A 47,343-nucleotide genomic window follows, 5' to 3' on the forward strand; every position below is an offset into this window, starting at 1 on the left:
TCCCCCCCTTCACCGGCGCCACCACCGACGAGGACGAGGAAACCCCCGGCCGCGAGACCGTCGTCGTCGAGGTCGGCGGCAAACGACTCGAGGTCTCCCTGCCCTCGTCCCTGGGCATGACGATCGCCCGTACGGCGGCGGCCGGCGGAGCCCGGCCCAAGCGCCGCGCGGCGAAGAAGTCCGGCTCGGCCGCCTCGGGCGACGCCCTCGCGTCCCCGATGCAGGGCACCATCGTGAAGGTCGCGGTCGAGGAGGGCCAGCAGGTCAACGAGGGCGACCTGGTCGTCGTCCTGGAGGCCATGAAGATGGAGCAGCCGCTCAACGCCCACCGCAGCGGCACCATCAAGGGCATCACGGCCGAGGTCGGCGCCTCCCTCTCCTCCGGCGCCGTCATCTGCGAGATCAAGGACTGATCCGGGGTATGCCCCGGGGGACCGTACGCGGTCCCCAGCCGCCCCACGGGCCCCGGCCGCACCGGCCGGGGCCCGTGGGCGTTCGCGGTCCGGCCGCCGTGGCGGCCTGGCATCCTTGACTGGCGGGGACCGTGGGCCCAGAGCCACCCCCGAAGCCACCGACCGGGAGGACGGACGCAATGGCGACCGACACGGCGCAGACGTCACCACGACCCATGCGCGCGGACGCACGGCGCAACTACGAGCGGCTGCTCACGGAGGCCCGTACGGCGTTCACCGAGCACGGCACGGACGCCTCGCTGGAGGACATCGCCAAGCGGGCCGGCGTCGGCATCGGGACGCTCTACCGGCACTTCCCCAATCGCACGGCCCTGATGAGCGCGGTCTTCCAGGGCGAGGTCGACGGGCTGCTGGCCCGCTCGCGCGAGCTCCTGGCGTCCCCCGAGCCGTGCCGGGCCCTGGTGGCGTGGCTGCGGGCCATCGTGACCCACGCCAGCACCTACCGCGGCCTGTCCCGGGCGCTGATGGCGGCACAGACCGACGAGGCGTCGGCGATGTCGCGGTGCAGCCTGCCGATGCGCGACGCGGGCGACACGCTGCTCGCCCGCGCGAAGGCGGCCGGTGCCATCCGCGAGGACGTGGAGATCACCGACCTGATGCAGCTGACCAACGCCATCTCGCTGGCGGTCGAACAGTCCCCGGACGACCCGGAGTTGGCCGACCGCCTGCTCACCCTGACGCTGACGGGCCTGAAGTCGCGGCGCTAGGGCCTGGCCGGCCCTGGGGCCCGGCAAGGCCCCGCACCGCCGGGGCCCGGCCGCTCACCGCCGGCGCGGCGCCAGGTCCGCGACCCGTGCCCCGGCCTGCTCGCCCAGGGAGACCGCGCCGCGCAGCTGCGCGCCCGGCGGCCCGCCCTGGACCGGGCCGGGCGGCTGGCCGTGCCCCATCGGCAGGCCTCTGCGCTGTCCCGGCAGGGGCGGCACGTCGCGCCGGCGGGCCGGCGGTGCCGGATCGCCGTGCAGCGCGCCGGTCGCGGGGCCCGACCCCGCGCCGGGCCCCGCGACCGAGATGTGCACGCCCTGGTCGGCCAGCGCCTGGAGCTCGGTGGCGGCCCGGTCGTCGTGGGCGGGCGGATCGTCGGTCACGAGTCTGGTGATCACGTCCGTGGGCACGGTCTGGAACATCGTGTCGGTGCCGAGCTTGCTGTGGTCGGCGAGGACCACGACCTCGGCCGCCGCCTGCACCAGCGCCCGGTCCACGCTCGCGGAGAGCATGTTGGACGTGGACAGCCCGCGCTCGGCGGTCAGCCCGCTGCCGGAGAGGAAGGCGCGGGAGACCCGCAGCCCCTGGAGGGACTGCTCGGCACCGCTGCCGACCAGGGCGTAGTTCGACCCCCGCAGCGTGCCGCCGGTCATGACGACCTCGACACGGTTCGCGTGGGCCAGGGCCTGCGCGACGAGCAGGGAGTTGGTCACCACGGTCAGTCCCGGTACCCGGGCGAGCCGGCGGGCCAGCTCCTGCGTGGTGGTACCGGCGCCGACGACGACGGCCTCGCCCTCTTCGACGAAGCTCGCCGCGAGATCGGCGATGGCCGTCTTCTCGGCGGTCGCTAGATGGGATTTCTGCGGGAAGCCGGACTCCCTGGTGAATCCGCCCGGCAGTACCGCACCGCCGTGCCGGCGGTCGAGCAGTCCTTCGGCCTCCAGCGCCCGCACGTCCCGCCGTACGGTCACTTCAGAGGTCTGGACGACGCGGGCGAGCTCGCGGAGCGAAACCGCTCCGTTGGCCCGCACCATTTCGAGGATCAATTGACGACGTTCTGCAGCGAACACGAAACCGACAGTAACGCCAACGACCATCTGTTTTCAGCAGGTTGCAGCAATTAACGTAAGTCGCCCGTTGCCCGGCCCGAGAAGTGGTATAGGGGGACCGGAAGCCGGTCCCCCCGTGTCCCGCTACGCCTCGCGCTGCGTCTTCCGCGTGTGCAACTGCCGCGCCACCTCGGCGAGGGAGCCGGACAGCGAGGGATAGACGGTGAAGGCGTTCGCGATCTGTTCGACGGTCAGATTGTTGTCGACCGCGATCGAGATCGGATGAATGAGCTCGCTCGCGCGCGGGGCCACCACCACACCACCGACCACGATGCCCGTACCGGGGCGGCAGAACATCTTCACGAAACCGTCGCGAATGCCTTGCATCTTCGCCCGCGGATTACGCAGCAGGGGAAGCTTCACGACCCGGGCGTCAATCAGACCCTTGTCGACGTCGGCCTGGGTGTACCCGACCGTCGCAATCTCCGGATCCGTAAATACGTTCGCGGATACCGTCTTGAGATTGAGCGGCGTCACCGCGTCGCCCAGGAAGTGGTACATGGCGATGCGGCCCTGCATCGCGGCGACCGAGGCCAGCGCGAAGACGCCGGTGCAGTCGCCGGCCGCGTAGACGCCGGGGGCGCTCGTCCGGGAGACCTTGTCCGTCCAGATGTGCCCGGACTCGGTGAGGCGGACCCCGGCCTCCTCCAGGCCGATGCCGGCCGTGTTGGGGATGGAGCCGACCGCCATCAGGCAGTGGGTGCCGCTGATCACGCGGCCGTCGGCGAGGGTGACCTCCACCCGGTCGCCCACCCGCTTGGCGGACTGGGCGCGCGAACGGGCCATGACGTTCATGCCGCGGCGGCGGAAGACGTCCTCCAGGACGGCCGCGGCGTCGGGGTCCTCGCCGGGCAGCACCCGGTCGCGGCTGGAGACCAGCGTGACCGTGGAGCCCAGCGCCTGGTAGGCGCCGGCGAACTCGGCGCCGGTGACGCCCGAGCCGACCACGATGAGCTCCTCGGGGAGCTCGTCCAGGTCGTAGACCTGCGTCCAGTTCAGGATGCGCTCGCCGTCGGGCAGCGCGTCCGGGATCTCGCGGGGGTGGGCGCCGGTGGCGATCAGCACGGCGTCCGCGACGAGCGTCTCCTCGGTGCCGTCGGCGGCCCGCACGACCACGTGCCGCGACCCGTCGGCCGCCTGCTGCGGCTCCAGCCGCCCGCGGCCGCGCAGCACGCGCCCGCCGGCCCGGGTCACCGAGGCCGTGATGTCGTGCGACTGCGCGAGCGCGAGTCGCTTCACACGGCGGTTGACCTTCCCGAGGTCCACGCCCACGACGCCGGCCGCCCGCTCCAGCGGGGGCGTGTCGTCGGCGACGATGATCCCCAGCTCCTCGTACGAGGAGTCGAAGGTGGTCATCACCTCAGCCGTCGCAATGAGCGTCTTCGAGGGCACGCAGTCGGTCAGCACCGACGCCCCGCCCAGACCGTCGCAGTCGACGACGGTCACCTCCGCGCCGAGCTGAGCGGCGACGAGCGCCGCCTCGTAGCCGCCGGGTCCGCCACCGATGATCACGATCCGAGTCACGTACTCCATTGTCCCGTACCCATCGAAGCGACTCCTTCCGGGGCCTCCCTACGCGATCCCCGGCACCGGGGCGAGCGAAATCCGCCGGAAAGTTCCGAACGAACCTCCCTTCGAGATTGCCACCCCAAATGCCGTCCCGCCTCACTCCCGTACCCTCGGAACCATGTCGCTCTACGCCGCGTACGCCGGCAACCTCGACGCGCGGCTGATGACGCGCCGCGCACCCCACTCACCACTGCGCGGCACCGGCTGGCTCAACGGCTGGCGGCTGACCTTCGGCGGCGAGCAGATGGGCTGGGAGGGCGCGCTCGCCACCATCGTGGAGGCCCCCCGCTCGCAGGTCTTCGTCGCGCTCTACGACATCGCCCCGATGGACGAGGACTCGATGGACCGTTGGGAGGGCGTGGGCCTGGACATCTACCGCCGCATGCGTGTCCGTGTGCACACCCTCGACGGCGAGGAGCCAGCCTGGGTCTATGTGCTCAACGGCTACGAGGGCGGTCTGCCCTCCGCCCGCTACCTCGGGGAGATCGCGGACGCCGCGGAATCCGCCGGGGCGCCCCACGACTACGTCATGGAGCTCCGCAAGCGTCCGTGCTGAAGGTGACGATTCCATCTCGTCGCAAAGCACAAAGCAACAATCGGAACACCGTAACCAGCGACATCTACGCGCGTAGGCCATAAGCGGCTACCCTCGTCCGCGTGAACGCTTCTGTAACCCCCGACATCCAGGCCGACCCGTACGCCGCGGCCGACGCCGCCGCCGCTCGTCTCCGCGAGCTCACGGGCGCCGAGACCCACGACGTCGCCCTGGTCATGGGCTCCGGCTGGGTCCCCGCCACCGAGGCCCTCGGCGCCCCCGAGGTCGAGTTCTCGGTCACCGAGCTCCCCGGCTTCTCCGCCGCCGCCGTCGCGGGCCACGCGGGCACGGTGCGCTCCTACAAGATCAACGACAAGCGGGTCCTGGTCTTCCTCGGCCGCACCCACTTCTACGAGGGCCGCGGCGTCGCCTCGGTCGTCCACGGCGTGCGCACCTCCGCCGCCGCGGGCTGCAAGACCATCGTCCTGACCAACGGCTGCGGCGGCCTCCGCGACGGCATGCGCCCCGGCCAGCCGGTCCTGATCAGCGACCACATCAACATGACGGCGACCTCGCCGATCGTGGGCGCCAACTTCGTCGACCTCACCGACCTGTACTCCCCCCGTCTGCGCGCCCTGTGCAAGGAGGTGGACGAGACCCTGGAGGAGGGCGTCTACGTCCAGCTCCCCGGCCCGCACTACGAGACCCCGGCCGAGATCAAGATGGTCCGCACCCTCGGTGGCGACCTGGTCGGCATGTCCACCACCCTCGAGGCCATCGCGGCCCGCGAGGCCGGCGCCGAGGTCCTGGGCATCTCCCTGGTGACCAACCTCGCCGCGGGCATGACCGGCGAGCCGCTGAACCACGAGGAGGTCCTGCAGGCCGGCCGCGACTCCGCCGCCCGCATGGGCTCCCTGCTCGCCCAGGTCCTGCCCAAGCTCTGACCCCACCGGTCCGGCCGTTCCGCCGAGACCTCACCGGTCCGGCCGCTCCGCGCCGGGGGCCCCTACGCCTCCGGCGCGGAGCTTTTTGCGCCCACCCGGCCGACCGGCCGGGCCGGCGAACCGGCGGGAGGGGGCGTGACGGGATATTCGCGGCGCCGTTCCGGGTAACCGAACGTGTGGCCCGTGCCGTGAACGACCCAGCCCCCGGAAGGGCCGGCCCTCAAACCACCACGCACCCGCACGCGCACCGCACCTGCGCATCCCCGAACCCCTCCGGAGGAGAACCCGTGGAGCGAGACCTCATCGCCCAGGCCCAGGCCTGGCTCGCCGAGGACCCCGACCCCGACACCCGCGCCGAGCTCGCCGGGCTCATCGACGCCGGTGACGTCGCCGAGCTCGGCGCCCGCTTCGCCGGCACCCTGCAGTTCGGCACCGCCGGCCTCCGCGGCGAGCTCGGCGCCGGCCCCATGCGCATGAACCGCGCGGTCGTCATCCGCGCCGCGGCGGGCCTGGCCGCGTACCTCAAGCAGCAGGGCCACACCGGCGGCACTGTCGTCATCGGCTACGACGCCCGCTACAAGTCCGCGGACTTCGCCCTGGACACCGCGGCCGTGATGGTGGGCGCCGGCCTCAAGGCCGCCCTCCTCCCCCGCCCGCTGCCCACCCCGGTCCTCGCCTTCGCCATCCGCCACCTCGGCGCGGTCGCCGGCATCGAGGTCACCGCCAGCCACAACCCGCCGCGCGACAACGGCTACAAGGTCTACCTGGGCGACGGCTCCCAGATCGTGCCGCCCGCCGACGCGGGGATCGCCGCCGAGATCGCCGCCGTCGCGAGCCTGGACGACGTGCCGCGCCCGTCCGCCGGCTGGGAGACGCTGAGCGAGGACGACGTCGTCGGCGCCTACCTGGAGCGCACCGACGCCGTCCTGACCGGCGGCTCGCCGCGCGACATCGACGTCGTCTACACGCCCATGCACGGCGTCGGCCGCGACGTCCTGACCGCCGCCTTCGCCCGCGCCGGTTTCCCGGCCCCGGTCGTCGTCGCCGAGCAGGCCGAGCCCGACCCCGACTTCCCGACGGTCGCCTTCCCCAACCCGGAGGAGCCGGGCGCCATGGACCTCGCCTTCGCGACGGCCCGCGCGGCCGCCGAGGCGGGCAGGACGCCCGACATCATCATCGCCAACGACCCCGACGCCGACCGCTGCGCCGTGGCCGTCCCCGCCCCCGGCACCGCCGAGGGCTGGCGCATGCTCCGCGGCGACGAGGTGGGCGCGCTGCTCGCCACGCACCTCGTCCACAAGAGCGCGGCCGGCTCGTTCGCGACCACGATCGTCTCCTCGTCGCTGCTCTCCCGCATCGCCGCGGCCGCGCCCGGCGTCGCCTACGAGGAGACGCTGACGGGCTTCAAGTGGCTCGCCCGCGTGGACGGCCTCCGCTACGCCTACGAGGAGGCGCTGGGCTACTGCGTCGACCCCGCCGGCGTCCGCGACAAGGACGGCATCACGGCCGCCCTGCTGGTCGCCGAGCTGGCGGCCGAGCTCAAGGCCACCGGCCGGACGCTCAGCGACCTGCTGGACGACCTGGCGGTCGAGCACGGCCTCCACGCCACCGACCAGCTGTCCGTGCGCGTCGAGGACCTCTCCCTCATCGCCTCGGCGATGCGCCGCCTGCGCGAGCAGCCGCCGGCCGTCCTGGCGGGTCTGCACGTGGTCTCGGCGGAGGACCTGACGAAGGGCACGGAGTCGCTGCCGCCGACGGACGGCCTGCGGTACGCCCTGGCGGGCGACGAGACGGGCACCGTGTCGGGCGCGCGCGTCATCGTCCGGCCGAGCGGCACGGAGCCGAAGCTGAAGTGCTACCTGGAGGTCGTGGTCCCGGTCGCGTCGGCGGTGGCGCTGACGGACGCGCGGGCCACGGCGCAAACGGTTCTGGACGCGATCAAGAAGGACGTGGCGAAGGCCGCGGGCATCTAGAGCCCCACCCCCCTCCCGCCGGTGCCCACCGGCGGGAGGGGACCGGGGGCGCAGGAGGGTGTTCCGGAATGCTGCCGGATATTTGTGGGCCTGGAGCAGGGCAACCATGACGCCGGGCGGAGGGGCCCGTAAATATCCGATTCCGGAGCACCCTCCGGAGCCCCCGGGCCCCGGCCCACCGACTACACGGCACCCTCCGGAGCCCCCGGGCCCCGGCCCACCGACTACGCGGCACCACCCACCAACCAGGGGGCTACCCCACGACGGCCAGGGCGACGAACAGCACCAGCCCCACCACCGCCGGCGCGAGGAGCTCGTACGCCCACCGGACCACCGGCGCCCCCTGGGCCCCCTCCCGCCCGGCGCACCGCTCGGCCAGCTCCCGCAGGTCCTCGATGGCCTGGTCGGACGGCGCCCGGAGCGGCCCCTCCTGACCACGGCCGCGCGAGAGGCGCGAGGCACGCGAGACGTCCGGCAGGTCGTGGGCCGCGTCCCGCGCCGCCCGCCGCGCCGCGGCCTTCCGCTGCCGCAGGGACACCGGAATGGCCCAGAGCTGGTACTTCGATCCGCCGGCGAGCACCTCACTGGAGTAACCGGCCCGGACGGCGTCGACGGACGCCCAGGGCAGGGTGATGGTGCGGAAGGGGTTGCGGATGAGGAGCCGGTCCTCGCCCGCCCAGACGGCGGGGCGTACGGTGAAGGCGATGACGAGCGGAACCGCGAAGAGCAGTCCCGCGAGGGCGAGCCAGGGCGCGTCCCCCTTGCCGCGCAGGACGGCGTCGCCGCCGAGCCAGCCGATCAGCGCAAGCAGCAGGACGCCGCTGCCGATGCCGGCGGCGGAGCGGTAGCACCGGTCGGCGTGTTCCTGGTCAGGGGCCTGCGGGGAGCTCGTCATGCCGCCGATTGTGCCCCACGCGGGGGAACACCGGAGGCACGGATGACGACGCGGACGTGGCGACCGGGAACCGGGCCTCCACAGCTGGTACGCCCCCAGCCGTGGCCTAGTCGCAACAAAGGCCGGGCGCCGCGGGGGGTGACACGCGCTACGCGCGTAGATATGCTCATCGGGTGACCATGCCCACTGTTCCCTCACACGGCAACGAGGCCGCGGAGCGACTGGCGTCGATGGCGGACGTGACCGCTTCCGACGGTGCGCTGCGCCGCTTCCTGCACGGCCTCCCCGGCGTCGACCCGGTCGGGCTGGAAGGCCGCGCCGCGGCGCTCGGCACCCGCTCGATCAAGACGACGGCGAAGGCGTACGCCATCGACCTCGCGATCTCGATGATCGACCTCACGACCCTCGAGGGCGCCGACACCCCGGGCAAGGTCCGGGCACTGTGCGCCAAGGCCCTCAACCCGGACCCGACGGACCGCGACACGCCGCGCACCGCCGCGATCTGCGTCTACCCCGACATGGTGGCCACGGCCGCCGAGGCCCTGCGCGGCTCCGAGGTGAAGGTCGCCTCCGTCGCGACGGCCTTCCCGGCCGGCCGCGCGGCCCTGCCGGTCAAGCTGGCCGACACGGCCGACGCCGTCGCCGCCGGCGCGGACGAGATCGACATGGTGATCGACCGCGGCGCCTTCCTCGCGGGCCGCTACCTGAGCGTGTTCGAGGAGATCAAGGCCGTCAAGGAAGCCTGCCGCCGGCAGGACGGCACGGCCGCCCGGCTGAAGGTGATCTTCGAGACCGGCGAGCTGTCGACGTACGACAACATCCGCCGGGCCTCCTGGCTGGGCATGCTCGCGGGCGCCGACTTCATCAAGACCTCGACCGGCAAGGTCGCGGTGAACGCCACCCCGGCCAACACCCTGCTGATGCTGGAGGCCGTGCGCGACTTCCGCGCGACGACCGGCGTGCAGGTCGGCGTGAAGCCGGCGGGCGGCATCCGGACCACCAAGGACGCGATGAAGTTCCTGGTGCTGGTCAACGAGACCGTGGGCGAGGAGTGGCTGACCAACGAATGGTTCCGCTTCGGTGCCTCCAGCCTTCTCAACGACCTGCTGATGCAGCGGCAGAAGCTGAGCACCGGGCGCTACTCCGGTCCCGACTACGTGACGGTGGACTGATCATGGCTTTTGAATACGCACCGGCGCCGGAGTCGCGCGCGGTCGTCGACATCGCCCCGTCCTACGGGCTGTTCATCGACGGCGAGTTCCGCGAGGCCTCCGACGGCAAGGTCTTCAAGACCGTCTCGCCGTCGACCGAGGAGGTCCTGTCCGAGGTCGCGCAGGCGTCGGCCGAGGACGTGGACGCCGCGGTGAAGGCCGCCCGCAAGGCGTTCGAGAAGTGGTCGGCGCTGCCGGGCGCCGAGCGCGCGAAGTACCTGTTCCGGATCGCCCGGATCATCCAGGAGCGCTCGCGCGAGCTGGCCGTCCTGGAGACCCTGGACAACGGCAAGCCGATCAAGGAGACGCGCGACGCGGACCTCCCGCTGGTCGCCGCGCACTTCTTCTACTACGCGGGCTGGGCCGACAAGCTGGACCACGCGGGCTTCGGGACGGACCCGAGGCCGCTGGGCGTCGCCGGCCAGGTCATCCCGTGGAACTTCCCGCTGCTGATGCTGGCGTGGAAGATCGCCCCGGCGCTGGCGGCGGGCAACACCGTCGTGCTGAAGCCGGCCGAGACCACGCCGCTGTCGGCGCTGTTCTTCGCGGACATCTGCCGCCAGGCGGGCCTGCCGAAGGGTGTCGTCAACATCCTGACCGGCGACGGCTCGACGGGCGCCGCCCTGGTGGGCCACGACGGCATCGACAAGGTGGCCTTCACCGGCTCCACCGGCGTCGGCAAGCAGATCGCCCGTACCGTCGCGGGTACGGACAAGCGCCTCACCCTGGAGCTGGGCGGCAAGGGCGCCAACATCGTCTTCGACGACGCGCCGATCGACCAGGCCGTCGAGGGCATCGTCAACGGCATCTTCTTCAACCAGGGCCAGGTCTGCTGCGCCGGTTCGCGCCTGCTGGTGCAGGAGTCGATCCAGGACGAGCTGCTGGACGCCCTGAAGCGCCGGATGTCCACCCTCCGGGTGGGCGACCCGCTGGACAAGAACACCGACGTCGGCGCGATCAACTCCGCCGAGCAGCTGGCCCGCATCCGGGCGCTGGCGGACAGCGGCGAGGCCGAGGGCGCCGAGCGCTGGGCCCCGGCCTGCGACCTGCCGGCCAACGGCTACTGGTTCGCCCCGACGCTGTTCACGAACGTCTCCCAGGCGCACCGGATCGCCCGTGAGGAGATCTTCGGCCCGGTGCTGTCGGTGCTGACCTTCCGCACGCCGGCCGAGGCCGTCGCCAAGGCCAACAACTCGGAGTACGGCCTGTCGGCCGGCATCTGGACCGAGAAGGGTTCGCGGATGCTCGCCGTCGCCGACAAGCTGCGCGCGGGCGTCGTCTGGGCCAACACGTTCAACAAGTTCGATCCGACTTCGCCGTTCGGCGGGTTCAAGGAGTCGGGCTTCGGTCGCGAAGGTGGCCGTCACGGTCTGGATGCCTACCTCGCTGGAGCAGCCGAGGCCTCGACCGAGCGCAGCGAGCGAGAGGGTGAGCGCGACCGATGAATCAGTCTGATCGTCTCAGCGTCTTCAAGACCTACAAGCTGTTCGTCGGGGGCAAGTTCCCCCGGTCCGAGAGCGGGCGGGTGTACGAGGTGACCGACTCGAAGGGCAAGTGGCTCGCCAACGCGCCGCTGTCGTCCCGCAAGGACGGCCGTGACGCGGTCGTCGCGGCCCGCAAGGCCTTCGGCGGCTGGTCGGGCGCCACGGCCTACAACCGCGGCCAGATCCTCTACCGCGTCGCCGAGATGCTGGAGGGCCGCCGCGACCAGTTCGTCGCCGAGGTGGCGGACGCCGAGGGGCTGTCGAAGTCCAAGGCCGCCGCGCAGGTGGACGCCGCGATCGACCGCTGGGTCTGGTACGCGGGCTGGACGGACAAGATCTCCCAGGTCGTGGGCGGCACCAACCCCGTGGCGGGGCCGTTCTTCAACGTCTCCTCCCCCGCGCCGACCGGCGTGGTGGCGGTGGTGGCCCCGCAGGAGTCCTCGCTGCTGGGCCTGGTCTCCGTGATCGCCCCGGTGATCGCCGGCGGCAGCACGGTCGTGGTGATCGCGTCCGAGAGGGCCCCGCTGCCCGCGCTGTCGCTGGGCGAGGTGCTCGCCACCTCCGACGTGCCCGGCGGTGTGGTCAACATCCTGTCCGGCAAGGCGGCGGAGATCGCCCCGTCCCTCGCCGCGCACCAGGACGTCAACGCGATCGACCTGGCGGGAGCCGACGCCGAGCTGGCGAAGGCCCTGGAGGTCGCCGCGGCCGACAACCTCAAGCGCGTCGTCCGTCCACAGGCTGTGGACTGGGCCGCCGACCCGGGCACGGGCCGGCTGACGGCGTTCCTGGAGACGAAGACCGTCTGGCACCCCACGGGGTCGCTGGGCGCGGGCGGCTCGTCCTACTGAGCGCTCCGCGGTCCGAACGCGCGACGGCGGGCTCCCCACGAGGGGGAGCCCGCCGTCGTCGTGCGGGGGCCGCTCAGCCCGGCAGCACGCCGCCCAGCACCTGGCCCGCCACGGGCAGGTCCTGGACCTGGCCGCGGTTCGTCACCGGCGCCGTCACCGGCTTGGTGCTGACCGGCTTGAAGTTGGAGACCTGGGTGCTGGCGCCGTTGTCCAGCGGGTCCACGCCGGTACCGGCGAGCGGGTGGTACTTGAACGTCTTCACCACGGGCGACAGGCCCTCCACGGACTTCTGCAGCGCGATGGCGGTGCCTTCGAAGGCCGCCCCGACGTCCGTTCGGCCGAACTGGGCGCGGGGCGGCTGCGGCCCGGCCTGGGCCTCCGCCGCGCCGGCCGCGACGAGGGCCGCGCCGGCGGACACGGTCACCCCCACCCGCGTCAGGGCGCGCCGGCGGCGCGGGGGAGGGGGCGCGGAGCGTGCGTGTCGAGCGTGGGAGGCCATGACCACCTGCCGTGAGTGCGTGCCTGAGGGTCGGATCGACACGCACCGTAGTGGACCGACTACGTACTGCGCACGCCCCGACCCAGGGGGATCCCCCATGCGGCGCAATGCCTCACACTGGTGTCCCGTGACCTCCCTCCTGCCCTCCGCGCGCGTCATCCTGCTCACCGGCCCGTCCGGCTCCGGAAAGTCGTCCCTGGCCGCCCGTACCGGCCTGCCGGTGCTGAACCTGGACGACTTCTACAAGGAGGGTCACGACCCCACGCTGCCGCAGCTCGCGGAGGGCGGCGGCACCGACTGGGACTCTCCGCTGTCGTGGGACGCCGAGGCGGCGGTCGCCGCGATCGACGACCTGTGCCGGACCACCCGGACGACCGTGCCGGTGTACGACATCGCCACCAGCTCGCGGGTGGGCACCAGCCCGCTGGACATCGGGCGCACCCCGCTGTTCATCGCGGAGGGCATCTTCGCCGCGGACATCATCGACGCGTGCCGTGATCTGGGCCACCTCGCGGACGCGCTGTGCCTGCGCGGGCGGCCGTCGACGACGTTCCGGCGGCGGCTGCTGCGCGACATGCGCGAGGGACGCAAGCCGGTGCCGTACCTGGTGCGGCGGGGTCTGCGGCTGATGCGCTCGGAGCGGGCGATCGTGAGCCGGCAGACGGCGCTGGGGGCGTTCCCCTGCGGCGGGGAGACGGCGATGGGGCGGATCGCCGCGGCGGCCGCGGGCCGGCGCGAGAGCGTCCCGTCCTGACCCCGGAGGCATCCGGTCCCGGACGTGCGAGAGCGGGCGAGGCAGTCCCCCCGGCTGCCCGCCCGCTCTCTGTTTCCCCCGTGGTTTCCCCCGGTTCCCCCCGTTGGTCCCCCCGGTTCCCCCGATTCCCCCGTTCGTTTCCCCCGTCCCTCGTTCCCTTCAGGCCACCAGCTCGCCGAAGGACTCCCGTACGCCCCGGTCGGAGCCGATGACCTCGTCCTCGCGCAGCCGGCGCAGGGAGCGCCAGATGCTGCTCTTGACGGTGCCGACGCTGATGTCGAGGATCTCCGCGATCTCCGGGTCGGTGCGGCCCTCGTAGTAGCGCAGGACCAGCATGGTGCGCTGGAGTTCGGGCAGCCGGGCCAGTGCCTGCCAGAGCACGGCGCGCAGCTCGGTGCCGCGCATCGCGTCGGTCTCGCCGGCCGTCTCGGGGAGTTCCTCGGTCGGGTACTCGTTGAGCTTGCGGCGGCGCCAGGCGCTGATGTGCAGGTTGGTCATGGTGCGGCGGAGGTAGCCGCCGACCGCGGCCTTGTCGCTGATCCGGTCCCAGGCGCGGTAGGTCGAGAACAGCGCGCTCTGCAGCAGGTCCTCGGCCTCGTGCCGGTCTCCGGTCAGGTGGTACGCGGTCGCGTACAGGGAGGCGCGGCGCTCCTGCACGTAGGCGGTGAACTCCGCCTCCGTCCGCGACACGCCGGTGTCGCGGCCCCCCTTGGCAGCCGGACGGGCGCCCCCCGCGCCCGTCGCGGCCTCCCCGTACGCGATCGCGTCGATGGCCACCATGTACGGCGGCCGTGCCGTACGTCCGGTGCCGCGAGCGCACCCCCGCCCGCCCACGGCACCGGACTTCTCACCGCTCCGGCCGGTGTCGTGGAGGCGCGTGCGAACTGCGCTGTTCGTGGTGCTGTGCAGTGTGTTCATCTCGCGCCCCCCGTCGGTGGAGCCAGCTCGGTCCGTCAGTGACCCGGACCGTTGTTGCCCGGTGGAAAGAACTCTGCCGGGCCAGTTTCATGGCGCTGTCCGCCGACTGTCACAGCCCTGCAACAGCCCGCGGGGCGTTCGTGACGGGGGCGTGCGGGGTCGCTGCGGCGTCCTTCTGTCGAACTACCGGCCAGTCTTAGGCCAGAATGACCACCGTGCCTTTCCTGTTGCTGATCGAGGACGACGACGCCATCCGCACGGCTCTCGAGTTCTCCCTGTCCCGCCAGGGTCACCGTGTGGTGACCGCGGCGTCGGGTGAGGACGGCCTGAAGCTGCTGCGGGAGCAGCGGCCGGATCTGATCGTGCTGGACGTGATGCTGCCGGGTATCGACGGCTTCGAGGTGTGCCGGCGCATCCGCCGCACCGACCAGCTGCCGATCATCCTGCTGACGGCCCGGAACGACGACATCGACGTGGTCGTGGGCCTGGAGTCGGGTGCGGACGACTATGTGGTGAAGCCGGTGCAGGGCCGGGTGCTGGACGCCCGGATCCGGGCGGTGCTGCGGCGCGGCGAGCGGGAGTCGAGCGATTCGGCGTCGTTCGGTTCGCTGGTCATCGACCGGTCGGCGATGACGGTCACCAAGAACGGCCAGGACCTCCAGCTGACGCCGACGGAGCTGCGGCTGCTGCTGGAGCTCAGCCGGCGGCCGGGGCAGGCGCTGTCGCGGCAGCAGCTGCTGCGGCTGGTGTGGGAGCACGACTACCTGGGCGACTCGCGCCTGGTGGACGCGTGTGTGCAGCGGCTGCGGGCGAAGGTGGAGGACGTGCCGTCCTCGCCGACGCTGATCCGGACGGTCCGCGGCGTGGGCTACCGGCTGGACGCCCCGCAACAGTAACGATCTTGAGGACAGATCCCATAGTGACTGAAGAGCCCGGTCGGGCGCGGGGCTGGGCGGCGGCCAGGAACGGCATGAAGCTGAGCATGCGCCGGATCAGCCTGCGACTGCGGCTGATGCTGGTGTTCGCGCTGGTGGCGCTGGCCGCCGCGGTGTCCGCCTCGGCCATCGCGTACTGGCTCAACCGCGACGCGGTCCTCACCCGTACCCAGAACGCCGCCCTCGACGACTTCCGCAAGACGCTCCAGGACAACACCGGTTCGCTGCCGTTGCTGCCGACCTGTCCGGAACTCCAGGAGGCCGCGGACCGGATGGCGGCGACCTCGCAGAAGTACGAGGTGCTGCTGATCGGCGAGGTCAAGGGCGGCGGCACCTGCGCGGCACCCTCGGACCGGGAGCTGTTCACGCTGTCGGTGGTGCCGAAGACCCTGATCACGGCGGTCAACCGGGAGCGGAAGGTCGACGAGTCCAACCCGTACCCGTACCACCTGTACTGGCAGCGGATCACGCTGGACGGCAAGCCGTACCTGGTCGGCGGCGCGAAGGTGATCGGCGGGGGCCCGACCGGCTATCTGCTGAAGTCGCTGGAGAACGAGCGGGCCGACCTCAACTCCCTGGGCTGGTCGCTGGGCATCGCGACCGGGCTGGCGCTGATCGGTTCGGCGCTGCTCGCGCAGGCGGCGGCGTCGACCGTGCTGCGGCCCGTGCAGCGGCTCGGCGACGCGGCGCGCAGGCTGGGCGAGGGGAAGCTGGACACCCGGCTCCAGGTGTCGGGCAGCGACGAGCTGGCCGACCTGTCGCGGACGTTCAACAGGACCGCCGAGTCGCTGCAGAAGCGGGTGGAGGACCTGAGCTCGCGGGAGGCCTCCAGCCGGCGCTTCGTGGCCGACATGTCGCACGAGCTGCGCACCCCGCTCACGGCGATCACCGCCGTGACGGAGGTGCTGGAGGACGAGGCGGACTCCCTCGATCCGATGATCGCGCCCGCGGTGCAGCTCGTGGTGAGCGAGACCCGCCGGCTGAACGACCTGGTGGAGAACCTCATGGAGGTCACCCGCTTCGACGCGGGCACGGCCCGGCTGGTGCTGGACTACGTGGACATCGCCGACCAGATCACGGCGTGCATCGACGCCCGGGCCTGGCTGGACGCGGTGGAACTGGACGCCGAGCGCGGGATCATGGCGCGGCTCGACCCGCGCCGGCTGGACGTCGTCCTGGCCAACCTCATCGGCAACGCCCTCAAGCACGGCGGCTCGCCGGTGCGGGTGTCGGTACGGGAGACGGACGACTCGCTGGTCATCGCGGTGCGCGACCACGGTCCCGGCATCCCCGAGGACGTGCTGCCGCACGTCTTCGACCGCTTCTACAAGGCCAGCGCCTCGCGGCCGCGTTCGGAGGGCAGCGGGCTGGGACTGTCGATCGCCCTGGAGAACGCCCATATCCACGGGGGCGAGATCACGGCGGCGAACTCGCCGGAGGGCGGCGCGGTGTTCACCCTGACCCTGCCCCGGGACGCGTCCGCCATCGCGGACGGCGAGGGCTCGGAGACGTCCGGGCCGTCCGGGACCTCCGGCACGGCCGGCGACGGGGAAGGCGGTGCCGCGTGAGACGCGCCGTCCCCGCCCGGGGCGTCACCCTGGCGGCCGGCCTGGCCGCGGGCCTGGCCGGGCTGACCCTGCTGACCGGCTGCGGCATCCGGGGCACGGCCGTGCCCGTGGACGCCGGGAGCGCGCCCTCGCGCGCGACGTGCGTGGTGCGCCCCGGAGCGCCGAGCGCGCCCCCTGAGGGCAGCCTCACCATGTCCGTACAGCTGCTGTGCGGCTCACAGCTACTCCCCGTCACCCGGATGGTCACCGCGTCGGGCCCGGAGGACCCCGCCGCCATGGCGCGGGCGCTGCTGGACGAGCTCAAGCGGCAGCCCACGTCGGTCGAGGACGAGGCCGGCTTCTCCACCGAGGTGCCGCAGCGGCTGACCGTCGAGGGCCCGCGCCAGGGCGACCCGGCGGGAACCCTGCGGCTGGGCACGGCACCGGAGGAGCTGCCTCCGACGGCGCTCGCGCAGGTGGTGTGCACCTACGCGGGCACCCCGGCGGCCGACGGGAAGAGCACGGTGGTGCTGGGCGGACCCGGGGACGAACGGCCGAGGGGCTACGCGTGCACCGAGGAGACGCGCGCCCATCCGGAGGCCGTCCGGAGCGGCGGCGTCCCCGCCTCCTGAGGCGGGGCCGGGACGGCCCTGGAGCACCCCGGCGACCGGCGCTGACTCTCTGTACGCGACTGCGGAACCGCGCGCCCCGCGCGCGGCGTCCTGGGGGGCGTGCAGCGTCATGGCTTCGGCGGTTCGCCCGCCCTCCGATACCGCTACCGCGTGGCGGGCTGTGTCCTCCTGGCAGTGCACCTGGTGGTGCTCGGCTGGCTCGCCCTGCGGCCGCTGACCGCGCCCTGGGTGACGCCCGCGCGTCTGGAGCCGCTGGCCACCATCCGGGCCGATCTGGCGCTGAGTCCCTGGGACGCGGCGCGTTCGATAGGAGCGGGGGTGCTGCCGTTCGCCCCGCTGGGCGTGCTGCTGCCGTGGGCGGGCGGCCGGATCGCCGCGTCGACGGCGGGCTCGCTGGCCCGCACGGTCTTCACCAGCGCCATGTTCTCGCTGCTGCTCCAGGTGGTGCGCGGCGGTGTGGTGGGCCAGGTGCTGGACGTGGACGCGCTGCTGATGAACGTGACCGGGGTGACGGTCGCCCACCTCGCCGTCGTCCCCGCGGTGCGGGCCCGGCTACGCCGCAGGGGCGAGGCGGGACCTACCCGGCCCCTCCGCCGGGAGGAGCCGGATCGGGGTCTGACCCCGACGATCCCCAGGGTCGGGATCGCCCCCTAGAGTGACGCTTTGCCCTGTTCGGCGCCGTAGCGTTGAGGTCATCGGGGGAACCGTTCCCCCGGACGTCAGACGACAAGGAGTCGCCGCCATGTCCGCTCCGCTGGTCCGCCCCAGCCGCAACAGGATGATCGCCGGAGTCTGCGCGGGTCTGGCCGAGCGCTTCGGGACCTCCCGGACCACCATGCGGGTGATCTTCCTGGCGTCGTGCCTGCTGCCCGGCCCGCAGTTCCTGCTGTACATCGCGCTGTGGATCCTGATGCCGGCCGAGGGCTCCGCCCGCGCCGCCGCGAAGACCTCCGCCTGGTAACCCCACCGAAGCCGGACGAGCCGAAGCCGAACGACGCGAACGACACGACGGGCCGCGTACCCCTTGCCGGGGTGCGCGGCCCGTCGTGTCGTTCGTCCCGTGGTCCGCCCCTGAGGGGCGTGCTCGTCGCCGTGCGTCTCCGCTCGCCGGGGTCAGCGGCTGTTGGGGGTGCCCAGGCCGGGCAGGGAGAGGCCGTTGGGGGCGAGGGCCTTGGTGGGCAGGGCGCCGAGCAGGCCCGCGTTGCCCTTGTTGTCGGTGGGGGCGCCGGTGAGCTTCCGGGTCGGCAGGTGGGGCGCCAGCGCGATGTCGGCGGCCCGGGCGGACTGCTCCAGGACGCCCGAGCGGATGAGGTGGTCGCCCGCGACGAGCACCGGTCCGCCCATCGGGGCCGCCGGGGCCAACTGGGCCACCGGGACGCCCTTGGCCGCACCGGTGGCGGTGGTGGTGACCGACTCGAGTGTGCCGGCGGAGGCGGTACCCGCCGCGGCGACCGCGAAGGCGGCACCGAGTGCGGCGGCGCCGAGAGCCTTGAGAGATGCCTGCTTCATCGGAGATCAGTCCTCATGACGGGATGGCGGGAAATACCGGGCGGCTCCGCAACGTAGCGATGAGCGGGCCCCGTCGCAATGACGGACACGAAGACGAAATGCGGCCGGGACGCGAAGTCCCGGCCGCATTCACGGTACGACCACTACGGATTCCCTTCCGGAACCCTTCGTGGAATTGCTGGTCAGGCGCTTTCCGGCGCCGGCGGGAGCACCGCCGGACGGAACAGCCACTCGGACCTGAGCTCGGCGTAGCCCGGCTTGATCACGTCGTTGATCATGGCCAGACGTTCGTCGAATGGGATGAAGGCCGACTTCATGGCATTGACGGTGAACCACTGCATGTCGTCCAGCGTGTAGCCGAAGGCCTTGACCAGGTGCTCGAATTCCCGGCTCATGCTGGTTCCGCTCATCAGACGATTGTCGGTGTTCACCGTCAGACGGAAATGCAGATCACGGAGAAGTCCGATGGGGTGCTCTTCGTACGAAGTGGCAGCCGCGGTCTGGAGATTCGAGGTCGGGCACATTTCCAGCGGAATGCGCTTGTCGCGCACGTAGGACGCCAGCCGGCCGAGCGTGACCGTGCCGTCCTCGGCGATCTCGATGTCGTCGATGATGCGCACGCCGTGGCCGAGCCGGTCGGCGCCGCACCACTGGAGGGCCTGCCAGATCGACGGCAGGCCGAAGGCCTCGCCCGCGTGGATGGTGAAGTGGTTGTTCTCGCGCTTGAGGTACTCGAACGCGTCCAGGTGGCGGGTGGGCGGGAAGCCCGCCTCGGCGCCCGCGATGTCGAAGCCGACGACGCCGGAGTCGCGGTAGCGGTTGGCCAGCTCGGCGATCTCCAGCGCGCGGGCCGCGTGGCGCATCGCGGTCAGCAGCGCGCCGACGCGGATGCGGTGGCCGTTGGCGCGGGCCCGCCGCTCGCCCTCGCGGAAGCCCTCGTTCACGGCCTCCACGACCTGCTCCAGGGTGAGCCCGGCCTCCAGGTGCTGCTCGGGGGCGTAGCGCACCTCGGCGTAGACGACGCCGTCCTCGGCCAGGTCCTCGGCGCACTCGGCGGCGACGCGGATCAGCGCCTCGCGGGTCTGCATGACGGCACAGGTGTGCGCGAAGGTCTCCAGGTAGCGCTCCAGCGATCCGGAGTCGGCGGCCTCGCGGAACCAGACGCCCAGCTTGTCCGCGTCGGTCTCGGGCAGCTTGTCGTAGCCGACGGCGGCCGCGAGGTCGACGACCGTGCCGGGACGCAGACCGCCGTCCAGGTGGTCGTGGAGCAGCACCTTGGGGGCGCGGCGGATCTGCTCGGGGGTCGGGACGGAGCCCGCCCGGGAAGTCGCTTGAGAGGTGGTCTCGCTCGTCATTTCGGCACTCTAGCCCCTACGCGCGTAGATGTCGGCGAACGATACGGAACGGTGACCCATCGGCGGGGTGGACACCACCGGTCGTTCTGCCATCGTTGTCTGCCATGGTGCAGCAAGCGTTGCCGCAGCGGGATCCGGAAGGTCCGACTGGCCCAGTGGGGCCCGAGGGACGCAACGGTCTGGAGGTACGGGCGCGCGGGCGGGGACGGGAGGCCCCGGACACCGCCCGGCTGGGAAAACCGCTCGGCGCGGCGCGCGCCGGCGGCGATGTGCACGGTGTGGCGCTGCTCCTGCCCGGCGGATACGCCACCGGGCTGCGCCGGCCGCCGCCGCGCGTGGTGGCCGCCCAGCGGACGCTGGCCCGCCGGTTGCTCCGGGCGGGCGAGGCGGAGGGCCTCGTCCTCCACGTCCTCCGCTACCGCCACCGCGGCTGGAACGGTTCGGCCGCCCACCCCGTGGCCGACACCGCGTGGGCGCTGGACGAGGTGACGCGGCGCTACGGCGACGTACCGGTCTGCCTGACCGGTACGGGCATGGGCGCCCGCGCCGCGCTGCGGGCCGCCGGCCACCCGGCCGTGACGTCGGTGCTGGCGATCGCCCCCTGGCTGCCCGAGCCGGAGGCCGTGCTCGACCCCGAACCGGTGCGCCAACTCGCGGGCCGGCGCGTGCTGATCGTGCACGGCACGAACGACGAGCGCACCGACCCCGACCTCTCGTACCGGCTCGCCGAGCGCGCCAAGAAGATCAACCGGGACGTCTGCCGCTTCGAGGTCCACTCCGACGGCCACGCCCTGCGCCAGCACCGCCCCGAAGTGCTGGCGCTGGCGGCCGACTTCGTACGCGGCTCGCTGCTCGGCCACCACTACGCCCGCCCGGTGACGGACGCGCTGGCGGCGCCGCCGCCGCTGGGCCTGCGGATGCCGCTGGCGGCGGGCTTCGGGACGTCGCTGCGGTACTGACCGCGGCGCCGAGGCGTGACGGTTCCTCAGCGGTGGAGCAGGAGTTGTCCGCGGCGGGAGAGCAGGAAGCGCTTGAAGGCCGCCACCGGCGGGGTGTCGGGGTGCCCGTCCAGCCAGGCCACGCCGATCTCCCGGGCGGCGCGCGGCGCGGTGACCGTCAGCTCGACGACGCCGGGGCGCGGCACGGCGGGCGGCGGCAGGAGCGCCACGCCCAGCCCGGCGGCCACCAGACCGCGCAGCGTCTCCGGGTCCTCGCCCTCGAACGCCACCTTCGGGGTGAACCCGGCCTCGGCGCACAGCGCGTCGGTGATGCGCCGGAGCCCGTAGCCGGGTTCGAGGGTGACGAACAGCTCGCCGGCCGCCTCCGCGAGCCGGATGCGCTTGCGGGTGGCCAGCGGGTGGTCGTCGGGGACGACGAGCCGCAGCTTCTGTTCGTCGAGCCGCCGGGCGACCAGGTCCGGCTCGTCCGGCACCGGCGAGGTCAGACAGAGGTCGAGATCGCCGTCGCGCAGCCGCTCGATCATGGCCTCGCCGTAGTTCTGGACGAGCTGGAAGCGCACCCGGGGGTGGTCGGTGCGGAAGGCGCGGATGAGCTCGGGTACCGTCTCCGAACCCATGGTGTGGAGGAAGCCGAACGCGACCTTGCCGGCGGCCGGGTCCGCGTCGGCCCGTACGGACTCGGCGGCGCGGTCCACCTCGGACAGGGCGCGGTCGACGGTGGCGAGGAAGGTGCGGCCGGCCGCCGTGAGGGAGACCGTCCGGCCGTGCCGGGCGAAGAGGGCGACGCCCAGGTCGTGTTCGAGGCGGGCCATTGAACGGCTGAGAGTGGACTGCGGCATTCCGAGCTGATGCGCGGCCCGGGTGACATGCTCGTGCCGGGCCACGGCGACGAACTGCGCGAGGCGCGGGGTGAGCGTGACGGCCCACGAGTCGGCCTCGACATCAGCTGTCACAGGAATGTCTTTTTTGTTGCCGGCCGATGACAAGGGCCCGCCTGACCTGCGTTCATGCAACACAGGATCGATTATCGCCATTCTGTGCATTGGACGCATCAGATGGGGCCTGCCTACGGTCTTCCCATGCCTCCTGCCGATACCGGGGCATCCGTCGTCGTCGCGCGTTCGGGTGCCTTCCCCTCGTCGTCCCTACCCTCCGATGACACCCGGCTGGTCCCGGGCGGCCCCGGCTACCGCCGGATGAGCTTCGCGCTCTTCGCCGCCGGAGTGGCCACGTTCGCCCTCCTCTACTCCACGCAGGCCCTGCTCCCCGCGATCTCCGACGACCTCGGTGTGACGCCCGGTCAGGCCAGCTGGACCGTCTCCGCCGCGACCGGCGGCCTCGCCGTCGCGGTCGTCCCCCTCAGCGCCCTCTCCGAGCGCTTCGGACGGCGTACGACGATGACCGCGGCCCTGTGCGTCGCAGCGCTGATCTCCCTCCTCGTGCCGTTCGCCCCCGACCTGGGCTGGCTGACGGCGCTCCGCGCGGTGCAGGGCGCCGCGCTGGCCGGCGTGCCGGCCTCGGCGATGGCGTACCTCTCGGAGGAGGTCCGCGCCAAGGCCCTCGTCGGCGCGATCGGCCTGTTCGTGGCCGGCAACAGCATCGGCGGCATGGTGGGCCGCATCCTCGCCGGCTGGGTCGCCCAGGCCTGGGGCTGGCGCGCCGGCCTCGCCGCCGTCGGCGTCCTGGCCGTGCTGTGCGCCCTCACCTTCCGGCTGATGGTCCCCCGGGCCCGCCACTTCACCCCGGCCCCGGTCTCCGCCCGCGCTCTCGGCCGCACGGTCGGCGCCCACCTGTCCGACCCGCTGCTGCGCAGGCTGTACCTCATCGGCGGCCTCTTCATGACCGTCTTCGGCGCGGTCTACACGGTCATCGGCTACCGGCTGGCCGAGGCGCCCTTCTCCCTGCCGTCCGGCGTGGTCGGCTCGATCTTCCTGATCTACCTGGTGGGTACGGTCTCCTCGGCCGCCGCCGGCAAGCTGGTCGGCCGGATGGGCCGCCGCGGTGCCCTCTACCTGGCGGTGGGCGCCACCACGGCCGGCCTCCTGCTGACCCTGACCTCGTCGCTGGCCGCCGTGCTGCTGGGCCTCGTCCTGATCACCGCCGGCTTCTTCGCGGGCCACGCCGTGGCCTCGTCCGCCGTCAGCAGGGCCGCCAAGAGCGGCCGCGCCCAGGCCTCGGCGCTCTACCAGACCGCCTACTACCTCGGCAGCTCCGTCGGCGGCACCCTCGGCGCCCTCGCCTTCCACGCCGCCGGCTGGGACGGCACGGTGCTCCTCGGCTTCCTGGCCATGCTCGGCGCCGTGACCGTCACCCTCTGCGGCACCCGCCAGGCCCTGGCGGCCCGCCGCACGGCCCCGGTCGCGACCCGCGCCACCCCGGTCGCGGGCCGCGTCTGACACCACGGGCCCGCCACCCGGCCCACCCCGGAGGCTCGAAGGCCCCGCTCCCCCGCCACCTGTCCTGGCGGGGAGGGCGGGGCCTTCGCCGTGCGACTGTGCCGCCGTGCGGCTGTGCGACCGGCCCTACTCCTCGATCGCGCCGCCGACGCCGCGGAGGTGGTGGCGGAAGGTGTAGGACGGGTCGGCGGCGCGGCGGGTGAGGTACGCGTCGAACGACGTCTGGTGGCGGAGGGTGTCGCCGGACCTGATCCTCCGGGCCTGTTCGCGTTCGGTGCGGCGGATGGTGCCGGCGGTGGCCAGGACGTCCTCGATCCGGTCCGCGGGGACGAACAGCACGCCGTCGTCGTCGGCGAGGACGACGTCGGCGGCGCCCACCATGTGCGGACCGAAGCGGGCCGTGGTGAGGGCCTCGGGCTCCCGCGGGTCCACGCGGGTCGGGCCGGGCGGGTAGCTGCCGTAGCTGAAGACCGGAAGCCCGATCTCCATCAGCTCCGGCGTGTCCCGGTGCAGTCCCCAGACGACCATGCCGGCCACACCGGCGGCCTCGGCCTCCAGTACGGCCAGGTCGCCGACGCAGGCCTCGTCCGTCCGGCCGCCGTTGTCGACGACCAGGACGTCCCCGGGCGCGGCGTTCCCGAACGCCTCCAGGAACACGTCCACGCTGCCGTAGTGACGGGCGGGCAGGACCCGGCCCGCGAGGCGGTGCCCCGGTACGACCGCCCTGACGCCGGCGGGGGCGACGCGCAGAGGGACGCCCTCGCGCACACAGGCGTCGGCCACGAGGGGCGTGGACAGCTCGGCGAAGGCCTTCAGCGACATGACGGGCTCCTTCCTGCGGCGGGGCCGGTCCCCCCGGTCGCCGGTCACGCTACTCCGCACCGCGGCACGCCGGGGGTCCCGGGCGTGCCGCCGTTCCGTGCGGGAGGCGTCAGCAGGTGCTGGTCCAGGTGTGGGAGCCGCCGTGGTCGTTGGCGCCGCCGTTGTAGCCGACCTCCTGGCCGGGGGCGAGGCAGATGGTCACGCGCCCGAGCAGCTTGCGGCCCTCGTACACCTTGACGTGGTCCTTGACGCCCGGGCCGGAGACGCCGTGGTTGGCCCACGACGAGTCGTGCTTGAACATGTCGCCCTCCCACCAGCGGTCGTCGCCGCTGTGCTCGATCTTCATGCCGGTGAAATTGGCGTCCGTCCAGACACAGAAGTAGCCGCTGCGGCACTGCGCCGCGTCGGCGGTGGCCGAGGTGGCCAGGACGGCTCCGGTGGAGATGAGGGTGGCGGCGACGAGGGCGATGAGGCGCTTCACGGTCGTGCTTCTCCTTCGTGTGCGGGATTGTCGAGCAGGGTGGTGGCCTGGGCGAGGGCGTGGGCGCGCAGCCGCCGCCAGTCGGCGATCTCGGCGCGGTGCCGGGCGCGGACGTCGGCCATGCCGCGGTGGGTGTGCTCGGCCTCGGGCCGCAGGTTGTTGACGATCACCGAGGCGCGGAACCAGCGGGGCTGGTCGCCGTAGAGCCGGCGCTGGGCGGCGGCCAGGCAGCCGTCGGTGTGGGCGCGCACGACGTAGCCGGTGGGCAGGGCGACGCTCAGCTCCGGCTCGCCCGAGCCGAAGAGGGCGGAGCCGACGCGCCGTTGGTCGGCGGCCGGGGCCGGGCTCCGGCCGGGACCGGGGGGTGTGAGGCCCTGGCGGGTCAGACAGGCGTCGGTGAGGCGCTGGGTGGCGGCCTTGATGACGTCGTCCGGGGCGGGCCGCGGGCCGGTCGCGGGGTGGGCGCAGCCGGACAGCAGGCCGGCCGTGAGGAGCAGGAGCCGGGCCGTCAGGGCGAGTTGGCGCATGTGAGCAGTCCCCCGGTGGTGGCCGATCCTGGCAAGAGCCACACTCCCCACCGTGTGCGCCGGCATGCGTCGTATCACCTGGAGAGGTGATCGGCGCGACTGTTGATCGACCGGCGCTTTTGCGGTCTCCGCAAACTTTCTGGTCGGGCGTTGCCGGCTGATCCCAGCATGGGACCGCAGCCCATCCCCGACCCGAGGCGGACCCGTGACCACGACATCCCCGGCGGCTCCGGCCGCGTCGGGACCGACCGACCGCCGGCGCTGGACGGTGCTGGCCGTCTGCGCGCTGAGCATGTTCCTGGTGGGGCTCGACACCACCATCGTCAACGTGGGGCTGCCCGTCATCGGGCGGGGCCTGGGCGTGGGCACCGGCGGCCTGGAATGGGTCGTGGACGCCTACACCCTGGTCCTGGCCAGCCTCCTGATCGCCTCGGGCTCGCTCGCGGACCGCTTCGGGCGGCGTCGGGTGTTCCGGTGCGGGCTGGTCGTCTTCGGTGCCGCCTCGGTCGTGTGCGCCCTCGCCCCGTCGCTCGGCTGGCTCGTCGCGGCGCGCGCCGTCCAGGGGGTGGGGGCATCGATGCTGAGCCCGGTGGCCCTGGCGATCGTGGTGAACGCGATGCCCGACCCGCGGGAGCGGGCCCGGGCGATCGGCGTGTGGGCGGCGGTGTTCGGGCTCAGCATGGCGGCGGGGCCGGTCACCGGCGGATGGCTGGTCGCGGCGTTCGGCTGGCGGTCGGTCTTCTGGATCAACGCACCGGTCGTCGTCATCGCCCTCGTCCTGGTCGCGGTGTTCGTGCCGGAGTCGCGGGGGCAGCGGGCCCGGCGGCTCGACCTGCCCGGGCAGGCGCTCCTCACCCTGGCGCTGTGCGTCGCGGTCGGCGTCCTCATCGAGGGCCCCCGCATCGGCTGGACCTCGGCCCCGGCCCTGGTCTGCTACGCCGTGACCGTCGCCGCGGTGGCCGGGTTCGTCCGGGTCGAGCGGCGTAGCGACGACCCGCTGATGGACCTGGGGCTGTTCCGGCGGCCGCTCTTCTCCACGGCGGTGCTGGGCGCGGTGGCGGTATTCGCCGCGCTGAACGTGAGTCTTCTGCTCACCACGTTCTCCCTCCAGCACGCCCGCGGCTGGACGCCGCTCGCGTCGGGCCTGGCGACCCTGCCCATGGCGCTCGGGGCGACCGTGTGCGCGCCGTGGTCCGGGTCCCTGGTGGGGCGCGTCGGGCCGCGCCGCCCGCTCGTCCTCGCGGGCGCCTTCACGGCCGCCGGCGGCCTCTGCATGCTGGACCTGGGTCAGGACACGGGCGTTCCGCGGCTTCTGCTGGCCTACCTGCTGATCGGCGTCGGGTTCGGCTTCGCCAACGCGCCGCTCACCAACACCGCGGTCGGCGGTCTGCCGCCGTCCCGGGCCGGCGTGGCCGGGGCGATCACCTCCACAGCGCGGCAGGTCGGTTCGGCGGTCGGCATCGCGATAGCGGGCGGCCTGGTCGGCGGCGTCGCCCCCACCGGCCTCGCCCACGCGTCCCGGCCGGGCTGGCTGCTCGTCACGGCCTGCGGCCTGTTCCTCCTCGTCGTGGCCCGCGCCTCCCGGCCGGCGCCGGCACCGCCGGCCGGGAAGGCGGCCTGACGCCCTGATCCGGCACCGGCTACTCGACGAAGTCGCTCCAGAAGGGGACCGTCGCCCGCGGGTCCCAGCCCTCCGGATGCTCGTGCTCCGGATCGAACTCGCGGTCGATGTAGTCGGGCAGATCGGCGCCGTAGTAGATCATGTCCTGGCCGGACCAGATCGAGAGCACCGGATGGCCGGAGCTCCCCCTGCCGGCGGGCAGATGGCGATGGGCGTAGAGCGGCACCATGACGGGCACCAGCGCGAGCCGGCGCTCGGCCTCCGCCAGCGCCTCGTCGGCCGCCGCCGGGCGGGTCCCCCAGGAGGCGGGCCAGAAGCCGTCCTCGACCGACCGCAGCACGGCCTGGACGGGCCGCGTGAGCTGATACCGGAGTTCCTCGGGGTCGCCGTCGCGCCAGTCGGGCCACGGGCTGGACCAGGTGTGCTCCTCCCCCAGCGGCTCTCCGTTCACCGGCAGGCCGGCGGCCAGGAAGGCGCGGTGGTCGTCGGCGAACGTGAAGCCGTACTCCTTCTCGACGCGGTCGAACTCCTCGTCGGTGAGGCCCGGCTCGATGCGGCAGCAGTCGAGCCGGGCCAGGCGGCGCGCGGCCTCGGTGCCCAGCCGGATTCCATTGGTGTCGATCACGTCTGAACGGTAGTACGACGTGCCGGCGGCACCGCCCGGGCATGGGAAAAGCCCCCGCCGGGGCGGGGGCTTTCCCTGGGGCCGGACCGGCGGGAGCCGGTCGACCGGCCCGTCAGGCGATGCGGTCCAGCACGATCGGGTTCGGCGTGAAGGCCGTGCCCGCCGCGGAGATCTCGACGCCGCCGTCGAGCGCCTTGAGGGCGTAGTCGAACTTCTCCGGGGTGTCGGTGTGCAGCGTCATCAGCGGCTGGCCGGCCGTGACGGTGTCGCCCGGCTTGGCGTGCAGCTCGATGCCCGCGCCGGCCTGCACCGGGTCCTCCTTGCGGGCGCGGCCGGCGCCCAGGCGCCAGGCGGAGACGCCCACGGCGTACGCGTCCATCCTGGTGAGGACACCGGACTCGGTGGCGGTCACCACGTGCTGCTCGCGGGCGACCGGCAGGGTGGCGTCCGGGTCGCCGCCCTGGGCCTGGATCATGCGGCGCCACACGTCCATCGCGGAGCCGTCCGCCAGGGCCTTGGCCGGGTCGGCGTCCTTGACGCCGGCCGCGTCGAGCATCTCGCGGGCCAGGGCGATGGTCAGCTCGACGACGTCGGCCGGGCCGCCGCCGGCGAGGACCTCGACGGACTCGCGGACCTCGAGGGCGTTGCCCGCGGTGAGGCCGAGCGGGGTGGACATGTCGGTGAGCAGCGCGACCGTCCTGACGCCGTGGTCGGTGCCCAGGCCCACCATCGTCGAGGCCAGCTCACGGGCGTCCTCGATGTTCTTCATGAAGGCGCCGGAGCCGACCTTCACGTCGAGGACGAGGGAGCCGGTGCCCTCGGCGATCTTCTTGGACATGATGGAGGAGGCGATCAGCGGGATGGCCTCGACCGTGCCGGTCACGTCGCGGAGCGCGTAGAGCTTCTTGTCCGCCGGGGCCAGGCCGTCGCCCGCCGCGCAGATGACGGAGCCGACGTTGCGCAGGACGTCCATCATCTCGTCGTTGGAGAGCAGCGCGCGCCAGCCGGGGATGGACTCCAGCTTGTCGAGCGTGCCGCCCGTGTGGCCGAGGCCGCGGCCCGAGAGCTGCGGAACGGCCGCGCCGCACGCGGCGACGAGCGGGGCCAGCGGCAGGGTGATCTTGTCGCCGACGCCACCGGTGGAGTGCTTGTCCGAGGTCGGCATGGGCAGCGAGGAGAAGTTCATCCGCTCGCCGGAGTTGATCATCGCCGCGGTCCAGCGGGCGATCTCCGCGCGGTCCATGCCGTTGAGCAGGATGGCCATGGCGAGCGAGGACATCTGCTCGTCGGCGACCTCGCCGCGGGTGTACGCGTCGATCATCCAGTCGATCTGCTCATCGCTCAGACGGCCGCGGTCGCGCTTGGTGCGAATAACGGAAATGGCGTCCATCAGCACATTTTCCTTAGGTTCGTAGTCCTCAGGTCTTTCCGGGGCCGGAAAGTGACCCGGACGGGCTGAAGAGATCAGCCCGTCCGGCGCTTAGGTCCATCTTCAACGATTCAGGTCGGCGGGCCCAAACGCGTCGGGCAGCAGCTCGGCGAGGGGACGGACGCCCGTGGTGGTGTCCACCTCCAGCTCCGGGCCGCCGTGCTCCCACAGCAGCTGACGGCAGCGGCCGCACGGCATCAGGATGTTGCCGTGGCGGTCGCAGCAGGTGAAGTGCGTCAGCCGGCCGCCGCCGGTGGCGATCAGCTCCGAGACCATGCCGCACTCGGCGCACAGGGCGACGCCGTAGGCGGCGTTCTCCACGTTGCAGCCGGTCACGGTGCGGCCGTCGTCGACGAGGGCCGCGGAACCGACGGGGAAGCCCGAGTACGGGGCGTAGGCCCGGGACATGGCGTCCCGGGCCTGCGCACGGAGGTCTTCCCAGTTCACGGAAGAGCTCACTACTTGCCCTGACCCTTCCGGTAGGGCTGACCGTCGGCCTTCGGCGGCCGCAGGCGCTGCGCGGAGAGCGACAGCACCAGCAGGGTCGCGACGTACGGGGTGGCGTCGACGAACTCCAGCGGCACGGTCGTGGTGAGGACGTACCAGACGGCGAGGGCCGCGACGACGACCCCACCGATGATCGCCTGCTTGCTCTTGCCCTTCTTCAGCTGCCAGACCACCAGGCCGACCAGCAGGACGGCCACGAGCAGCAGCAGCGCGTGGACGGTCGGGCCGCCGGAGCGCAGCTGGAGGCTGTCCATGAAGCCGAACAGGCCCGCGCCCATCGCGACGCCGCCCGGACGCCAGTTACCGAAGATCATCGTGGCGAGACCGATGTAGCCGCGGCCACCCGTCTGGCCGTCCGAGTACATGTGGGTACCGATGGCCAGGAACGCGCCGCCGAGGCCCGCGAGGGCGCCGGAGACGACCACGGCCGCGTACTTGTACGTGTAGACGTTGACGCCGAGGGACTCGGCCGCCACCGGGCTCTCACCGCAGGACCGCAGGCGCAGACCGAAGGCCGAGCGCCACAGCACGAAGAACGTGCCGACGAACAGCAGCGCCGCGACGATCGTCAGCCAGGACACGTCCGAGACGAGGCCGTCGAGCATGCCCGCCACGTCCGAGACCAGGAACCAGTGGTGCTTCTCGATCGAGTGCAGCCAGTCGGACAGACCGGGGATCGAGAAGTGACCCATGTTCTCCATGACCGGCGACTGCTTGTCGTTGCCGCCCGCCTGCTGCGCCGCGCTGCCCTCGGCACCGAACCACAGCTTGGCCAGGTACTGGGTGAAGCCCAGCGCCAGGATGTTGATCGCCACACCGGAGATGATGTGGTCGACGTTGAAGGTGACGGTGGCGACGGCGTGCACGAGGCCGCCGATCGCGCCGCCGACGATGCCGGCCGCGGCGGCCGCCCACGGGCCGTGCTGCCAGCCGATCCACCCGGCACAGAACGTGCCGAGCATCATCATGCCCTCGAGGCCGATGTTGACGACGCCCGCGCGCTCGGCCCACAGGCCGCCGAGGCCCGCGAGACCGATCGGCACGGCGGCGCCGAGGGCGCCGCTCCACTGACCGGAGGACGTCAGGTCCTCGGCACCGGTGATGACGCGCAGCGCGGACAGCAGCACGATGGCGGCCGCGATCATCAGCAGGACGACGGGGTAGGAGAGCTTGCGGCGCTCCCCCTTGTTCTTGCCGCTCAGCCGCTCCGAGAGCGCGGCGGTGAAGGTGGTGCTCACGCGGAAACCTCCGCCTTGTCGCTCTTACGCGCCTGGGCGGCGAGCTCCTCGCCGACCTTGCGCTGCTGGACCTTGAGCCCGTACCGGCGCACGATCTCGTAGGCGATGACGACGCACAGGACGATGACGCCCTGGATCACGCCGACGATCTCCTGGGCGTAGCCCTCGAACTCGAGCTGGGTGCCGGTGCGCTCCAGGAAGCCCCAGAGCAGGGCCGCGAGGGCCATGCCGAAGGGGTTGTTGCGGCCGAGCAGCGCGATGGCGATGCCCGTGAAGCCGATGCCGACGGGGAAGTCGGTGCCGTAGTTGTACGAGACGCCGAGCAGGGTCGGCATGCCGACGAGGCCGGCCATGGCGCCGGAGAGCACCATCGCGGTGATCACCATGCGCTTGACGCTGACACCGCTGGCCTGGGCCGCGGACTCGGAACGGCCCACGGTGCGCAGGTCGAAGCCGAAGCGGGTGCGGTTGAGCACGAACCAGTAGGCGACGCCCGCGAGGGCCGCGATCACGACGAAGCCGTAGATGGGCTTGGGCGTGGTCGGGATCTCGAAGAAGTGGGCGGAGTCGGGCAGGTAGGGCGTGTGGATCAGGTTGCCCTCCTTCTCCGCGAGCCGCCCGTCCTGCAGGAAGTAACCGATGACCGAGGCGCCGATGGCGTTCAGCATGATGGTGCTGATGACCTCGTTGACACCGCGGGTGGTCTTCAGGATGCCGGCGATGCCGGCCCAGATCGCACCCACGATCATCGCGACGATGATGATCACCGGGATCTGGATGAAGCCGGGCAGCGTCAGCGCGCCACCGACCACGGCGGCGAAGAAGGCCGCGATGCGGTACTGGCCGTCGACACCGATGTTGAACAGGTTCATCCGGAAGCCGATGGCCACGGCCAGCGCGGACAGGTAGTACGGCGTCGCCTTGTTGATGATCCAGACCTGGCTGTCGGCCTTGGACCCGAAGTCGATCATGACCTCGTAGGCGTGGAACGGATCCCCACCGGTGGCGGCGATGATGATCGAGGTGATGGCCAGAGCGGCCACGATCGCCAGGACCGGGGCAGCCAGACCCAGGATCATCTTGTCCTTGTCGAACTTCTTCACTTCGCGTCACCGCCTTCCTTCTTCTCGGACTTCTTGTCGGACTTCGCGTCGTCGGACTTGGTGTCGTCGGACTTGGTGTCGTCGGACTTCGCGTCGTCGGACTTCGCGTCGGACTTCTTCTCGGCCTTGTCGGCCTTCTCCTCGGGCTCGGCCTCGGCCTTCTCCTCGGACTTCCCGCCCTCGGCCGGCTTCGCCGGGGCGTCGTCCTTCGGGTCGCCGGCGCCGTCGGCGCCCTCGGCGTCCTCGCCGGACTCCTCGTGCTCCAGGTGGCCGGACGCGGCACCGGTCATGGCCGAGCCCAGCTCCTCCGGGGTGATCGTCGCCGGGTCGGCGTCGGCGACCAGGCGGCCGCGGAACATCACCCGCAGGGTGTCCGAGAGCCCGATCAGCTCGTCGAGGTCGGCGGAGATCAGCAGCACGGCCAGGCCCTCGCGGCGCGCCTCGCGGATCTGGTCCCAGATCTGCGCCTGCGCGCCGACGTCCACGCCCCGGGTGGGGTGCGCGGCGATCAGCAGCTTGGGCAGGTGGCTCATCTCGCGGCCGACGATCAGCTTCTGCTGGTTGCCGCCGGAGAGGGAGGCCGCGGTGACGTCGATACCGGGGGTGCGGACGTCGTACTCGCGCACGATCCGCTCGGTGTCGGCGCGGGCGGCCTTGATGTCGATGAGACCGCCCTTGCTGTTGGGCTTCTCGGTGACGTGGCCGAGGATGCGGTTCTCCCACAGCGGGGCCTCGAGCAGCAGGCCGTGGCGGTGACGGTCCTCGGGGATGTACCCGATGCCGTCCTCGCGGCGCTTGCGCGTGGGGGCCTTGGTGATGTCGTTGCCGTCGAGGGTGACAGTGCCGCCGTCCGGCGTCCGCATGCCCATGATGGCCTCGACGAGCTCGGCCTGGCCGTTGCCCTCGACACCCGCGAGGCCGAGGACCTCGCCCTTGTGGATGGTGAAGGTGATGCCGTCGAGCACCGAGCGGACGACGCCGTCGGAGTCGGTGGCCGACAGGTGGAGGCCGTCGACGGTGAGCATCGGCGTGTCGGTGACCGTGGACTCACGGGTCTCCGGCGACGGGAGCTCCTCACCGACCATCAGCTCGGCGAGCTGCTTGGGCGTGGTCTCGCTGGGCACCGCGGTGCCGACGGTGGTGCCGCGGCGGATGACGGTGATGTCGTCGGCGACGGAGAGCACCTCGCCGAGCTTGTGCGAGATGAAGATGACCGTCAGGCCCTCGGACTTCAGTTCGCGCAGGTTGTCGAAGAGCGCGTCGACCTCCTGCGGGACCAGGACGGCCGTCGGCTCGTCGAGGATCAGCGTGCGGGCACCGCGGTAGAGGACCTTGAGGATCTCCACGCGCTGGCGGTCGGCGACGCCGAGGTCCTCCACGAGGACGTCGGGACGCACGCCCAGGCCGTACGCGTCGGAGATCTCCTTGATCCGGGCGCGGGCCTTGTTGCCGATGCCGTGGAGCTTCTCGGCGCCGAGAACGACGTTCTCGAGGACGGTGAGGTTGTCGGCGAGCATGAAGTGCTGGTGCACCATGCCGATGCCGCGCGAGATGGCGTCGGCGGGCGTGTGCAGGGTGACCTGCTCGCCGTCCAGGGTGATGGTGCCCTCGTCCGGCTTCTGCATGCCGTAGAGGATCTTCATCAGCGTGGACTTGCCGGCGCCGTTCTCGCCGCAGAGGGCGTGGACGGTGCCGCGGCGGACCGTCAGGTGGATGTCGTGGTTGGCCACGACACCGGGGAACCGCTTGGTGATACCCGCGAGTTCCACCGCTGGGGCGGTACTGCTGGGCTCTTTGGTGGACGCTTTGATGGCGCACTCTCCTCGGGGAAAAGGAGCGGAAGCCGGATTGGGCCGTGCGGGGTAACGGGCGGTCCGGCTGGGCGGAGGCGACGCTACACGCGTCAATGGAGTGCTACGCGCGTAGCGTGACGGCGGGGAACCGCTCCCGGCCTCGGCCGGGGGCGTATGTACGGGCCCGGCGGCGAGGATTCCTCCTCGGCCACCGGGCCCGCGGTTCTTACGGGCCGGTCGGTGCCGGCCCTGTCATCACGGGGCCGTACGGACCTTGACCTGGCCGTCCACGATCTTCTTCTTCGCGGCCTCGACCTTGTCCTTGATGTCGTCGATGTAGCCACCGGAGGTGGCCAGCGACACGCCGCCGTCCTTCAGCAGGTAGGCGTGCGGGCCCGTCAGCGGCTTGCCGTCCTTGACGCTCTTGATGAGGTCGAAGACCGCCACGTCCACGTTCTTCACCACGGAGGTGAGGATGGAGCCCTTGTACTTCTCCAGGCCCGGCTGCTGGTACTGGTCGGAGTCGACGCCGATCGCCCAGGCGCCCTTCTGGCCGGCGATGGCCTCGATCGAACCGTTGCCGGAGAGGCCGGCCGCGGTGTAGATCACGTCGACACCCGAGTCGAGCATGCCCTTGGCCTTCTCCTTGGCGGCCGCCGGGTCGTTGAAGCCCTTGTCGTTGTTCGGGTACAGGTACTGCGAGGTGATCTCGACCTTGGAGTCGGTGTCCTTCGCGCCCTGCTCGAAACCGGCCTGGAACTTCTGGATCAGCGCGTTGTTCACACCGCCGATGAAGCCGACCTTGTGGCTCTTGGACTTCAGCGCGGCGGCGGCACCGGCGAGGTAGGAGCCCTCGTGCTCACCGAAGGTGATGCTGTCGATGTTCTTGCCCGGGGCAACCGAGTCGACCACGGCGAAGCTGGTCTTCGGGAAGTCCTTGGCGACCTTCTCGATCGACTTGGAGTAGTTGAAGCCCACACCGATGACGGGGTTGTAACCGGCCTCGGCGAGGGAGGTCAGCCGCTGCTCGCGGTCCGCCTCGGTCTCGCCGTTCTTGGCGGTCATCATCTTGGACTTGACGCCCAGCTCCTTCTCCGCCTTGTCGACGCCGCGGGCGGCGGACTCGTTGAAGGAGTGGTCGTCACGGCCGCCGACGTCGAACGCCAGGCCGACGCCCTTGGCATTGGAGTCACCGGACTCGGTGGAGGACTCACCACAGGCGGTGAGAGTGAATGCGAGAGCCGCGGTGCTGATGCCCGCGACAGCGATGGTGGATACCCGGCGCACGAGGGGCCCCTTCACTCGAAGCGCCTCCATTGGCGCTGGTTCGCGGGAATCGTAACGCGCGTAGATGCAGATAAAAGGGGTGCGTGCAAGCCGTTATCGATTCGTCGTTAACCAGACTTGACCGGATTGCCTACATACGGTTGCCATCCAGCAGCGCGGCGGCCGTGAACAGCTCCACCCCGACCCCGATCGCCTCCTCATCCACGTCGAAATCACCGCAATGCAGGTCACGAGGGGTGCTGTCCCCCACGGGCCGGACGCCGAGCCGGGCCATAGCGCCAGGAACCCGCTCCAGGTACCACGAAAAGTCCTCGCCACCCAGGCTCTGCTCGGTGTCCTCCACCGCGTAGCGGCCCCGGCGCGCGGTCATGGCCCGCCGGAGCAGTCCGGTGACCTCGGCGTCGTTGACCACGGGCGGGACGCCGCGGATGTAGTTGATCTCCGACTTGGCGCGGTGCAGCCCGGCGATCTCGTCGACGGCCGCGTGCACCAGGTCGGGGGCCTCCCGCCAGGTGCGCAGGTCCAGGCAGCGCACGGTGCCGGCGAGCTCGGCGTGCTGCGGGATGACGTTGCAGGCGTGACCGGTCTCCAGGCGTCCCCAGGTGACGGAGAGGCCGGACCGGGCGTCGGCGCGGCGGGCGAGGACGGCGGGCACGTCGGTGGCCACCCGGGCGACGGCGGTCACCAGGTCGGTCGTCAGGTGGGGGCGGGCGGTGTGACCGCCGGCGCCGGCCAGGGTGACCTCCAGCCGGTCGCAGGCGGAGGTGATGGCCCCGGTGCGCAGGCCGATGCGGCCGACCTCGACCTTGGGGTCGCAGTGGACGGCGAGGATGCGGCCGACACCGTCCAGGGCGCCGCACTCGATGGCGTCGAGGGCGCCGCCGGGCAGCACCTCCTCGGCGGGCTGGAAGATCAGCCGGACCGGGTTGGGCAGCAGGCCCTGTGCGGCCAGATCCGCCAGGACCAGGCCGGCGCCGAGCACGACGGTGGTGTGGACGTCGTGGCCGCAGGCGTGGGCCATCCTGGGGATCGTCGAGCGGTAGGGGACGGTCTTGGTGTCCGGGATCGGCAGCGCGTCGAGATCCGCGCGCAGGGCGAGCACGGGTCGGCCGGCGGAGGCGTACGAGGCGCCGTCACGTCCGATGTCGCAGATGAGGCCGGTGCCGCCGGTGAGGGTGCGCGGTCTGAGTCCTGCCTTCTCGAGCCGGGTCCGGACCGCCGCGGTGGTACGGAACTCACGGTTTCCGAGCTCGGGATGCATGTGCAAGTCCCGGCGGAACTCGATGAGTTCGGCGCGCAGCCCGTCGGGGAGCGCGCCGGGCAGATCGCCGTGGGCGGTTTCGGGATCGGCTTCGCAGGGCATCAGATGATTCACCCTGCGAAGAGTAGAGCCCCGAATGGGGCAACTGTCCCTCGATCACAAAAAGTTCAGCCGCATGGATGGGTCCGTCGAGGGGTATGACCCGTAATTACGGCCTACGTCGTAGACGCTGATGCGTACGGCAGTCGACGCACATCGCGCGCGGTGCCGGTCACTCCGGACAAGAAGTCCTCAGCCCGGGGGGAAGCGTGTTCGGTGAGCCAGGCGGGGTCGATGTCGCACACCGCGACGCCCACGCCCGTGCCCGCCAGGGCCAGCGGCAGGGTGTGCACGACGGTGGAGGGGAAGCTCAGGATCGTCCGGCCGATGGGGCCGCGGCGGGCCACGAGCTCCAGCGGCAGCTCGGGGCGGACGACCTCCAGGCCCAGGCCGGAGGCTATGCGGCGGAGCTTGTCGGGCCGCTCGCGGCGGTGGGCGAAGTAGCGGGTGGCGCCGTGGGCGCGGGCCAGAGCGGCCACCGCCTCCAGATAGCGCTCGGCGTCCACGACGCCGGTCTCGACGAGCGAGGTGCCCACGAGATCGGTGCCGCCGGTCAGCCGCGGCGGCCCGTAGGCGGCCCGGGTCCAGGAGAAGTCGTTGGCCGTGACCATCACTCCGGGGGGCGGTTCGACCGGCATGGAGGTGAAGACCTCCACCGAACGGTGGTTGTTCGGGGTGAGCTTCCGGCGCGCTGATGCGGAGACGGGCGCGAGGAGCAGTTCCCGCGCCCCCCGTGTGCTCGTACTGCCGGCGCGGTGCCAGCGCACGAGGCGTTCGCCCCGCGCCAGTTGGGAGACGAACTCCATCGTCGCCGTGCCGTCGTCCACCACCACCAGCTCCCGGGCCCGCGCGAGGGTGAGCAGCAGCTGGACGTAGCGCGAGAAGGGGTCGCCGATGACCACCCGGCGGGCCCGGCGCAGCGGCCCGGCCAGCGCGCCGACGGTGGCGAAGGGGGCGCCGGGCCCGCCGCGGGCCTCCTCCCAGCGGACCCGGTGGCCCTGGTCCCGGGCCAGTTCGGCCATCCGGCGCAGCTGACCGCGGGTCATGGGGTCGTGCGGGGCCAGCACCACGACGAGGAGGTCGCCGCCCAGCGGGGTGATGTCCCGCGGCCCGGGCTGGCGCGGCACGCCGTCGCACGGCGGAGCGCCACCCTGGGTGTAGCGGGCCGCGTGGTACGCCCATTCGAGGACGTTCAGCAGCTGGACGGGGCTTTCGACGAAGGCCAGCGTGGGGGCGGTGCCCCCGGCGCGCCGGGGCCCCCGGAGGCGGCGGGCGGGAGTTCCCCCCGCCTCCGGGGGCGGGCCGGGATCCGGCCCCTCGGGTGTGGTCACCGGGCGCCCGTCAGACCGCTACGGGTTCGCGGTGGCCGGCCTCGGCGACGACGCCGGCGACGCGGCGCAGCTTGCGCATGGGGGCCAGCTCGCTGTCGTAGACCCGCTTCACGCCGTCGCCGAGCGACTCCTCGACCACGCGGATGTCGCGCACGAGCCGCTGGAGGCCGCCGGGTTCGACGGAGGCGGCCTGGTCGGAGCCCCACATGGCCCGGTCGAGGGTGATGTGGCGCTCGACGAAGGCGGCGCCGAGGGCGACGGCGGCGAGGGTGGTCTGGAGGCCGGTCTCGTGGCCGGAGTAGCCGATGGGGACGTTGGGGTACTCGGCCTGGAGGGTGTTGATCACCCGCAGGTTGAGCTCGGCGGCCTTGGCCGGGTAGGTGGAGGTGGCGTGGCAGAGCACGATGTTCTCGCTGCCGAGCACCTCGACGGCGTGCCGGATCTGCTGCGGGGTGGACATGCCGGTGGAGAGGATCACCGTACGGCCGGTGGCGCGCAGGGTGCGCAGCAGCTCGTCGTCGGTGAGGGAGGCGGAGGCGACCTTGTGCGCGGGGACGTCGAACTTCTCCAGGAAGGCGACGGACTCGGTGTCCCACGGCGAGGCGAACCAGGCGATGCCGCGCTCCCGGCAGTACGCGTCGATGCGGCGGTACTCCTCCTCGCCGAACTCCACGCGGTGGCGGTAGTCGATGTAGGTCATCCGGCCCCAGGGCGTGTCGCGCTCCAGCTCCCACTGGTCGCGCGGGGTGCAGATCTCGGGGGTGCGCTTCTGGAACTTCACCGCGTCGCAGCCCGCGTCGGCGGCGGCGTCGATGAGGGCGAACGCGTTCTCGAGGTCACCGTTGTGGTTGATGCCGATCTCGCCGGTGATGTAGACGGGCCGACCGGGACCGATGACCCGGTCGCCGAGGGTGCGGGTGCGCGGGGCGGGGTTCATGCGTCGGGTTCCTTAGGGAGTGGGGAGGGAGCGGAAGGAAGGCGGGAGGGGACGGGGAAGGGGAAGGGGGCGGGGCCGGGGCGGCGGGGCGTCAGAGGGAAGGGCCCAGCAGCCAGCCGGCGATCTCGCGGACGGCTCCGGCGCCGCCGGGCGCCGCGGTCACCGCGCGGGCGGCGGCGCGGACGGGTCCGTGGGCGTCGGCGACGGCCACGGGCCAGCCGACGAGACCGAAGCAGGGCAGGTCGTTGACGTCGTTGCCGGCGTAGAGCACCCGCTGGGGCTCGATACCGCGCTCCTCGCACCACTGTTTGAGGGCGACGTCCTTGCGCTCGCTCCCGTGGATGACGGGCACGCCGAGCTTGCGGCCGCGGGCGGCGACGACGGGGTTGGTCTCGGTGGAGAGGATCAGCAGATCCAGCCCGGCCCGGCGCAGGGCGGCGACACCGAGCCCGTCGCCGCGGTGGACGGCGACGACTTCGCGCCCGTCGGCGTCGATGAGGACGCGGTCGTCGGTCTGGGTGCCGTCGAAGTCGAGGACGACGGCGTCCACGTCGTCCCGGGTGGGCAGCGTGGCGGGCGTGGCGGCGTCGAGGAGGGGCGCGAGCGCGCGGGCCCGGGCGAGGTCGTGCGGGTCGTCGATCTCCAGGACGCGGGCGGGGTCGGTACGGACGAGGTCGGTGCGGCCGAAGAAACGGTGGCGGGTCTCGCGGAAGCCGGTGGCTTCCATGGCGTAGGCGGCCCCGGTCTCCAGGAGGTCCTGGGGGCGGTCCTGGCGGCGGGGGCGGGTCGATTTGTGGTGGTTGACGCCGCAGGTGGCCTCGGCCCCCTCCTCCCGCCACACGAAGCCATGGAACGGCGCCGCGGTCAGCGCGCTGTCCGCCCCGCCCTCCACGACTGCCCGGGCCACCCCGTCCACATCCTCCGCCGTGAGGAACGGGCTGGTGCACTGCACGAGCAGCACCGTGCCGGCCGGCCGGCCGGTCGTGGCCTCGTGGACGTCCATGGCGTGCAGCACGGCCGCCTCGCTGGTGGCGGTGTCCCCGGCGATGGCCGGGGGCCGCTGGACCACGACGGCACCGGCGTCGCGCGCCGTGGCGGCGATGGCGGGGTCGTCCGTGGAGACGATCACGTCCGTGACCAGGTGCGCGGCCCGGCAGGCGCGGACGGCGCGGGCGACCAGCGGGACGCCTCCGACGGGGGCGAGGTTCTTGGCGGGCACGCCCTTGGATCCGCCGCGTGCGGGGATGACGGCCAGGACGGCCGGTGGGGCGGACATCGTGTGCTCCTTGGGGTGACGGGTGGCCGGCCGGGGCGTCACAGCTCCCCCAGCCGGCGGATGGCGGGCGCCACGCGCTGCACCCCGTGGCGGTACGCGCCGCGCGCCATGTCCCGCAGCGCGCCGCGCGTGGCACGGCGCAGCGCGCTCTCCTCGCGCTCGGGAGCGGCCCGGCCCGGCAGGGGCCGGCCGTGCGGGTCGAAGCCGTGGCGGGCGAGCAGGGCGGGGAGGTGGCCGGGGGCGGTGCGGGGTGTGTAGTAGGGGGCGAGCGGGGGGAGCGTGGAGCGGGCGGCCAGATCGGCGACGCGCTCGCGGGCGACGTCGAAGGCGTGCTCGTACGTGCCGTCGGCGGCGACGCCCTGCCGGGCCGTCCAGGCGGGGTCGGGCGCGGGGAGCCGGCCGGCGTCGAGGTCGTCCCAGGAGGCGAGGCAGCCGGAGCCGAGGAAGTGGTGGTTGCCGAGCGGTTCGCGGATGCCGAGGTCGGTGAGGACCGCCGTGGGGATCGCGCGGTGGAGCGCTTCGAGGGCGGCGGTGGAGCTGACGGTCACCAGCAGGTCGGTGCGGTCGAGGACGTCGCCCATGTGCCCGTAGACGAGGCGGCAGTTGGCGGGCAGGCCACCGGGGAGGCGGGCGGCGAGCTTCTGGTACGGGTGTTCCTCGATGTGGGTGGTGTGCTCGCCGGGCTTGCTGCGGAGCTTGATCAGCACCTGTCGTCCGGGGTGGAGGCGGGCGTGCCCGGCGGCGCGTTCGAGCAGGTAGGTCCGGTCGGCGCGGCTCTCGGGCACGGACGGCTGGGCGGCGAAGACCACGGTGTAGGGGCGGTCCTGCGCCGGCCCGGCGTAGCGGTCGCCGCCGAGGAAGGGCAGGGCGCACTCGGTGACGCTCTCCTGGGGGGCGCCCGCTCCGGCGTAGACGGCCCGGAAGCGTTCGGCGTCGTGGCGGGAGTTGGCCAGGACGACGTCCGCGCCGTGCCGCAGCAGCAGTCCGTCGGCGAGCTTCTCGTAGACGACGCCGACGTAGCCGGTGACGACGACGGGGCGCCGGGGGGAGGGCCCCCAGGCGTGGCCGAGGCCGTGCAGCAGGGCCTGCACCGCGCCGCCGACGCAGGCGAGGACGAGCACGTCGTACCGGTCCCGGTCCGCGACGGCGGTGAACTCCGCGCCGGTGACCTCACGCAGCGCGTCGGCGTGGACGCCGACCTCCGCGAGCTGGCGGACGGTGGGGGTCGCGCGGCCCCTGAGCAGGAAGCCGTCGAGGCGGGCGCCGGGCGCGAGCCGGTGCGCGGTGAGCGCCCCCCATTTCCACCGGGTGTCGGAGTCCGCGAGCACGGCGATCCGGAGCGATGCATCGGTACGTGATGGCACGTGGCCGACGATAGAAATGCATTCCGTTTCGTTGCCCAACGGGACTTCAACAGCCGGTAAACAGCACACCGACGGTCGGCGAATCGGTTGACGGCCAGGGGTGGTTCACAATTCCGCCGCTCTTCGTTCATCTGCGCTTGCGCTCCGCGTCAGAACGAATGCCGGGGCGGCACATAGCGTCACGCGCGTGGTCAAGCTCTCCGTCGTCGTGCCGTTCTACAACGTGCAGACATATGCCCCCGACACACTGCGAAGCCTGCGCGCGAACGCACGCGAGGACTTCGAATTCATTCTCGTCGACGACTGTTCGACGGACGGCACGTCCGGGGTGCTGGAGCGCGCCGCGCGCGAGCTGCCGGGCGCCGTGCTGCTGCGGCACGCGACGAACGGCGGCCTGGCCACCGCCCGCAACACCGGGCTGGACGCCGCCCGCGGGCGCTACATCACCTTCCTCGACGGCGACGACTGGCTGGCGCCCGGGTACTACGCGCGGCTCGTGGAGGTCGCCGAGGAACTGGACGTCGACTTCGTCCGCACCGACCACGTGCAGTGCACCGGCCGGAACCGGACGATCCACCGGGCGCCCGTCGGCCGCCGCGGGGTCGCCCTGGACCCGCGCGGGGCGATACTGCCCATCGACCGCTCCACCTCGGTCGACTATGCCTACGCGTGGGCGGGCGTCTACCACCGGCGGCTGCTGGACGACGGCCTGCTGCACTTCGTACCGGGCCTGCGCACCGCCGAGGACCGGCCGTGGATCTGGCGGCTGCACCGCGAGGCGCGGTCCTTCGCGGTCGCCGGGCTGCTCGGCGTCTTCTACCGCCGCGGGGTCACCACCTCGCTCACGCAGATCGGTGACGTACGGCAGCTCGATTTCATTCGCGCATTCGACACGGTATTGACGGAAACGGCCGGAGATCCGGACGCGGAGAAACTCCTGCCGAAGGCCGTCCGTACGTACTGCGCGATTATCGCGCACCACCTCGGTTCCATCGAACGATTCGAACCGGCGGTCGCCCGGAAACTCCGTTCGATGAGCGCCGCCGCGCTGAAACGCATGCCGCGCGAACTCGTCGACGACGCCGTGAATTCCATGGACGAGGACCGCGCGGTCCGGCTGCGCCGGCTCCGCCGCCGGACGGCCGTGGTGCCACAGCCCTCCGCCGCACCCGCGGCACCCTCCACGCCCTCCACACCTTCCGCACCCTCCACACCTTCCGCACCCTCCGCACCTTCCGCACCTTCCGCACCGGAGGTGGCCGCCTGATGCCGCCGACCCCGATGTCACCGACGGCGGGCACCCGTCCCCGCACCCAGCTCTTCCTGGCCTCGACGCTCTACGGCGCCGCCACGCTCGCCGCCGCCCTCGACGCCGGCCTCCTCCCCGCCGCCGGCCGCAGGCTGCTGATCGTCTCCAACTCCGCCGCCGTGCCCGAGACCACCCCCGCCTTCGACGAGGCGCCCGGCTTCGAACGGCTGCGCACCCGCTTCGACGGGGTGCTCTCCTGGAACGACACCATCAGCCCCTTCCACCCCGCCGGCTGGTCGCCGCGCCCGGACGACGCCCCCCTGTGGGAGCGCCACCTGAGGCTGCTGTGGGGGCTGGGCGACGACGACGTGGCCATCGTCCTGGAGTCCCTCCAGGTCAACCCCGCCCTCGCGCTCGCCCAGGTGTTCCCCGACGCGCCCATCGACGTCTACGCCGACGGGCTGATGAGCTACGGTCCCACGCGCAGCAAGCTGGACCCGCTGATCGGCACCCGGGTGCGCCGCCTCCTCCACCTCGACCTCGTACCGGGCCTGAAGCCCCTGCTGCTCACGGAGTTCGGGGTGGTGCCGGAGATCGTGCCCGGCGAGGTCTTCACCAAGGTGCTGGGCGAGCTCGCCGACGCGGCGGCGCCCGAGCTGCCCGACGCGCCCGAGGGCGCCGCCCTGCTGCTCGGCCAGTACCTGTCCGCGCTGGACATCCTCACGCCCGAGGAGGAGGAACGCCTCCATGTGCGCATGCTGCGCGGCGCCGTCGGGCGCGGCCACCGCACCCTGTTGTTCAAGCCCCATCCGTCGGCGCCCGCCCGCTGGTCACGGCTGCTGGAGGAGGAGGCGGACCGGCTCGGCGCGGCCCTGACCGTCCTCGACGCGCCCGTCCTGGCCGAGGTGGTCTACCAGCGGCTGCGGCCCGCGCTGGTCGTCGCCTGCTTCTCCACCGCACTGCTCACCGCCCGCACCTTCTACGGGCTGCCGGTCGCCCGGGCGGGCACGGACCTGCTGCTGGAGCGGCTCTCCCCGTACCAGAACAGCAACCGCGTACCGGTGACCATCGTGGACGCGCTGCTGCCGGACGTCGAGGACGAGGCGGCGCCGGACGACGGCGTGCCCGCGAAGGACCGCCTGGACGACCGGCCGGGCGACCGGCAGGACGACCGGGCGGGCGACCGGCAGGACGACCGGGCGGGCGACCGCGCCGACGACCGGTTGGACGACCTGCTGGCCGCCGTCGGCTACGCCATGCAGCCGCAGATCCACCCGGGGCTGCGCCCCGCCGCCGAGCGCTACCTGTCCACCCGGCTCAACACCCGCACCTGGCGCTACTTCAAGCGCCGCAGACTCACCGCGCTGGCGCTGCCCGGCGCGATCCCCTCCCAACTCGCCTTCCTGCCGCGCAATCCCGCCGTCCGCCGGATCGCCCGCCGGGCGCGTGCGATGCGCAGGCGGCTGCTGAAGAGGAAGAAGACGGTGACGCCCGCATGACGACGGTCCAGGCTCCCGGCACCGCACGGCCCGAGGCCACCGCCACCGCTCCGCCCTCCGTCCCGGGCGCGGTGCCCGAGGGCGACGGCAAGGGCAAGGAGAAGGGGCAGGACAAGGGGAAGGGGCGGCGGGCCGGCGGCCGGTTGTACGCCCTGGACGGGCTGCGGCTGATAGCCGCGCTGATGGTGGCCTGCTACCACTACGGCGGCCGCGACGGCGACGTGAGCCGGGCGTGGGGCGCGTCGCCGCGCCACGAGTTCCCGCATCTGTCGTCGGCCTTCGCCTACGGCTGCCTCGGGGTGCAGATCTTCTTCGTCATCAGCGGTTTCGTGATCTGCATGAGCGGCTGGGGCCGCCCGCTGCGCTCCTTCCTCGCCTCCCGCGCCGCCCGCCTCTACCCCGCCTACTGGGCCGCCATCGTGCTCGTCGTCGCCGCCTTCGCGCTGCCCTGGGTGCCGTACCGGCCGCCGTCGGCCAGCGACGTGCTGGTCAACCTGACGATGCTGCAGCAACCGGCGGGCGCCGAGCGGGTGCTGGGGGTGTGCTGGACGCTCTGGGCGGAGGTGCGCTTCTACGCGTTGTTCGCCCTGTGCGTGGTGCTGCCGGGGGCGACGCGGCGGCGGGTGGTGCTGTTCTGCGCGGGGTGGACGCTGATGACGGTCGTCACGACGGCGTCCCATGTGGAGTTCCTGCGCGTGGTGTTCATGCCGGAGTACTCCTCGTTCTTCATCGGCGGCATCGGCCTCTATCTGCTCCACCGCTTCGGCCACGACGCCGTGGCCTGGGGCATCGTGGGCGTGAGCTTCCTGCTGGGCCAGCACTACGCGGTGGCGGGCCTGTGGCACCCCGCGAACCCGCACTACTTCTCGTACCGCTCGGCCCTCGTCATCATCGGCGTCCTGGCGCTCGGCTACGCGCTGGTGGCGGCGATCGCGCTGGGCCGTGCCGGGTGGGCGCGGTGGCGCTGGCTGCCGTTCGCCGGGGCGCTGACGTACCCGTTCTACCTGGTGCACGAACACCTCGGGTGGGTGGTCATCGGCGCGCTGCACCGGGGGCTGGGCGTGCCGTCGGCCGTCACGTTCGCGCTGACCGTGACGACGATGCTGGTGCTGGCGTGGGCGCTGCACCGCTGGGTGGAACGCCGCTGGACACCGGCCCTGCGCGCGGCCCTCGACGGCCGGCGCGGGGCGGGTCACGGAAACGGGGTCAGCGGTCGGCGTCCGGCGTGAGCAGCGTGGCCTCGATGCCGGCGACGACGGCGCGCAACCCGGCCTCGAAGCCGGCCTCGAGGTCCTCGAAGAACTCCCAGCCCGCCTCGGTCGCGAGGGGGTACCCCTCCAGCCGCCGGGCCCGGTCGGTCAGCTCGTAGGCGGGGTCCCGCTCCCCACCGGGGATCGGGTGCACCGACTGCTCCTCGATCACGTACCCCATCGTGTACGAGGAGAGGGTGAACCAGGCGCGGGCGGCGGCGCGCGGCGTGAAGCCGGCGGCCACGAGCGCCCGCATCATCCCCTCCACCGGGCCGGCGTACCCGGCGTCGGTGAAGCGCGTGCCCCCGAAGACCTTGGCCCCGTCGCGGTAGCCGAGCAGGCAGCGCCGCTCGACCCGGGCCGCACCGGCGAGGAACTCCCGCCAGTCGTCCTGGGCGAGGGCGCTGAAGGGCCCCGTCATGCGACGGAACATCTCGGTGGCCATCTCGTCGAGCAGTTCCTGCTTGTTCTTGAAGTGCCAGTACAGGGCCGGGGCCTGGACGTTCAGCTCCTTGGCGATCCTGCGCAGGGTGAGGCCTTCGAGACCCACCTCGTTGAGCAGGCGGAGTGCGGTTCCGGCCACTTGGGTCCGGTCGATGCGAGGTGCCACCTTGACAGCTTAACAACGTTCAGTTCACCCTGGGAGGGCAGCGAACTTAACAGCGTTAAGCACGGCAGGGGGAAGGGACGCCATGACCATGCAGACGAGCACGAACGCGGGCACGAGCGCGGGCACGAGCGCGGGCACGAGCGCGGGCACGAACGCGAACGCGGGGACGGACACCGGGGCGGGGGCAGCCGAGGGCCTGACCGAGGTCCTGATCGTGGGAGCGGGGCCGACCGGACTGGTCCTGGCCATCGATCTGGCCCGGCGCGGCATCCGCCACCGCCTCGTGGAACGCTCCGACGGCGGCTTCCCGGGCTCGCGCGGCACCGGCATCCAGCCGCGCACCCTGGAGCTCCTCGACGACCTGGGCGCCGTCGACGCCCTCATGGCGGCCAGCGGCCCGGTGCCTGCCGTCCAGAGCTGGCAGGGGACCGAGCGCACCGCGCGCTGGAACCTGACCGAAGCGGCCGAGGACTCCCCCGGCATCCCCTACCCCGAGGTCCGGATGCTGCCGCAGTGGCGCACGGTCGAGATCCTCTGCGCGCGTCTCGAGGAGCTGGGCGGCACGGTCGAGTTCGACACCGAGCTCACCGGCTTCACCCAGGACGCGGACGGCGTCACCGGCACCCTGCGCCACCCCGACGGGACGACCGGGACCGTACGCGCCCAGTGGCTCGTCGCCGCCGACGGCGGCCGCAGCACCGTCCGCGCGGCCCTCGGCGTCCCCTTCACCGGCGAACAGATCGACCCGTACCCGGCGCTGATAGCCGACGTCATGCTCGGCGGCCCGGACCGCGCCGAGATCGACCGCGGGAGCTGGCACATGTGGCAGACGGCGCCGGGCGGCCTGGTCGCCCTGCGACCGCTGGAGGGCACGGAGACCGTGCAGGTCATCGCCGGTTTCGCGGAGACGGACCGGCGGATCGACACCGACCGCGACGCCACGCCGGAGGCGCTGACCCGGCTCCTCACGGAGCGCACCGGCCTCCGCCTGGAGGTGGACGAGGTGCGCTGGGCGTCCGGCTACCGGGCCCGTATGGCCATGGCGGAACGGTTCCGCTCCGGCCGGGTGTTCCTGGCCGGGGACGCGGCCCACGTCCACTCCCCCGCGGGCGGGCAGGGCCTGAACACCAGCGTGCAGGACGCGTACAACCTCGGCTGGAAGCTGGCCGCCGTGCTCCGGCTGGGCGCGGACGAGACGCTGCTGGACTCGTACGACGCCGAACGCCGGGGCGTCGCGGCCGAGGTGCTGGGCCTGAGCAGCCGCGTCCACCGGGCGGACCGCCACGGCACCGAGAACCGCTGGCGGCGGGGCCGCGAGACCCACCAGCTGACGTTGGGCTACCGCGAGGGCCCGCTCACCCGCGAGCTGCGGAGGGACCTGACCGAGGACGCGCTGCGCGCCGGCGACCGCGCGCCGGACGCGCCGTGCCGGGACGCGTCGGGGGCGGAGACGCGCCTGTTCGACGTGTTCCGGGGGCCGCACTTCACCCTGCTGGTGGTGACGGACGTACCGGACTTCGAGGGCCCGAAGGCGGAGTGGCTGCGGACGTTCCGCCCGGTGGACTCCGAGGGCCATGTGAAGGGGGCGTACGGGTCGGGGCTGTTCCTGGTCCGGCCGGACGGGTACGTGGCGGTGGCGACGGACGACCCGGAGGACGTACGGGCCTACGTGGCCGGGCTGTCCGCCTGATGCGACACGGAAGCGGGGGGGGGGGGGGGGGGGGGGGCGGGGCCTCCTCTTTTTGTGTTGGGGAGGGGCGAAGAAGAAAGAAGAAAACGAACCCCAA

General features: G+C 72.6%; 44 protein-coding genes and 1 pseudogene. 21 read left to right on the forward strand and 24 right to left on the reverse strand.

Annotated elements, in window-relative coordinates; all coding sequences use genetic code 11:
- Both AC07BS_RS05255 and AC07BS_RS05260 read left to right on the forward strand, forming a co-directional pair.
- Positions 1 to 413 (forward strand): acyl-CoA carboxylase biotin carboxyl carrier protein subunit (locus tag AC07BS_RS05255; protein ID WP_478930350.1); only part of this gene is annotated, 413 nt, incomplete at its 5' end.
- 179 nt (positions 414 to 592) lie between these two features.
- On the forward strand, positions 593 to 1,180 hold the full coding sequence (locus AC07BS_RS05260) for a TetR/AcrR family transcriptional regulator (protein WP_478645978.1): 588 nt from the start codon (positions 593 to 595) through the stop codon (positions 1,178 to 1,180).
- A gap of 54 nt (positions 1,181 to 1,234) precedes the next feature.
- Here the strand turns inward: AC07BS_RS05260 and AC07BS_RS05265 are convergent, their stop codons facing one another.
- The gene (locus tag AC07BS_RS05265; RefSeq protein WP_478646709.1) at positions 1,235 to 2,209 is read right to left on the reverse strand and encodes a DeoR/GlpR family DNA-binding transcription regulator; all 975 of its coding nucleotides are present in this window, start codon (positions 2,207 to 2,209) and stop codon (positions 1,235 to 1,237) included.
- Between the two features lie 159 nt (positions 2,210 to 2,368).
- A complete protein-coding gene (locus AC07BS_RS05270; protein WP_478645980.1) occupies positions 2,369 to 3,817 on the reverse strand; it encodes an NAD(P)H-quinone dehydrogenase in 1,449 nt (482 codons plus the stop codon).
- 154 nt (positions 3,818 to 3,971) lie between these two features.
- On the opposite strand from AC07BS_RS05270, the gene AC07BS_RS05275 reads away from it, so the two are divergent.
- From AC07BS_RS05275 to AC07BS_RS05285, 3 genes are all read left to right on the forward strand, one after another.
- Complete coding sequence (locus AC07BS_RS05275; RefSeq protein WP_071965776.1) at positions 3,972 to 4,409, forward strand: gamma-glutamylcyclotransferase family protein; 438 nt, start codon at positions 3,972 to 3,974, stop codon at positions 4,407 to 4,409.
- 101 nt (positions 4,410 to 4,510) lie between these two features.
- Positions 4,511 to 5,332 (forward strand): purine-nucleoside phosphorylase, encoded by an 822-nt coding sequence (locus AC07BS_RS05280; RefSeq protein ID WP_478645982.1) that lies wholly within the window; start codon positions 4,511 to 4,513, stop codon positions 5,330 to 5,332.
- A gap of 287 nt (positions 5,333 to 5,619) precedes the next feature.
- Positions 5,620 to 7,305 (forward strand): phospho-sugar mutase, encoded by a 1,686-nt coding sequence (locus AC07BS_RS05285; RefSeq protein WP_478930353.1) that lies wholly within the window; start codon positions 5,620 to 5,622, stop codon positions 7,303 to 7,305.
- Positions 7,306 to 7,558: 253 nt separating this feature from the next.
- Here AC07BS_RS05285 and AC07BS_RS05290 read toward each other — a convergent pair whose 3' ends face one another.
- Positions 7,559 to 8,200 (reverse strand): PH domain-containing protein, encoded by a 642-nt coding sequence (locus AC07BS_RS05290; RefSeq protein ID WP_478645987.1) that lies wholly within the window; start codon positions 8,198 to 8,200, stop codon positions 7,559 to 7,561.
- 179 nt (positions 8,201 to 8,379) lie between these two features.
- Here AC07BS_RS05290 and deoC point away from each other — a divergent pair, with 179 nt between their 5' ends.
- The 3 genes from deoC to AC07BS_RS05305 are packed head-to-tail and all read left to right on the forward strand — an operon-like array spanning position 8,380 to position 11,743.
- Positions 8,380 to 9,372, forward strand: coding sequence for a deoxyribose-phosphate aldolase (gene deoC / locus AC07BS_RS05295; RefSeq protein WP_478646712.1), 993 nt, complete (start codon positions 8,380 to 8,382; stop codon positions 9,370 to 9,372).
- The gene (locus AC07BS_RS05300) at positions 9,369 to 10,856 is read left to right on the forward strand and encodes an aldehyde dehydrogenase family protein (RefSeq protein ID WP_478930663.1); all 1,488 of its coding nucleotides are present in this window, start codon (positions 9,369 to 9,371) and stop codon (positions 10,854 to 10,856) included. Before deoC ends, AC07BS_RS05300 begins: the two co-directional genes overlap by 4 nt.
- The gene (locus tag AC07BS_RS05305; RefSeq protein WP_478645988.1) at positions 10,853 to 11,743 is read left to right on the forward strand and encodes an aldehyde dehydrogenase family protein; all 891 of its coding nucleotides are present in this window, start codon (positions 10,853 to 10,855) and stop codon (positions 11,741 to 11,743) included. The genes AC07BS_RS05300 and AC07BS_RS05305 overlap by 4 nt, the downstream gene beginning before the upstream one ends.
- A 73-nt stretch (positions 11,744 to 11,816) precedes the next feature.
- Here AC07BS_RS05305 and AC07BS_RS05310 read toward each other — a convergent pair whose 3' ends face one another.
- Positions 11,817 to 12,161 (reverse strand): hypothetical protein, encoded by a 345-nt coding sequence (locus tag AC07BS_RS05310; protein WP_478930356.1) that lies wholly within the window; start codon positions 12,159 to 12,161, stop codon positions 11,817 to 11,819.
- 178 nt (positions 12,162 to 12,339) lie between these two features.
- On the opposite strand from AC07BS_RS05310, the gene AC07BS_RS05315 reads away from it, so the two are divergent.
- Complete coding sequence (locus AC07BS_RS05315; protein WP_478645993.1) at positions 12,340 to 12,996, forward strand: uridine kinase family protein; 657 nt, start codon at positions 12,340 to 12,342, stop codon at positions 12,994 to 12,996.
- A gap of 159 nt (positions 12,997 to 13,155) precedes the next feature.
- Here AC07BS_RS05315 and AC07BS_RS05320 read toward each other — a convergent pair whose 3' ends face one another.
- Positions 13,156 to 13,914 (reverse strand): SigE family RNA polymerase sigma factor, encoded by a 759-nt coding sequence (locus AC07BS_RS05320; RefSeq protein WP_478645994.1) that lies wholly within the window; start codon positions 13,912 to 13,914, stop codon positions 13,156 to 13,158.
- Positions 13,915 to 14,129: 215 nt separating this feature from the next.
- On the opposite strand from AC07BS_RS05320, the gene afsQ1 reads away from it, so the two are divergent.
- The 5 genes from afsQ1 to AC07BS_RS05345 all read left to right on the forward strand — a co-directional run bounded on the left by afsQ1 (position 14,130) and on the right by AC07BS_RS05345 (position 17,989).
- On the forward strand, positions 14,130 to 14,810 hold the full coding sequence (gene afsQ1, locus AC07BS_RS05325) for a two-component system response regulator AfsQ1 (protein ID WP_478645997.1): 681 nt from the start codon (positions 14,130 to 14,132) through the stop codon (positions 14,808 to 14,810).
- Positions 14,811 to 14,884: 74 nt separating this feature from the next.
- Positions 14,885 to 16,417, forward strand: a complete 1,533-nt coding sequence (locus AC07BS_RS05330; RefSeq protein ID WP_478645999.1) for an ATP-binding protein — start codon at positions 14,885 to 14,887, stop codon at positions 16,415 to 16,417.
- Positions 16,414 to 17,028: a hypothetical protein gene (locus AC07BS_RS05335; protein ID WP_478646001.1), complete on the forward strand. Its 615-nt coding sequence runs from the start codon at positions 16,414 to 16,416 to the stop codon at positions 17,026 to 17,028. Before AC07BS_RS05330 ends, AC07BS_RS05335 begins: the two co-directional genes overlap by 4 nt.
- A gap of 99 nt (positions 17,029 to 17,127) precedes the next feature.
- A complete protein-coding gene (locus AC07BS_RS05340) occupies positions 17,128 to 17,682 on the forward strand; it encodes a VanZ family protein (protein WP_478646004.1) in 555 nt (184 codons plus the stop codon).
- 88 nt (positions 17,683 to 17,770) lie between these two features.
- Complete coding sequence (locus AC07BS_RS05345; protein WP_478646007.1) at positions 17,771 to 17,989, forward strand: PspC domain-containing protein; 219 nt, start codon at positions 17,771 to 17,773, stop codon at positions 17,987 to 17,989.
- A gap of 152 nt (positions 17,990 to 18,141) precedes the next feature.
- Here the strand turns inward: AC07BS_RS05345 and AC07BS_RS05350 are convergent, their stop codons facing one another.
- On the reverse strand, positions 18,142 to 18,537 hold the full coding sequence (locus tag AC07BS_RS05350; protein ID WP_478646010.1) for an ATP-binding protein: 396 nt from the start codon (positions 18,535 to 18,537) through the stop codon (positions 18,142 to 18,144).
- A gap of 182 nt (positions 18,538 to 18,719) precedes the next feature.
- Positions 18,720 to 19,892 (reverse strand): adenosine deaminase, encoded by a 1,173-nt coding sequence (locus AC07BS_RS05355; RefSeq protein ID WP_478646013.1) that lies wholly within the window; start codon positions 19,890 to 19,892, stop codon positions 18,720 to 18,722.
- Positions 19,893 to 20,170: 278 nt separating this feature from the next.
- Between AC07BS_RS05355 and AC07BS_RS05360 the strand changes: the two genes are divergently transcribed.
- Positions 20,171 to 20,851 (forward strand): alpha/beta hydrolase, encoded by a 681-nt coding sequence (locus AC07BS_RS05360; protein WP_478646717.1) that lies wholly within the window; start codon positions 20,171 to 20,173, stop codon positions 20,849 to 20,851.
- Positions 20,852 to 20,877: 26 nt separating this feature from the next.
- Here AC07BS_RS05360 and AC07BS_RS05365 read toward each other — a convergent pair whose 3' ends face one another.
- Positions 20,878 to 21,867, reverse strand: coding sequence for a LysR family transcriptional regulator (locus tag AC07BS_RS05365; protein ID WP_478646016.1), 990 nt, complete (start codon positions 21,865 to 21,867; stop codon positions 20,878 to 20,880).
- 63 nt (positions 21,868 to 21,930) lie between these two features.
- Here AC07BS_RS05365 and AC07BS_RS05370 point away from each other — a divergent pair, with 63 nt between their 5' ends.
- Positions 21,931 to 23,247, forward strand: coding sequence for an MFS transporter (locus tag AC07BS_RS05370; RefSeq protein WP_478930361.1), 1,317 nt, complete (start codon positions 21,931 to 21,933; stop codon positions 23,245 to 23,247).
- Positions 23,248 to 23,373: 126 nt separating this feature from the next.
- Here the strand turns inward: AC07BS_RS05370 and AC07BS_RS05375 are convergent, their stop codons facing one another.
- From AC07BS_RS05375 to AC07BS_RS05385, 3 genes are all read right to left on the reverse strand, one after another.
- On the reverse strand, positions 23,374 to 24,069 hold the full coding sequence (locus tag AC07BS_RS05375) for an RraA family protein (protein WP_478646021.1): 696 nt from the start codon (positions 24,067 to 24,069) through the stop codon (positions 23,374 to 23,376).
- 109 nt (positions 24,070 to 24,178) lie between these two features.
- Positions 24,179 to 24,550, reverse strand: coding sequence for a peptidase inhibitor family I36 protein (locus AC07BS_RS05380; RefSeq protein WP_478646023.1), 372 nt, complete (start codon positions 24,548 to 24,550; stop codon positions 24,179 to 24,181).
- The gene (locus AC07BS_RS05385) at positions 24,547 to 25,077 is read right to left on the reverse strand and encodes a hypothetical protein (RefSeq protein WP_478930363.1); all 531 of its coding nucleotides are present in this window, start codon (positions 25,075 to 25,077) and stop codon (positions 24,547 to 24,549) included. The genes AC07BS_RS05380 and AC07BS_RS05385 overlap by 4 nt, the downstream gene beginning before the upstream one ends.
- Positions 25,078 to 25,282: 205 nt before the next feature.
- Between AC07BS_RS05385 and AC07BS_RS05390 the strand changes: the two genes are divergently transcribed.
- Positions 25,283 to 26,698 (forward strand): MFS transporter, encoded by a 1,416-nt coding sequence (locus tag AC07BS_RS05390; protein WP_478930365.1) that lies wholly within the window; start codon positions 25,283 to 25,285, stop codon positions 26,696 to 26,698.
- A 19-nt stretch (positions 26,699 to 26,717) separates the two neighbouring features.
- Here the strand turns inward: AC07BS_RS05390 and AC07BS_RS05395 are convergent, their stop codons facing one another.
- The 12 genes and pseudogenes from AC07BS_RS05395 to AC07BS_RS05450 all read right to left on the reverse strand — a co-directional run bounded on the left by AC07BS_RS05395 (position 26,718) and on the right by AC07BS_RS05450 (position 40,912).
- Complete coding sequence (locus tag AC07BS_RS05395; protein WP_478930367.1) at positions 26,718 to 27,323, reverse strand: hypothetical protein; 606 nt, start codon at positions 27,321 to 27,323, stop codon at positions 26,718 to 26,720.
- A 112-nt stretch (positions 27,324 to 27,435) separates the two neighbouring features.
- Positions 27,436 to 28,719: a thymidine phosphorylase gene (locus AC07BS_RS05400; protein ID WP_478646034.1), complete on the reverse strand. Its 1,284-nt coding sequence runs from the start codon at positions 28,717 to 28,719 to the stop codon at positions 27,436 to 27,438.
- Between the two features lie 96 nt (positions 28,720 to 28,815).
- Positions 28,816 to 29,199, reverse strand: coding sequence for a cytidine deaminase (locus tag AC07BS_RS05405; protein ID WP_478646036.1), 384 nt, complete (start codon positions 29,197 to 29,199; stop codon positions 28,816 to 28,818).
- 11 nt (positions 29,200 to 29,210) lie between these two features.
- A complete protein-coding gene (locus AC07BS_RS05410) occupies positions 29,211 to 30,497 on the reverse strand; it encodes an ABC transporter permease (protein WP_478646038.1) in 1,287 nt (428 codons plus the stop codon).
- Entirely contained in the window at positions 30,494 to 31,576 is a 1,083-nt protein-coding gene (locus AC07BS_RS05415) for an ABC transporter permease (protein ID WP_478646719.1), read from the reverse strand. Before AC07BS_RS05415 ends, AC07BS_RS05410 begins: the two co-directional genes overlap by 4 nt.
- A gap of 245 nt (positions 31,577 to 31,821) precedes the next feature.
- A pseudogene (locus tag AC07BS_RS05420) lies at positions 31,822 to 33,369 on the reverse strand (ABC transporter ATP-binding protein); the annotation flags it as partial.
- Between the two features lie 279 nt (positions 33,370 to 33,648).
- Entirely contained in the window at positions 33,649 to 34,680 is a 1,032-nt protein-coding gene (locus tag AC07BS_RS05425) for a BMP family lipoprotein (protein WP_478646042.1), read from the reverse strand.
- Between the two features lie 130 nt (positions 34,681 to 34,810).
- Complete coding sequence (locus AC07BS_RS05430) at positions 34,811 to 36,043, reverse strand: amidohydrolase (protein WP_478646722.1); 1,233 nt, start codon at positions 36,041 to 36,043, stop codon at positions 34,811 to 34,813.
- A 113-nt stretch (positions 36,044 to 36,156) separates the two neighbouring features.
- Positions 36,157 to 37,371 (reverse strand): hypothetical protein, encoded by a 1,215-nt coding sequence (locus tag AC07BS_RS05435; RefSeq protein WP_478930370.1) that lies wholly within the window; start codon positions 37,369 to 37,371, stop codon positions 36,157 to 36,159.
- Positions 37,372 to 37,381: 10 nt separating this feature from the next.
- Entirely contained in the window at positions 37,382 to 38,308 is a 927-nt protein-coding gene (locus AC07BS_RS05440) for an N-acetylneuraminate synthase family protein (protein ID WP_478646047.1), read from the reverse strand.
- A gap of 91 nt (positions 38,309 to 38,399) precedes the next feature.
- Entirely contained in the window at positions 38,400 to 39,584 is a 1,185-nt protein-coding gene (locus AC07BS_RS05445) for a cytidylyltransferase domain-containing protein (RefSeq protein WP_478930372.1), read from the reverse strand.
- 38 nt (positions 39,585 to 39,622) lie between these two features.
- Positions 39,623 to 40,912 (reverse strand): DUF6716 putative glycosyltransferase, encoded by a 1,290-nt coding sequence (locus AC07BS_RS05450; protein WP_478930666.1) that lies wholly within the window; start codon positions 40,910 to 40,912, stop codon positions 39,623 to 39,625.
- A gap of 223 nt (positions 40,913 to 41,135) precedes the next feature.
- On the opposite strand from AC07BS_RS05450, the gene AC07BS_RS05455 reads away from it, so the two are divergent.
- Genes AC07BS_RS05455 through AC07BS_RS05465 form a run of 3 tightly spaced genes read left to right on the forward strand, consistent with a single transcriptional unit; the run spans position 41,136 to position 44,925 of the window.
- Complete coding sequence (locus tag AC07BS_RS05455; protein ID WP_478930374.1) at positions 41,136 to 42,215, forward strand: glycosyltransferase family 2 protein; 1,080 nt, start codon at positions 41,136 to 41,138, stop codon at positions 42,213 to 42,215.
- Complete coding sequence (locus tag AC07BS_RS05460; RefSeq protein WP_478930376.1) at positions 42,215 to 43,696, forward strand: polysialyltransferase family glycosyltransferase; 1,482 nt, start codon at positions 42,215 to 42,217, stop codon at positions 43,694 to 43,696. The genes AC07BS_RS05455 and AC07BS_RS05460 overlap by 1 nt, the downstream gene beginning before the upstream one ends.
- Positions 43,693 to 44,925, forward strand: coding sequence for an acyltransferase family protein (locus AC07BS_RS05465; protein ID WP_478930378.1), 1,233 nt, complete (start codon positions 43,693 to 43,695; stop codon positions 44,923 to 44,925). The genes AC07BS_RS05460 and AC07BS_RS05465 overlap by 4 nt, the downstream gene beginning before the upstream one ends.
- Here AC07BS_RS05465 and AC07BS_RS05470 read toward each other — a convergent pair.
- Positions 44,903 to 45,556 carry a TetR/AcrR family transcriptional regulator C-terminal domain-containing protein gene (locus AC07BS_RS05470; RefSeq protein ID WP_478930380.1) on the reverse strand — a complete coding sequence of 218 codons (654 nt, stop codon included), beginning with the start codon at positions 45,554 to 45,556 and terminating at the stop codon, positions 44,903 to 44,905. The genes AC07BS_RS05465 and AC07BS_RS05470 overlap by 23 nt on opposite strands.
- A gap of 82 nt (positions 45,557 to 45,638) precedes the next feature.
- On the opposite strand from AC07BS_RS05470, the gene AC07BS_RS05475 reads away from it, so the two are divergent.
- Positions 45,639 to 47,246, forward strand: coding sequence for an FAD-dependent monooxygenase (locus tag AC07BS_RS05475; protein ID WP_478930382.1), 1,608 nt, complete (start codon positions 45,639 to 45,641; stop codon positions 47,244 to 47,246).
- Positions 47,247 to 47,343: the final 97 nt, after the last annotated feature.

The sequence above is a fragment of the Streptomyces sp. NPDC044063 genome (genome assembly GCF_056434285.1).

Excerpts from the sequence above, each read along its gene's own strand:
- AC07BS_RS05305 (WP_478645988.1), top strand. The coding sequence starts at position 10,853 with ATGAATCAGTCTGATCGTCTCAGCGTCTTCAAGACCTACAAGCTGTTC.
- AC07BS_RS05330 (WP_478645999.1), top strand. The coding sequence starts at position 14,885 with ATGAAGCTGAGCATGCGCCGGATCAGCCTGCGACTGCGGCTGATGCTG.
- AC07BS_RS05440 (WP_478646047.1), bottom strand. The coding sequence starts at position 38,308 with ATGAACCCCGCCCCGCGCACCCGCACCCTCGGCGACCGGGTCATCGGT.
- AC07BS_RS05265 (WP_478646709.1), bottom strand. The coding sequence starts at position 2,209 with ATGGTGCGGGCCAACGGAGCGGTTTCGCTCCGCGAGCTCGCCCGCGTC.
- AC07BS_RS05375 (WP_478646021.1), bottom strand. The coding sequence starts at position 24,069 with ATGTCGCTGAAGGCCTTCGCCGAGCTGTCCACGCCCCTCGTGGCCGAC.
- AC07BS_RS05415 (WP_478646719.1), bottom strand. The coding sequence starts at position 31,576 with ATGATCCTGGGTCTGGCTGCCCCGGTCCTGGCGATCGTGGCCGCTCTG.
- AC07BS_RS05460 (WP_478930376.1), top strand. The coding sequence starts at position 42,215 with ATGCCGCCGACCCCGATGTCACCGACGGCGGGCACCCGTCCCCGCACC.
- AC07BS_RS05320 (WP_478645994.1), bottom strand. The coding sequence starts at position 13,914 with ATGAACACACTGCACAGCACCACGAACAGCGCAGTTCGCACGCGCCTC.
- AC07BS_RS05475 (WP_478930382.1), top strand. The coding sequence starts at position 45,639 with ATGACCATGCAGACGAGCACGAACGCGGGCACGAGCGCGGGCACGAGC.
- AC07BS_RS05345 (WP_478646007.1), top strand. The coding sequence starts at position 17,771 with ATGTCCGCTCCGCTGGTCCGCCCCAGCCGCAACAGGATGATCGCCGGA.
- AC07BS_RS05370 (WP_478930361.1), top strand. The coding sequence starts at position 21,931 with ATGCCTCCTGCCGATACCGGGGCATCCGTCGTCGTCGCGCGTTCGGGT.
- AC07BS_RS05445 (WP_478930372.1), bottom strand. The coding sequence starts at position 39,584 with ATGTCCGCCCCACCGGCCGTCCTGGCCGTCATCCCCGCACGCGGCGGA.
- AC07BS_RS05315 (WP_478645993.1), top strand. The coding sequence starts at position 12,340 with ATGCGGCGCAATGCCTCACACTGGTGTCCCGTGACCTCCCTCCTGCCC.
- AC07BS_RS05430 (WP_478646722.1), bottom strand. The coding sequence starts at position 36,043 with ATGCCCTGCGAAGCCGATCCCGAAACCGCCCACGGCGATCTGCCCGGC.
- AC07BS_RS05275 (WP_071965776.1), top strand. The coding sequence starts at position 3,972 with ATGTCGCTCTACGCCGCGTACGCCGGCAACCTCGACGCGCGGCTGATG.
- AC07BS_RS05290 (WP_478645987.1), bottom strand. The coding sequence starts at position 8,200 with ATGACGAGCTCCCCGCAGGCCCCTGACCAGGAACACGCCGACCGGTGC.
- deoC (WP_478646712.1), top strand. The coding sequence starts at position 8,380 with ATGCCCACTGTTCCCTCACACGGCAACGAGGCCGCGGAGCGACTGGCG.
- AC07BS_RS05355 (WP_478646013.1), bottom strand. The coding sequence starts at position 19,892 with ATGACGAGCGAGACCACCTCTCAAGCGACTTCCCGGGCGGGCTCCGTC.
- AC07BS_RS05260 (WP_478645978.1), top strand. The coding sequence starts at position 593 with ATGGCGACCGACACGGCGCAGACGTCACCACGACCCATGCGCGCGGAC.
- AC07BS_RS05385 (WP_478930363.1), bottom strand. The coding sequence starts at position 25,077 with ATGCGCCAACTCGCCCTGACGGCCCGGCTCCTGCTCCTCACGGCCGGC.
- AC07BS_RS05350 (WP_478646010.1), bottom strand. The coding sequence starts at position 18,537 with ATGAAGCAGGCATCTCTCAAGGCTCTCGGCGCCGCCGCACTCGGTGCC.
- AC07BS_RS05465 (WP_478930378.1), top strand. The coding sequence starts at position 43,693 with ATGACGACGGTCCAGGCTCCCGGCACCGCACGGCCCGAGGCCACCGCC.
- AC07BS_RS05270 (WP_478645980.1), bottom strand. The coding sequence starts at position 3,817 with ATGGAGTACGTGACTCGGATCGTGATCATCGGTGGCGGACCCGGCGGC.